At 74.6% G+C, this 54,906-nt stretch carries 55 protein-coding genes and 1 tRNA gene (2 of these 56 running past the window's edge); 43 read left to right on the top strand and 13 right to left on the bottom strand.

Annotated features, from left to right (window positions below; genetic code table 11):
• Positions 1–356: the 3' portion of a hypothetical protein gene (locus tag ACQKM2_RS17565; RefSeq protein WP_427710650.1), read on the top strand. It extends 211 nt beyond the left edge of the window; only the last 356 of its 567 coding nucleotides appear in the window; the start codon falls outside the window, past its left edge; it ends in the stop codon at positions 354–356.
• Positions 357–365: 9 nt separating this feature from the next.
• Here the strand turns inward: ACQKM2_RS17565 and ACQKM2_RS17560 are convergent, their stop codons facing one another.
• On the bottom strand, positions 366–818 hold the full coding sequence (locus ACQKM2_RS17560) for a MarR family winged helix-turn-helix transcriptional regulator (RefSeq protein WP_427710649.1): 453 nt from the start codon (positions 816–818) through the stop codon (positions 366–368).
• 230 nt (positions 819–1,048) lie between these two features.
• On the opposite strand from ACQKM2_RS17560, the gene ACQKM2_RS17555 reads away from it, so the two are divergent.
• The 4 genes from ACQKM2_RS17555 to ACQKM2_RS17540 all read left to right on the top strand — a co-directional run bounded on the left by ACQKM2_RS17555 (position 1,049) and on the right by ACQKM2_RS17540 (position 5,228).
• The gene (locus tag ACQKM2_RS17555; protein ID WP_427710648.1) at positions 1,049–2,269 is read left to right on the top strand and encodes an MFS transporter; all 1,221 of its coding nucleotides are present in this window, start codon (positions 1,049–1,051) and stop codon (positions 2,267–2,269) included.
• Positions 2,270–2,324: 55 nt separating this feature from the next.
• Positions 2,325–2,762 (top strand): GlcG/HbpS family heme-binding protein, encoded by a 438-nt coding sequence (locus tag ACQKM2_RS17550; protein ID WP_427710646.1) that lies wholly within the window; start codon positions 2,325–2,327, stop codon positions 2,760–2,762.
• A 65-nt stretch (positions 2,763–2,827) separates the two neighbouring features.
• A complete protein-coding gene (locus ACQKM2_RS17545) occupies positions 2,828–4,483 on the top strand; it encodes a beta-N-acetylhexosaminidase (RefSeq protein WP_427710645.1) in 1,656 nt (551 codons plus the stop codon).
• A gap of 145 nt (positions 4,484–4,628) precedes the next feature.
• A complete protein-coding gene (locus ACQKM2_RS17540) occupies positions 4,629–5,228 on the top strand; it encodes a hypothetical protein (RefSeq protein ID WP_427710644.1) in 600 nt (199 codons plus the stop codon).
• A 26-nt stretch (positions 5,229–5,254) separates the two neighbouring features.
• On the opposite strand, the gene ACQKM2_RS17535 is transcribed toward ACQKM2_RS17540, so the two are convergent.
• Positions 5,255–6,079, bottom strand: coding sequence for an endonuclease I family protein (locus ACQKM2_RS17535; protein ID WP_427710642.1), 825 nt, complete (start codon positions 6,077–6,079; stop codon positions 5,255–5,257).
• A gap of 218 nt (positions 6,080–6,297) precedes the next feature.
• On the opposite strand from ACQKM2_RS17535, the gene ACQKM2_RS17530 reads away from it, so the two are divergent.
• Entirely contained in the window at positions 6,298–6,864 is a 567-nt protein-coding gene (locus tag ACQKM2_RS17530) for a DJ-1/PfpI family protein (RefSeq protein ID WP_385769095.1), read from the top strand.
• 55 nt (positions 6,865–6,919) lie between these two features.
• On the opposite strand, the gene ACQKM2_RS17525 is transcribed toward ACQKM2_RS17530, so the two are convergent.
• Positions 6,920–7,732, bottom strand: a complete 813-nt coding sequence (locus ACQKM2_RS17525) for a glutamate ABC transporter substrate-binding protein (RefSeq protein ID WP_427710640.1) — start codon at positions 7,730–7,732, stop codon at positions 6,920–6,922.
• 236 nt (positions 7,733–7,968) lie between these two features.
• On the opposite strand from ACQKM2_RS17525, the gene ACQKM2_RS17520 reads away from it, so the two are divergent.
• From ACQKM2_RS17520 to ACQKM2_RS17490, 7 genes are all read left to right on the top strand, one after another.
• Entirely contained in the window at positions 7,969–9,063 is a 1,095-nt protein-coding gene (locus ACQKM2_RS17520) for a hypothetical protein (RefSeq protein WP_427710724.1), read from the top strand.
• Positions 9,064–9,138: 75 nt separating this feature from the next.
• Positions 9,139–9,211: transfer RNA gene (locus ACQKM2_RS17515), tRNA-Arg, on the top strand.
• A gap of 119 nt (positions 9,212–9,330) precedes the next feature.
• Positions 9,331–10,482: a gala protein gene (locus ACQKM2_RS17510; protein WP_427710722.1), complete on the top strand. Its 1,152-nt coding sequence runs from the start codon at positions 9,331–9,333 to the stop codon at positions 10,480–10,482.
• Complete coding sequence (locus ACQKM2_RS17505) at positions 10,479–12,332, top strand: ankyrin repeat domain-containing protein (protein WP_427710639.1); 1,854 nt, start codon at positions 10,479–10,481, stop codon at positions 12,330–12,332. The genes ACQKM2_RS17510 and ACQKM2_RS17505 overlap by 4 nt, the downstream gene beginning before the upstream one ends.
• Positions 12,329–13,519, top strand: a complete 1,191-nt coding sequence (locus ACQKM2_RS17500; RefSeq protein WP_427710637.1) for a sigma 54-interacting transcriptional regulator — start codon at positions 12,329–12,331, stop codon at positions 13,517–13,519. Before ACQKM2_RS17505 ends, ACQKM2_RS17500 begins: the two co-directional genes overlap by 4 nt.
• Positions 13,520–13,535: 16 nt before the next feature.
• Positions 13,536–14,750 (top strand): vWA domain-containing protein, encoded by a 1,215-nt coding sequence (locus ACQKM2_RS17495; protein ID WP_427710635.1) that lies wholly within the window; start codon positions 13,536–13,538, stop codon positions 14,748–14,750.
• Positions 14,751–14,876: 126 nt separating this feature from the next.
• Positions 14,877–15,422, top strand: a complete 546-nt coding sequence (locus tag ACQKM2_RS17490) for a TerD family protein (RefSeq protein ID WP_427710634.1) — start codon at positions 14,877–14,879, stop codon at positions 15,420–15,422.
• A gap of 157 nt (positions 15,423–15,579) precedes the next feature.
• On the opposite strand, the gene ACQKM2_RS17485 is transcribed toward ACQKM2_RS17490, so the two are convergent.
• Positions 15,580–16,200 (bottom strand): TetR/AcrR family transcriptional regulator, encoded by a 621-nt coding sequence (locus ACQKM2_RS17485; RefSeq protein WP_427710632.1) that lies wholly within the window; start codon positions 16,198–16,200, stop codon positions 15,580–15,582.
• A gap of 148 nt (positions 16,201–16,348) precedes the next feature.
• Between ACQKM2_RS17485 and ACQKM2_RS17480 the strand changes: the two genes are divergently transcribed.
• From ACQKM2_RS17480 to ACQKM2_RS17430, 11 genes are all read left to right on the top strand, one after another.
• A complete protein-coding gene (locus ACQKM2_RS17480; RefSeq protein WP_427710631.1) occupies positions 16,349–17,200 on the top strand; it encodes a phosphatase PAP2 family protein in 852 nt (283 codons plus the stop codon).
• Complete coding sequence (locus ACQKM2_RS17475; RefSeq protein WP_427710629.1) at positions 17,197–18,066, top strand: hypothetical protein; 870 nt, start codon at positions 17,197–17,199, stop codon at positions 18,064–18,066. The genes ACQKM2_RS17480 and ACQKM2_RS17475 overlap by 4 nt, the downstream gene beginning before the upstream one ends.
• 5 nt (positions 18,067–18,071) lie before the next feature.
• The gene (locus ACQKM2_RS17470; RefSeq protein ID WP_427710628.1) at positions 18,072–18,362 is read left to right on the top strand and encodes a hypothetical protein; all 291 of its coding nucleotides are present in this window, start codon (positions 18,072–18,074) and stop codon (positions 18,360–18,362) included.
• A 65-nt stretch (positions 18,363–18,427) separates the two neighbouring features.
• Positions 18,428–18,694 (top strand): GlsB/YeaQ/YmgE family stress response membrane protein, encoded by a 267-nt coding sequence (locus ACQKM2_RS17465; RefSeq protein WP_427710626.1) that lies wholly within the window; start codon positions 18,428–18,430, stop codon positions 18,692–18,694.
• A gap of 58 nt (positions 18,695–18,752) precedes the next feature.
• A complete protein-coding gene (gene rraA, locus ACQKM2_RS17460) occupies positions 18,753–19,238 on the top strand; it encodes a ribonuclease E activity regulator RraA (protein WP_427710625.1) in 486 nt (161 codons plus the stop codon).
• 73 nt (positions 19,239–19,311) lie between these two features.
• Positions 19,312–21,018, top strand: a complete 1,707-nt coding sequence (locus tag ACQKM2_RS17455; RefSeq protein ID WP_427710623.1) for a peptide-N4-asparagine amidase — start codon at positions 19,312–19,314, stop codon at positions 21,016–21,018.
• A gap of 27 nt (positions 21,019–21,045) precedes the next feature.
• Positions 21,046–22,719: a serine/threonine-protein kinase gene (locus tag ACQKM2_RS17450; protein ID WP_427710621.1), complete on the top strand. Its 1,674-nt coding sequence runs from the start codon at positions 21,046–21,048 to the stop codon at positions 22,717–22,719.
• A 100-nt stretch (positions 22,720–22,819) separates the two neighbouring features.
• On the top strand, positions 22,820–23,719 hold the full coding sequence (locus ACQKM2_RS17445; protein WP_427710619.1) for a squalene/phytoene synthase family protein: 900 nt from the start codon (positions 22,820–22,822) through the stop codon (positions 23,717–23,719).
• A gap of 86 nt (positions 23,720–23,805) precedes the next feature.
• Entirely contained in the window at positions 23,806–25,098 is a 1,293-nt protein-coding gene (locus tag ACQKM2_RS17440) for a sensor histidine kinase (protein ID WP_427710618.1), read from the top strand.
• Complete coding sequence (locus ACQKM2_RS17435; protein WP_427710616.1) at positions 25,098–25,703, top strand: response regulator; 606 nt, start codon at positions 25,098–25,100, stop codon at positions 25,701–25,703. Before ACQKM2_RS17440 ends, ACQKM2_RS17435 begins: the two co-directional genes overlap by 1 nt.
• Before the next feature lie 53 nt (positions 25,704–25,756).
• Complete coding sequence (locus tag ACQKM2_RS17430) at positions 25,757–26,602, top strand: NAD(P)H-binding protein (protein ID WP_427710614.1); 846 nt, start codon at positions 25,757–25,759, stop codon at positions 26,600–26,602.
• A 42-nt stretch (positions 26,603–26,644) separates the two neighbouring features.
• Here ACQKM2_RS17430 and ACQKM2_RS17425 read toward each other — a convergent pair whose 3' ends face one another.
• Entirely contained in the window at positions 26,645–27,415 is a 771-nt protein-coding gene (locus ACQKM2_RS17425; protein ID WP_427710613.1) for a transglycosylase SLT domain-containing protein, read from the bottom strand.
• A gap of 397 nt (positions 27,416–27,812) precedes the next feature.
• The gene (locus ACQKM2_RS17420) at positions 27,813–28,745 is read right to left on the bottom strand and encodes a dihydrodipicolinate synthase family protein (protein WP_427710612.1); all 933 of its coding nucleotides are present in this window, start codon (positions 28,743–28,745) and stop codon (positions 27,813–27,815) included.
• 71 nt (positions 28,746–28,816) lie between these two features.
• Between ACQKM2_RS17420 and ACQKM2_RS17415 the strand changes: the two genes are divergently transcribed.
• The 5 genes from ACQKM2_RS17415 (at position 28,817) to ACQKM2_RS17395 (ending at position 34,136) form a co-directional block, all read left to right on the top strand.
• Positions 28,817–29,776, top strand: coding sequence for a LysR substrate-binding domain-containing protein (locus tag ACQKM2_RS17415; protein WP_427710610.1), 960 nt, complete (start codon positions 28,817–28,819; stop codon positions 29,774–29,776).
• An 85-nt stretch (positions 29,777–29,861) separates the two neighbouring features.
• Positions 29,862–30,947 (top strand): S-(hydroxymethyl)mycothiol dehydrogenase, encoded by a 1,086-nt coding sequence (locus ACQKM2_RS17410; RefSeq protein WP_427710608.1) that lies wholly within the window; start codon positions 29,862–29,864, stop codon positions 30,945–30,947.
• Positions 30,948–31,118: 171 nt separating this feature from the next.
• On the top strand, positions 31,119–32,429 hold the full coding sequence (locus ACQKM2_RS17405; RefSeq protein ID WP_427710606.1) for an alpha/beta fold hydrolase: 1,311 nt from the start codon (positions 31,119–31,121) through the stop codon (positions 32,427–32,429).
• 53 nt (positions 32,430–32,482) lie between these two features.
• Positions 32,483–33,247 (top strand): PIG-L deacetylase family protein, encoded by a 765-nt coding sequence (locus ACQKM2_RS17400; protein ID WP_427710605.1) that lies wholly within the window; start codon positions 32,483–32,485, stop codon positions 33,245–33,247.
• A 55-nt stretch (positions 33,248–33,302) separates the two neighbouring features.
• On the top strand, positions 33,303–34,136 hold the full coding sequence (locus tag ACQKM2_RS17395; RefSeq protein WP_427710603.1) for an enoyl-CoA hydratase/isomerase family protein: 834 nt from the start codon (positions 33,303–33,305) through the stop codon (positions 34,134–34,136).
• Here ACQKM2_RS17395 and ACQKM2_RS17390 read toward each other — a convergent pair.
• From ACQKM2_RS17390 to ACQKM2_RS17380, 3 genes are read right to left on the bottom strand one after another with little or no spacing between them, the layout of a single operon-like run.
• Positions 34,123–34,746, bottom strand: coding sequence for an SMI1/KNR4 family protein (locus ACQKM2_RS17390; protein ID WP_427710601.1), 624 nt, complete (start codon positions 34,744–34,746; stop codon positions 34,123–34,125). The two genes, ACQKM2_RS17395 and ACQKM2_RS17390, sit on opposite strands and share 14 nt — an antisense overlap.
• A 43-nt stretch (positions 34,747–34,789) precedes the next feature.
• Complete coding sequence (locus ACQKM2_RS17385; protein ID WP_427710599.1) at positions 34,790–35,689, bottom strand: SDR family oxidoreductase; 900 nt, start codon at positions 35,687–35,689, stop codon at positions 34,790–34,792.
• Positions 35,690–35,749: 60 nt separating this feature from the next.
• Positions 35,750–36,883, bottom strand: coding sequence for a hypothetical protein (locus ACQKM2_RS17380; protein WP_427710597.1), 1,134 nt, complete (start codon positions 36,881–36,883; stop codon positions 35,750–35,752).
• A 298-nt stretch (positions 36,884–37,181) separates the two neighbouring features.
• Here ACQKM2_RS17380 and ACQKM2_RS17375 point away from each other — a divergent pair, with 298 nt between their 5' ends.
• From ACQKM2_RS17375 to ACQKM2_RS17350, 6 genes are all read left to right on the top strand, one after another.
• Entirely contained in the window at positions 37,182–38,159 is a 978-nt protein-coding gene (locus ACQKM2_RS17375) for an NADPH:quinone oxidoreductase family protein (RefSeq protein ID WP_427710595.1), read from the top strand.
• Entirely contained in the window at positions 38,156–39,346 is a 1,191-nt protein-coding gene (locus ACQKM2_RS17370) for an acyl-CoA dehydrogenase family protein (RefSeq protein WP_427710593.1), read from the top strand. Before ACQKM2_RS17375 ends, ACQKM2_RS17370 begins: the two co-directional genes overlap by 4 nt.
• Complete coding sequence (locus ACQKM2_RS17365; RefSeq protein ID WP_427710591.1) at positions 39,343–40,500, top strand: acyl-CoA dehydrogenase family protein; 1,158 nt, start codon at positions 39,343–39,345, stop codon at positions 40,498–40,500. Before ACQKM2_RS17370 ends, ACQKM2_RS17365 begins: the two co-directional genes overlap by 4 nt.
• 78 nt (positions 40,501–40,578) lie before the next feature.
• A complete protein-coding gene (locus ACQKM2_RS17360; RefSeq protein ID WP_427710589.1) occupies positions 40,579–41,148 on the top strand; it encodes a GNAT family N-acetyltransferase in 570 nt (189 codons plus the stop codon).
• A gap of 69 nt (positions 41,149–41,217) precedes the next feature.
• Entirely contained in the window at positions 41,218–41,586 is a 369-nt protein-coding gene (locus tag ACQKM2_RS17355) for a tyrosinase family oxidase copper chaperone (RefSeq protein ID WP_427710587.1), read from the top strand.
• Between the two features lie 26 nt (positions 41,587–41,612).
• The gene (locus ACQKM2_RS17350) at positions 41,613–42,476 is read left to right on the top strand and encodes a tyrosinase family protein (protein ID WP_427710586.1); all 864 of its coding nucleotides are present in this window, start codon (positions 41,613–41,615) and stop codon (positions 42,474–42,476) included.
• Between the two features lie 142 nt (positions 42,477–42,618).
• On the opposite strand, the gene ACQKM2_RS17345 is transcribed toward ACQKM2_RS17350, so the two are convergent.
• Positions 42,619–42,903: a chaplin gene (locus tag ACQKM2_RS17345; RefSeq protein WP_405977353.1), complete on the bottom strand. Its 285-nt coding sequence runs from the start codon at positions 42,901–42,903 to the stop codon at positions 42,619–42,621.
• A gap of 322 nt (positions 42,904–43,225) precedes the next feature.
• Here ACQKM2_RS17345 and ACQKM2_RS17340 point away from each other — a divergent pair, with 322 nt between their 5' ends.
• Positions 43,226–44,680 carry a carboxylesterase/lipase family protein gene (locus ACQKM2_RS17340; protein WP_427710583.1) on the top strand — a complete coding sequence of 485 codons (1,455 nt, stop codon included), beginning with the start codon at positions 43,226–43,228 and terminating at the stop codon, positions 44,678–44,680.
• Here ACQKM2_RS17340 and ACQKM2_RS17335 read toward each other — a convergent pair.
• A complete protein-coding gene (locus ACQKM2_RS17335; RefSeq protein WP_427710581.1) occupies positions 44,658–46,109 on the bottom strand; it encodes an alpha/beta hydrolase in 1,452 nt (483 codons plus the stop codon). The two genes, ACQKM2_RS17340 and ACQKM2_RS17335, sit on opposite strands and share 23 nt — an antisense overlap.
• A gap of 273 nt (positions 46,110–46,382) precedes the next feature.
• Between ACQKM2_RS17335 and ACQKM2_RS17330 the strand changes: the two genes are divergently transcribed.
• From ACQKM2_RS17330 to ACQKM2_RS17320, 3 genes are read left to right on the top strand one after another with little or no spacing between them, the layout of a single operon-like run.
• On the top strand, positions 46,383–47,264 hold the full coding sequence (locus tag ACQKM2_RS17330; RefSeq protein WP_427710579.1) for an alkaline phosphatase family protein: 882 nt from the start codon (positions 46,383–46,385) through the stop codon (positions 47,262–47,264).
• A 2-nt stretch (positions 47,265–47,266) separates the two neighbouring features.
• Entirely contained in the window at positions 47,267–48,529 is a 1,263-nt protein-coding gene (locus tag ACQKM2_RS17325; protein WP_427710577.1) for an MFS transporter, read from the top strand.
• A gap of 24 nt (positions 48,530–48,553) precedes the next feature.
• Complete coding sequence (locus ACQKM2_RS17320; protein ID WP_427710575.1) at positions 48,554–49,579, top strand: TolB family protein; 1,026 nt, start codon at positions 48,554–48,556, stop codon at positions 49,577–49,579.
• Positions 49,580–49,630: 51 nt separating this feature from the next.
• Here the strand turns inward: ACQKM2_RS17320 and ACQKM2_RS17315 are convergent, their stop codons facing one another.
• A complete protein-coding gene (locus ACQKM2_RS17315) occupies positions 49,631–50,317 on the bottom strand; it encodes a GNAT family N-acetyltransferase (protein ID WP_427710573.1) in 687 nt (228 codons plus the stop codon).
• Between the two features lie 140 nt (positions 50,318–50,457).
• On the opposite strand from ACQKM2_RS17315, the gene ACQKM2_RS17310 reads away from it, so the two are divergent.
• The 4 genes from ACQKM2_RS17310 (at position 50,458) to ACQKM2_RS17295 (ending at position 54,380) form a co-directional block, all read left to right on the top strand.
• Positions 50,458–51,267: an alpha/beta fold hydrolase gene (locus ACQKM2_RS17310; RefSeq protein WP_427710571.1), complete on the top strand. Its 810-nt coding sequence runs from the start codon at positions 50,458–50,460 to the stop codon at positions 51,265–51,267.
• Between the two features lie 90 nt (positions 51,268–51,357).
• Complete coding sequence (locus ACQKM2_RS17305; protein ID WP_427710569.1) at positions 51,358–52,206, top strand: alpha/beta fold hydrolase; 849 nt, start codon at positions 51,358–51,360, stop codon at positions 52,204–52,206.
• 12 nt (positions 52,207–52,218) lie between these two features.
• Positions 52,219–52,905 carry a (2Fe-2S)-binding protein gene (locus ACQKM2_RS17300; protein WP_427710568.1) on the top strand — a complete coding sequence of 229 codons (687 nt, stop codon included), beginning with the start codon at positions 52,219–52,221 and terminating at the stop codon, positions 52,903–52,905.
• Between the two features lie 68 nt (positions 52,906–52,973).
• Positions 52,974–54,380, top strand: a complete 1,407-nt coding sequence (locus ACQKM2_RS17295; RefSeq protein ID WP_427710566.1) for an alpha/beta hydrolase family protein — start codon at positions 52,974–52,976, stop codon at positions 54,378–54,380.
• Here ACQKM2_RS17295 and ACQKM2_RS17290 read toward each other — a convergent pair.
• Positions 54,377–54,906: the end of a S8 family serine peptidase gene (locus tag ACQKM2_RS17290; RefSeq protein ID WP_427710721.1), read on the bottom strand. The gene runs 1,240 nt beyond the window's last position; only the last 530 of its 1,770 coding nucleotides appear in the window; its start codon lies off the right edge, out of view — the gene reads right to left on this strand; its stop codon occupies positions 54,377–54,379. The genes ACQKM2_RS17295 and ACQKM2_RS17290 overlap by 4 nt on opposite strands.

Genomic DNA, 54,906 nt, shown 5'->3' with positions numbered 1-54,906 from the left:
CCGCCCTGGCGGGGTACCTCGTGCTCGGCGGGCCCGACCAGCGGCCGGTCCGCCCCGAGCCGCCCGCCGCGCCGCCCGAGCTCAGCCCGACCGGCCCCTCGGGCTCGCCCGGCCCGAGCGTGTCCCCGTCGGCCTCGGTGCCGCCGGCCGTGCCGTCCGTCCCCGCGGGAGCGGGTTCCGGGGCGGGGACGCCCTCGCCCACGCCGCCGGCGTCGACCTCGTCGGCCCCGGTGCGCCCGCCGCGGTCCGGGCCGCCGCCGACGGCGCCGGCCGGGGGCTCGGCCACCCCGGTTCCCTCCGGCGCGGCCAGCATGCCGCAGGGCAGCCCGACCCCATCCTCGAGGCCGAAGGGCTGACGACGGGCCCTAGCGGGTGCCGTTCTCCACCGCCGCCACCAGCGGGGCCAGCTCCGGTACGAGGGCTGCCTCGTCCAGGGCCTCGCGCAGGGCGGCGGCGTTCGTCGGGCGGGCCTGGTCCAGGAGGGCCAGGCCCGCTTCGCTGACGTCGGTGTAGATGCCCCGGCGGTCGGTGTCGCAGATGTAGCGGCTCAGCAGCCCGCGGTCCTCCAGCCTGCTGACCAGCCGGGTCGTCGCGCTCTGGCTGAGCACCACCGAGTCCGCGACCTGGTGCATCCGCAGGTGCCCGCCCGGGCCGCCGTGCTGGCGGCTGAGCACGTCCAGCAGCGAGTACTCGCGCACGCTCAGCCCGTGGCCGGCCTGGAGGGCCCGTTCGATGTGCGTCTCGATCCGGCCGTGGAGGAGGGAGAGGGCGCACCAGCCCTGGGCGAGGCCGGTCAGTGCGCTGTCCGTGGCCGTCATGTGGCTCCTCCGTCGTGGGTGTGGGGTGGGCGTGGGCGTGGGCGTGTTGGTGGGCGGGGCCGTGCCCACGCGCGTGTACCGCCAAGGATAGGCCACGGGCGCAATAGCCCGCGCTTGCAGATATCCCGCGTCTGCAATTAATGTGGACGAGCGTAACCGGCGAGCGCAAAAACGCCCGCCCCGCGCCACCCCCACCCCACCCCCCCCGCACCCTGAAGGGCAGCTTCGTCATGCCTCTCGCGCTCCTCGCCCTCGCCATCGGAGCCTTCGGGATCGGCACCACCGAGTTCGTGATCATGGGCCTCCTCCCCGAGGTCGCGGCCGGCTACGGCGTCTCGATCCCCACCGCCGGCCTCCTCGTCACCGGCTACGCCCTCGGCGTGGTCCTCGGCGCCCCGGTGATGACCGTCCTCGGCACCCGCGTCCCCCGCAAGCGCATGCTGATGCTGCTCATGGGCCTCTTCATCGCCGGCAACGTCCTCTCCGCGCTCGCCCCCGCCTTCGGCGCGATGCTGGCCGGCCGCGTCGTCGCCTCCCTCGCCCACGGCGCCTTCTTCGGCATCGGCTCGGTGGTCGCCGCCGGACTCGTGGCACCCGAGAAGAAGGCCGGCGCCATCGCCATGATGTTCACCGGCCTGACCGTCGCCAACGTGGTCGGCGTCCCGCTCGGCACCCTCGTCGGCCAGCACCTCGGCTGGCGCGTCACCTTCCTGATCGTCGCCGCCCTCGGCGTGCTCGGCCTGCTCGGCATCGCCCGCCTCGTCCCCGACCTGCCGCGCCCCGAAGGCGTACGGCTGCGCCACGAGGTGGCCGCGTTCCGCAACGTCCAGGTGCTGCTCGCCATGGCGATGACCGTCCTCGGCTTCGGCGGGGTCTTCGCCGCGATCACCTACATCACCCCGATGCTGACGAACGTCGCCGGCTTCGCCGACACCTCCGTCACCTGGCTGCTCGTCCTCTTCGGGCTCGGCATGGTCGCCGGCAACCTCGTCGGGGGCCGCTACGCCGACCGGGCGCTCATGCCGATGCTGTACGTCTCCCTGGGAGCGCTGGCCGTCGTACTGGCCCTCTTCACCCTGACCGCCCACGACAAGGCGGGCGCCGCCGTCACCGTCTTCCTCATCGGCGCCCTCGGCTTCGCGACCGTGCCGCCGCTGCAGAAGCGGGTCCTGGACCAGGCCGCCGGCGCGCCCACGCTGGCCTCCGCCGTCAACATCGGCGCCTTCAACCTCGGCAACGCCCTCGCCGCCTGGCTCGGCGGGCTGGTCATCACCGCCGGGCTCGGCTGGACCGCCCCGAACTGGGTCGGCGCCGCCCTCGCGGCCTCCGCGCTCGTCCTCGCCCTCGTCTCCGGTGCGCTGGAGCGCCGTACGGCCCGCCGCGCGGCGGGCACCAGCCGGGTGATCGCGGGTGCAACCCCCGCCGCGGCGCCCGCCCCCGTCCACCACTGACCCCACCCGTACCCCTCGCACCACCCGCACCACCACACAGCAACAGGAGCCCCCCATGTCCCGCACCGCCGTTTTCCCGCTCACCACCGAGGACGCCGAGCTGCTCGTCACCGCCGCCCGCTCCGCCGCCGGGGCGGCCGGGGTCGCCGTCAGCGTCACCGTCCTGGACGCGGGCGGCCACCCGCTGGCCTTCCGCCGCGACGACCGGGCCGTCCTGATCTCCGGCGAGACCAGCACCCGCAAGGCCTTCACCGCCCTCCAGCTCGACGCCCCCACGGCCGACCTCACCGAGGCCGTCCTGCCCGGCGGCCCCTTCCACAGCCTGCCCACCGCGCTCGACCGGCCGCTGCTGTTCATCGCCGGCGGGCTCCCCGTCCACCGCGACGGCCACCTGATCGGAGCCGTCGGCGTCGGCGGCGGCGCCCCCGAGCAGGACCACCGCTTCGGCGCGGCCGCCCTGGAGGCCCTGGAGCGGGCCGGCTCCGCCGCCTAGGAAACCGCCCCGGGTCGCGCGACCGTGTCCCCCGTGCCAGGTTGGTACGGGGGACACGGTGCACGATGAGGCAGACGACCGGGCGGTTCCGCGGAAGTCGGGCCATCGCGACGGCAGCGGCCGCCACGCTGGTCGCCTTCGCCGTACCCGCCTGCTCCGCCGGAGCCGACGGCACCCGCTCCACCGAGGGCGCCGGCTCCCGGGCCCCCGTCCCGACCGCCGTCTCCCCGTCCCCGACGCCGACCGGGCCGCCCGCGTCCGCGTACCCCCTCTCCACCGCCCCGCGCACCGTGCCCTCCGTACGCGAGCACGTGCCCGCCCGGGGCCCCGGCTGGAAGCCCGCCCCCGGCACCCGCGTCCTCGTCGCCCCCGCCGACAGCGCGGCCCTGGCCGACGAGGGGAAGCTGCTCGCCGGCGAACTGGGCCTCGGGTACGCCGAGTCGGACCAGGACGGCCCCGGCGACGTCCGGCTCTCCCTCGCCGCGCAGGGCTCCGGCCCGGCGGAGTCGTACACCCTGACCGTCCAGGACGGCCGCGTCAGGATCACCGGCCCGGACGAGGCGGGCGTCTTCTACGGCACCCGCACCCTCAAACAGGAGATACGCGGCGCCGGTTCGGCCCCCGAGGGCACCGTGAAGGACACCCCGGCCAAACCGCAGCGCGGACTCAACCTCGACATCGCGCGCAAGTACTTCACCCCGGAGTGGATCGAGGGCCGGCTGCGCGAGATGGCCGACCTCAAACTCAACCAGCTCGGCCTGCACTTCTCCGACGACCAGGCCTTCCGGATCGAGTCCGCCTCCCACCCCGAGATCGTCTCGACCCCGCACCTGACCAAGGCCGAGGTGCGCCGGATCAACGCCCTCGCCGCCCGCCTGCACATCGCGGTCGTCCCCGAGATCGACTCGCCCGGACACCTCGGCGCCGTGCTCCGCGCCCACCCCGAACTGCAACTGCGCGACGCGGCGGGCCGGGCCGTCAAGGGCGCCGTGGACATATCCGACCCGGCGTCGGCGAAGCTCGTGGACGACCTGCTGCGCGAGTACCTGCCGCTGTTCCCGGCCGGTGCCTGGCACCTGGGCGCCGACGAGTACCAGGCCCTGGTGGTCCGCGACCCCCAGGCCTCCTTCCCCGCCCTCGCGAGCGCCGCCCGGGCCCGCTACGGGCCCACCGCCCGGGTCCAGGACCTGGCGACGGGCTGGCTGAACGACCGGGCGGCCGTGGTCCGGCCGTCGGGCAAGGCGCTCAAGGCGTGGAACGACGGCTTCTTCCGGGGCGGCGTCGCCAAGGCCGCGGCGGACATCCAGGCCGAGTACTGGACGGGCAAGGAGATCGGCGCCCGGCCGCCGCTGGAGTACCTGGACGCCGGCCGCAAGGTGGTCAACCTCAACGACGAGTACCTCTACTACGTGCTCGGCGAGCCCAACCAGTTCACCTACCCCACCGGCAAGCGGATCTACGAGCAGTGGACCCCGCTCGTACTGCGCGGCACCACCCCCGTCCCGGCCCGCTACGACCCGCAGGTGCTCGGCGGCCGCCTCGCCGTCTGGTGCGACCTGGCCGCCTCGCAGACCCCGGACCAGGTGGCCGCGGGCATCCGGCTGCCACTGGCCGCCCTGTCCCAGAAGCTCTGGGACCCCCGCCCGCCGCAGGCCGCCTGGACCGACTTCCAGTCCCTCGCCGGCCGGCTCACCGCCCAGGGGGCGTCCGGCCAGCGGTGACCGGCATCCGCTGAGCACCAGCGGAGGTCCGCACTCCGCAACGACCCGATCCCGGCCCGGTGACGAATCACATCAGGCCATCGCCCTGGCCGAATCCCGGGGGTTACGGTGCGGCGACACCGGAACGCGGCAGAGGGAGACGGCCATGAGAGCGGTACGGGGGCAGGCGGCCATGGCCGCCCTCGCGATGTGCGGAGCACTGGTGCTGAGCGCCTGCCGGAACGGCGACGACACGGCCGCGCCGGACGGACCGCCCGGCGCGGCCGCCCCGTCGGCCCCGGGCGCACCCTCCGCGGCCGGCACGCCCGCCGCGCCCGCGCCCTCGAAGCCGGCCGCGACGGCCACGCCCTCGGCGCCGGCCACCCCGACGGGGAAGAAGCCCCCGGCCCCGGCCCCGCCCCCCGCGCCCGGATGCGACCACAAGATGCCGATCTCGCCCGACACCATCGCCGTGTACCGCTACACGCCCGAGGGCGGCTCGTACAACCTCATCGTCAGGCACGGGGAGTTCGGCTGCCCCGGCCCCTTCGAACCGGTCGGCGAGGAGACCTTCTACCCGATCTCGGAGACCGCCAAGATCACCGCCACCGCGCCGATCCTGACGGGCGAGGTGATGGGCAAGCCGATCAGCACGCACGAGCTGACCTCGTGGCTGAGCACCCACCCGAACAAGGGCCTGCCCTTCCGCTACCACCTGAACGCGGCCGGGGTCATCGACACCCTCGACGAGGTCTACGTCAAGTAGCCCCGCCGGGGGTGCGCGACGGGCTGCTACCAGATGGAGTTGACCCACTCCGGGTGGTCGACGAACGGGTTGCGGTTGTGCTGGTAGGTGTCGTAGATGACCTGGTTGCGGCGCTGCTCGAAGGCGTCCGGCGGGTCCATCTGGTTCCACTGCTTCAGCAGGCTGATCCGCCCGAAGAGCGGGGCGGTCCCGTTGTTGACCTTGTCGTTCATCTCCAGGTCCGCGAAGCCGTCACCGCCGTCGTAGCGCACCGCCATGTACAGCAGCATCCGCGCGACGTCGCCCTTGACCGCGTCCCGGGGCTCGAAGGAGTCGGCGTCGGTGAAGCTGCCCGGGGCCTCGGCCACCGGGCTGCCGCCCTTGTCGAAGTCCTTGTTGCCGCGGGTGCTGTTGACGGTCACGTCCTCGGGGCGCAGGTGGTGCAGGTCGGTGCCCGGGCCGGTGGCCGTGCCGAAGTCGCCGTGGCTCTTGGCCCAGACGTGCTCGCGGTTCCAGTCGTTGACCCCGCCGCCGTTGGTGGACTTGGACTGGGAGCGGCCCGAGTAGACCAGGATGACGTTGTTGGGGTTCGCGGGGTCCTGGTCCGTCACCTTCAGCGCGTTCCACACGCCGTCGTAGGTGACCCTGGACTGCGTCTTGATGATGTCGTGCAGCGCGGTCTTCAGCGCGGCGCCGGTCTTGCCCGCCGCGGGCGCGTAGTAGTCGTCGACGGTGACCGGGTAGGCCTGGGGAGCGGCCTGCGGGGTGTCGGCGGTGGTGCGGTGCTGGCCGGCGGTGGCGCTGGCCGGTATGAGGAACAGCGCGGCCGCGGCGAGCCCGGCGGCCCAGGGGGCGGTACGGGAGATTCTCATGACGTGGGGGATACCTCTCCACAAACACCGTCCCCGCCATGGCAGTTGGCGGGGTGTCAGGTGGCAGAGCGAGGATCGTATTGTCATGTGCCGTGCAAGTGAAAACCATGTGTCTGCCACGTGGACCTTGGTGTTTGTCCCCGGCGCGCCCCGGGCACGGTAGCGGGTGCCCACGGCGGCCCCGACGCGGCCGCCGACACCTCTCACCGGAGTGGCCCATGGCAGTGAAGATCCTCATCGTGACCGGCGACGCGGCGGAGTCCCTGGAGGTGCTCTACCCGTACCAGCGCCTGCGGGAGGAGGGGTACGAGGTGCACATCGCGGCGCCCGCGGTCAAGAAGCTGCGGTTCGTGGTGCACGACTTCGAGGAGGGCTTCGACACCTACACCGAGAAGCCCGGGTACACCTGGCCCGCCGACATCGCCTTCGCGGACGTGGATCCCGCCGAGTACGCGGCCGTCGTCGTCCCGGGCGGGCGGGCACCGGAGTACCTGCGCAACGACCCGGAGGTGCGGCGGATCCTGGCCGCCTTCGCCGGGGAGGACAAGCCGATCGCGCAGATCTGCCACGGCCCGCTGATCACCGCCGCGAGCGGCGGCCTGGACGGGCGCCGGGTCACGGCCTATCCGGCGCTGGAGCCCGACATGAAAGCGGCCGGGGCCGCGTTCCGCGACTCCGAGGCCGTGGTCGACGGCACCCTCGTCTCGGCCCGGGCCTGGCCCGACCACCCGGCCTGGATGCGGGAGTTCCTGACCGTGCTGCGCGGCAAGGCGCCGCTCGCGTAGCGGCCGGACGGTTGACCGGGGCGGGGGCCGGACGGGGCCCCCGCCCCGGGGTCCGTCAGTGGCCGGTCGTGACCTGGGGCGCCGGCTCGTACTTGTAGTTGGCCGGGCCGAAGTTCTTCTTCACGGCGGCTTCCCAGGAGCCGTCCGAGACCATCTTGGTGAGCGCCGTGTTGATCTTCCGCTGAAGGTCGTTGTCGCCCTTCTTGAGGCCGATGCCGTAGTTCTCGTTGCTGAGGTTCAGCCCCATCAGCTTGAACTTGCCCGTGTTGCCCTTGCGTGCCCCGTACCCGGCGAGGATGGAGTTGTCGGTGGTCATCGCGTCGGCGGTGTTGTCCTGGAGGGCGACGAGGCATTCCGAGTAGCCGCCGAGCTCCAGCACGCTCGTCTTCGGCGCCAGGTTCTTGCGGATGTTCTCGGCGGAGGTCGACCCGCTCACCGTGCACAGCCGCTTGTTGTTCAGGTCTTCCGGCTTGTTGATCGAGTTGTCGTCGGCCCGGATCATCACGTCCTGGTGGGCGACGAAGTAGGGGCCGGCGAACTCGACCTTCTCGCGGCGCTTGTCGTTGATCGTGTAGCTCGCGGCGACGAACTTGACCTCGTTGTACTGGATCAGCAGCTCCCGGTCCGAGCTGTAGACCTGCTTGAACTCGATCTCGTTCGCCTTGTAGCCGAGCTCCTTGGCGATGTACGTGGCCACGTCGACGTCGAAACCGGTGAAGGTGCCGTCGGGCTCGCGCATCCCGATGCCGGGCTGGTCGAACTTGATGCCGATGGAGATGGGCTCCTTCGGGGCTTCACCACCACAGCCGGAGGCGGTGGCGGCGAGGGCGATCACCGTGGCGACCGCACCGGCCTTGGGAACCTTCATGCTGAACTCTTTTCCTCGGGAACGCGGAATCCCGGGGGACGTCGCGGGAACGGGGGCAGGCGTGCGGAACCGCGGGGGCGCGGGGGCACGTGTATGAGGAAGCTAGGAAGGTGACGGCCGCACCGTCACTACATCTGAGGAAAACTTGAGCATAACGATCCGGTTCAGCCGAGGATCTTCCGGCGGAACCGGTGAGTGGCGGGAGAAGGGGGCTGTCCGCAGTGGCGAACGAGGAAATGGGCGCGGCCAGGATCGAAGGCAACACGCTCCTGCTGGGCGAAGGCGTACGGATCAGGTTCATCCGGACATTGCGCCTGCCCGAATCGGGTACGCACGCACTCCCGCCCGGGCTGGGGGAGTTCCCGCTGCGGCGGGTCGAGGACTACCCGGACACCGTTCCGCCGGAGTGGCTCGCCAAGGGCGGCGTGATGCTGCCGGTGTACCTGCGCGAGGCCATGTGGCTGAGCTTCGGCGGCTCCCACGAGCCGGCCGCGCTCCAGGTCGGCGTGGGCAAGGTGTGCGCCGTCTCGGGCAAGCGGTGGACCGGCGAGCTGGGGCGCAAGCCGCAGAACTACCTGGTGCTGCCCCGCCAGCCCTGGCTCGACGGGATCAACTCCGGCGACGGGACGGTGCGCCAGTTCGTCGCCGTACCGCTCGGCCTCGGGGCCACGGTCGAGGGGCAGGTCACCGGCGAGGAGGTCACCGGCGGGGTGCAGCTCCAGGCGTTCCCGCTCGGCCCGAAGGCCCTCGCCGCCTGGCGGGAGGAGGAGCGGCTGCGGCGCGAGAGCGAGGCCGAGGCCGCCCAGAACCTCTACGGCGGCGGCTTCGGCGCGGCGCCGCCGGCGCCCTCCGTGCCGGCCCCGCCCGGGGCGGCGCCCATGGCGATGGCCGCCCCCGCTCCGGGTGCCGCACCCGCCCGGCCGGCCGCGCGCCGGGCCCCCGCCCCGGCCATGGGGCTCGGCGTGGGCGGCACGATGCGCCAGGAGGTCTACCAGGACGACCGCAAGCTCTCCGCCTGGGCCGACCGGCCCGCCGCGCGGGTCTTCGTCCACCTGGTCACGCCGCCCGAGTGGCGCCGCATCACGGGTGAGGACGCGCCGCCCTCGCCCGTCGACCGGGCCGCCTACACCCAGGCGGGCCTGCCCTGGTACGACTACTACGACGAGACCGGCACCGACCTCCCGGCGGCCGGCCCCCTCGCCGAGGTCAAGCCCGTCGGCGACTGGATCGGCGACGACCACGAGCCCTGGACGCCCCCCGCGCCCGGCCAGGTCCTCCCGCTCGGCAACGCGCCGCGCCCCGGCAAGCCGGTCCAGGACGGCGACTGGTAGCCCGGTCCGGCGAGGACGAACAATTCAAACTGGTGATCGATTTTCGGCCGCGGAGCCGCTATGATCACCGTCGGCAAGGCCGTAGCGCAGAGGTCGTCGCGCCCAAGCATCGAGCTGGAGGACGTCGGTTCGAATCCGACCGGTCTTGCCCTTTCTCTTCCGTCATGTCGGAACGGCGGCAGCACGGCGCGAAGGCGTGCCGGCCTGCCGCGGCTCCGCGAAGTCGCAGGGTCGCCGGGCGCCGGCGAAGGAACCGGTGGAATGCTGATGACACGGCCGACGCCCGTACGGTGCCCCGCAATCGAGCACCCGGACCTCCCCCTGGCCGACCCCGCGGACCTCGGCCCGCTGCTCACCCGCCTCACCCAGGACCACCCCGTCGAGGCCGACGAGACCTTCCCCCTCGGCACCCTGCGCCCCGACGGCCGCGTCGACCTCTGCAAGCAGGGCCTCGGCCCCGCCGGCACGGCCCGGCTGCTGCCCGCCGCCCTGACCTCCCCGCACGCCGCGCACCTGCTCCTCGGCACCAACTCCCTGACCGACGAAGGCGCCCGCACCCTCGCGACGGCCCTCGCCGGCGCCGACGGCCGCCACGGAGTGCACACCCTCTACCTCGGCTGCAACCGCATCGGCCCCGACGGCGTGCTCGCCCTCGCCGGAGCCCTCGCCGACGACACCGCCGTCCGCGCCCTCTGGCTCAAGCGCAACCCCCTCCACGAGGACGGCGCCCGCACCGTCGCCGCACTGCTGCGCCGCAACACCGCGCTGCGCACCCTCGACCTCGTCAACACCGGCATCGGCGCCGACGGCGTACGCCTCCTGCTGGACGCCCTGCGCGACCGCGGGGCACCCCTGGAACGGGTCTTCCTCGGCGGCAACGGCCTCACCGCCGAAGCCGCCCCGCTGCTCGCCGCCCTCATCCGCGAGGCCGGGGTCCGCGAACTGTACGTCCCGGCCAACCACCTCGGCGACGAGGGCGCCGCCGTCATCGCCGCCGCGGCCGCCGAAGCCGGCCCCGGACGCCCCGTCCGCCTCGGCCTCGGCGGCAACGGCATCGGCGTCGCCGGAGCACGCGCCCTCGCCGACGCCCTCGGCGGCATCGAGGCCCTGGACCTCGGCCGGACCATGTCCGAGCGCAGCCTCGGCTCCGCCGGCAACGAGACCGGCGACGAAGGCGCGTACGCCCTGGCCGCCGCCCTGCCCGGCAGCCCGCTGCGCCGCCTGGAACTGCGCCACACCGGCATCACCGGACGCGGCGCCAGGAGCCTGCTCGCGGCACTGCCCGAGGACGCCCCGCTGGAGCACGTCGGCCTCGGCCCCGGCACCCCCCGCCGCCTCAAGCGCTCCTTCGCCGAACGGCTGCGCCCCGCCCGGGCCTCCCACCCGGACCTGCGGGCCATCGGGAGCGTGTACCGGTGAGCGAGAACGCCCGCACCGCACCGCCCGGCGGGATCCCGCCCGAGGACGCGGCGGCCTGGCAGCGGATCCGCCGCTACGCCGTGCCCGCCCACATGATCGAGCGGGCCACCGCACACCGCCTGGCCGGGGACTGGCGCGCCGCCTGCGCCGCCGCCGGCACGGAGACCACCGTCGACCTGACCGCGCTCGCCGCGGAACACGGGGCCGACGTCGCCGCGGCGGTCGCGGAGGACCTGCGCCACTTCGCCCCCGACCTGCTGCGCTGGCACCTGCCCCGGGTCCTCGGCGGCCGCACGGTCGTCGCCCCGAACCGCCGCGTCGTGCTGGCCCGTTACGGCTCCGGCCCGGACGCGCCGGTCCTGTACGTCACCACCCGCGCCATGGTCGACGGCCCCCAGCGGCTGCGGCTGCACTGCGCGCCCGTCGACCCGCACGCGCGGCGCCACTCCTACGCCTCCTGGGCCGTCGAGGACTGGACCGGGGCCCGCTGGTTCTGGGACGCCCGGCACACCGCCGAGCTGCGCGCCGGCGTCGGCCCGGCCGACCGGATCCCCTTCTTCCACCCCGACGGCACCCCGCTGCGCGAGGACGAGCTGCCCACCGGCGACCCCGGCCCCGCCGACCCCGCCGGGCGGGCGGAGTGGGCCGCCGTCCTCCAGTGGCGCGGCGAGAGCGCCGAGGCCTTCGCCGCCGCCGGGATCGCGCTCGACCTGACCGCCCCGCCGAACGCCTACCGCTGGAGCGACGCCGTCGCCGCTCTGAGGGGCGCCACGCTGGACCCGGCCCTGCTGGCCGCCGGGGTCCGCCGCCTCGCCGCGGCGGGCGCGGGCGACCGGTTCGACTTCGCCCCGCACTGGCGCTGCCTGCTGCTGGTGGAACCCGCCGGTCCCGACGGCGGGCTGCGGGCCCGGCTCGTGGACTCCTCCGAGGTGCGCGACGTGCCCCGGCTGCCCGACCACGCCTGGCGGCCGCTGCCCGACCTCCATCTCGTCCGCACCGGCCGGACCGCCCCGCGCGAGCTGCACCCCCTCGTCGCCGCCGCGCTCTTCCCCGCCGCCGGCCCGGCCGCCGGCCCGCCCGTCCCCACCGGGCCCCGGACCGTCCGGGTGCGCTGCGTCGGCGAGTGGCACGAGGTGCGCTCCCGGGACGGCGTGCTCGAACTCCCGCACAGCGCCGAGGAGCAGCAGCGCGAGCGGGCCCTGCGGGCCTTCGGCGGCGAGGTCGCCGGCTGCTTCGCCGTCCGCGAGGCCTGGACCTCCGGCGAGGGCCGGCTGCCGCGTGCCCTGCGCGCCGAACGGCGGGAGCTGTTCGAGCGCGTCCAGCACGGCGACACCCCCGGGGTGCTCGCGCTGCTCGACGCGGGGCTCGACCCGCGGGTGCGCAACGGCAGGGGGCAGGGGCTGCTGCACCTGCTGCCCTTCGTACGGCACGAGGAGCTGCTGCCCAGGCTGCTGGCGGCCGGACTCGGCCTGGAGGAGCAGGACGACTTCGAGCGCACCCCGCTCCAGTCCGCCGTCCAGAACGGCGGGACCGCGTCCCTGGTCCGGGCGCTCCTCGCGGCCGGCGCCCGTACCGACGTGACCGACAACATGGAGCTGTCGCTGGGCCAGGTGGTGACCCGCTACAAGCGGACCGACCTGACCTTCCTGAAGGAACTCGTCGAGGAACGCCACCCCGGCATCAACTTCGAGGAGTACGACGAGTTCATGGCCGAGCGCGCCGAATGGGGCGACTTCGAGGACGACGACTACGAAGAGGACGGCTACGCGGAAGCGGGCGGCTGCGCCGAAGTGGACGGCTGCGCGGAAGCGGGCGGCGAAGGCACGGCCGGCGGCGGAGCCGCGCGATGAGCACCGCACCCCCGCCCGCACTGGCCGCCGCCGACGAGCTCGGCGCCCGCCTCGGCGCCACCCGCACCGAGCCCGCCGCCAACCACCAGCTGGAGGCCCTCGCCCTCGCGGTGACCGCCAACCAGCCCGTCCTGCTGTGGGGCGAACCCGGCATCGGCAAGTCCGCCGGCATGGAACGGCTCGCCGCGTCCCTCGGGGTCGCCCTGGAGACCGTCGTCGCCAGCGTCCACGAGCCCTCCGACTTCGCCGGACTGCCGATCGTCGGCGAGGACCCCGCCACCACCGGCGTGCCGATGGCCCCGCCGGACTGGGCGGTGCGCCTGGCCCGCACCGGACACGGCCTGCTCTTCTTCGACGAGCTGTCCTCCGCCCCGCCCGCCGTACAGGCCGCCCTGCTGCGCGTGGTCCTCGAACGCCGGGTCGGCAGCCTGGAACTGCCCGCCTCCGTACGCATCGTCGCGGCCGCCAACCCGCCCGCCAGCGCGGCCGACGGCTGGCACCTCAGTGCGCCCCTCGCCAACCGCTTCGTCCACCTCGACTGGACGCACGACCCGCGCACCGTGGCCCGCGGCATGGCCGGGACCTGGCCCGAGACCGCCCTCCCCGCTGTCGACCCCGCCCGCTCCGCCGGCGCGGTCGCCCGCGCCCGGGGCGCGGTGTCCGGCTTCCTCACCGCCCGCCCCGGCCTGGTCCACCACATGCCGGACGACGCCGAGGCCCGGGGCAGGGCCTGGCCCTCCCCGCGCACCTGGGAGATGGCCCTGCGCCTGCTGGCCACCGGCTACGCGGCCGGCGCGGGCCGCGAGGCGCTGTCCGCCGCCCTCACCGGGGCCGTCGGCGACGGAGCCGGCCTGGAGCTGCTCACCTACCTGGAACACCTGGACCTGCCCGACCCGGAACGGGTGCTGGCCGACCCCGCCGCCTTCGCGCTGCCCGGGCGCGGGGACCGCCAGCTGGCCTTCCTCATCGCGGTCGTCGCCGCCGTCCAGGCGGAGCCCACCCGCTCCCGCTGGGAGGCCGGCTGGGAGGTCCTCGCCAAGGCCGTCGACGCGGGCGTGCCCGACGTGGCCGCACGGGCCGCCGCCGACCTCGCGGCGATGCGCGACCTGTCCTGGCCGGTGCCCGCCGGGATCGACGCCTTCGTGGAACTGCTCCAGCTGGCCGGGGCCCTGCCCGGCGCCCGCTGACGGGCGGGGCGCACCGGTGGACGTCCCGCTCGACCGGGCCAAGCTGCTCGCCGCCCGCTACGCGGCCGCCGAGGCCCGGCCCTACCTCGCCTCCGCCCTGTACGCGCTGACCGTCGTCCCCTCCCCGGGCCCGTCCGGGGTCCGGACGATGGGCGTCGACCGGCACTGGCGCTGCTACGTGGCGCCGGAGTTCGTGGCGCGCACCCCCGTCCCCGAACTGTCCGGGGTGTGGATCCACGAGGTGGCCCACCTGCTGCGCGACCACCACGGGCGCGCCGACCGGCTGCCGCCCGCCGACCAGCGCGACCCGGTCCGGATCAACATCGCCCAGGACTGCGAGATCAACGACGACCTCCTCGCCGACGGGCTGGTACTGCCGGCCGGCCGGATGGAGCCGGGGCTCTTCGGCCTGCCGAAGGGCGGGATGTTCGAGGGCTACCTGCCCGGCATCCCCCCGACGCCCCCGCACGCCGTGGACTGCGGCTCCGGCGCGCACGGCAGCCCGGCGCCCTGGGAGCTCGGCAGCGGCGGCGACGGCACGACCGGGATCGGCCCGGTGGAGGCGGAGGCCCTGCGCCGCCAGACCGCCCAGGCCGTACGCGCCCACCTGCGCTCGCGGGGCCGCGGGAGCGTGCCCGCCGGATGGGAGCGCTGGGCGGAGCAGGTGCTGGAGCCGGCCGTCGACTGGCGGCGCGCCCTGTCGGGGGCGGTGCGGGAGGCCGCCGCCTGGGCCGCGGGGGCGGTGGACTACACGTACCGGCGGCCCTCGCGCCGCACGCCCGCGCTGGGCGGCCGGGTGGTGCTGCCGAGCCTGCGCCGGCCGCTGCCCCGGGTGGCGGTCGTGATCGACACCTCGGGGTCCATGGGCGACGCGGAACTCGCCGCCGCCCTCGCGGAGGTCACCGGGGTGCTGCGCGAGGTGGGCGTGGGCGGCAACCGGGTGACCGTGCTGGCCTGCGACGCCGACGTGCACGCCGTGAGCCGGGTCGCCAGTGCCGGGGAGGTGACCCTGGCCGGGGGCGGCGGCACCGACATGCGGGTCGGCATCGCGGCCGCGCTGGCCCGGCCCGACCGGCCGTCGATCGTCGTCGTGCTGACCGACGGCTACACCCCCTGGCCCGAGGAGTCCCCGTCCTGCCGGCTGATCGCCGCGCTGATCGGGGCGGAGGCGCCGCGGCCGCCGGGCTGGGTGGAGACCGTACGCCTGGACCCGGCCGAGCTGAGCGGCTGACCGGACGGCGCCGGGAACTGGCCGGTTGTGTACGGTCGTTCGCACGGTGATCACGGCCGCGTGGCAGCATGGCGCCGGACAGCACGGCGAGGCGGCCCGAAGCGGCCACCGCGGAGGGGGAGTTCGGTGAGCGGAGTACGCAAGAGCCTGGCCAAGGTGGAGATAGCACTGCGCTGGGACCCCAGCGCCGCGGGCACGCCCGCGGACGACCTGGACATCGTCGCCGCCGTGTACGCCGCCGCGGACCCGTACGGGGAGCCCGTCTACCTCGTCCACTTCGGCAGCCGCGCCCCCGACGGCACGATCACCCTGGCCCGGGACAGCCGTACCGGGCAGGGCTTCGGCTTCGACGAGGTGATGACCCTCGAACTGGACCGGCTGGCGCCCGAGTTGGGCCGGGTGGTGGTCGGCGTGGTGATCCAGGGCGCCGGGCCCGCCGCGGCGCCCGACCGCAAGACCTTCGCCGCCGTCGGCGGCACGGGGCTGCGCGTCCGCGAGGGGTACACCGACCTCGCCACGACCGACTTCGCGGAGCTCGCCGGGGCCTCGGCGGCCACCGTCGCCGAGTTCACGCGGGACGCCGCGGGCGGCTGGACGCTGGACGCGCGCACGCGCGGCTTCGACGCGGACCCGCAGGAGTACGCCCGGGTCATGGGCGCGGCACGCGGCTGAGGCCGCGCCGGGGCGTCCGTACCGGACCGGGCGGCGGTCACCCTGCTCGGGAGTGGCCGCCGCCCCGTCCGGGTGGCGCGCTGCCACCGTCCCCACGAGGCAGCGCGAGTGGGTCGCCGTCCGGTCATCGTGAACGGCGGCCCACCGGTTCAGGGGGTCAGGGGGCCGGAGGGCTGATGCCCAGCGCGGGCAGCAGCGCCGCGTCGACGAACCTGACCAGGTAGTCGGAGTCCGCGTACCGCCCCTCTAGCACGGGGCGGATCCGCAGGACGCCCATCAGCTGTGCCGGCAGGAACTCCACGGCCGGATGGTCCGCGGCGAGCTCGCCGCGCGCCACGGCCCGCTCGACGATCGCGTCGAAGGCCGCCAGCTCGGGCTCCGCCAGCGCCTCGCGCAGCGCCGCCTGGAGCTCCTCGTCGGCGAACACGGCCACCCCGAGCGCCTGGGTGAGCCGGGTGTCGCGGCCCGAGGTGCCCGCCGCGATCCGGGCGGCCTCGCGGAGGTCGCCCGCGAGGGTCCCGGTGTCCACGTCCGCCAGGGTCCGCTCCCCGCGCCGGGTCCGGCTCGCGCGCAGGGCGGCGGCGACGAGGCGGGGCTTCGTCCGCCACTGCCGGTAGAGCGTGGACTTCCCGCAGCAGGCCCGGGCGGCGATGCCCTCCATGGTCAGGGCCTCGTAGCCGTGCTCGCGCAGCTGGTCGAGGACGACGTCGTAGAACTCCTGCTCGCGCTCCGGGCTGATCTTGGAGCGGCGCGCGGTGACCTGCGGCGTCGACGTCATGGGAAGGGTTTCTCCTCGCGGGATCCAGCGGTGGGTCCGTGCTCCGAGTGTACGGCCATCCGAGCTTATCGGGACACCAGCGTATCGATACGCTCATGTATCGATACACTGGCGTGTCGATAGGAACCGAAAGAAGTGAGACCGGGGGATGACCTCCCACACCACACCGGACCGGCCACCGGCCGGGAAGAGCGACGCGCGCCGCCGTCTCATACGCGAGCTGATGCTCGTCGCGGGACTGTTCGCCGCCTACAAGGCGGGCCGGACGCTCTCGACGGGCCGCACCGACGAGGCCTTCCGCAACGCCGGCCGGGTGTGGGACGCCGAACGCGCCCTGCACCTGCCCGGAGAGGGCGCCGTCCAGCGGCTGCTGCTCCACTCCGACGCCCTCGTCCACACCGCCAACACCTACTACGCGGCCGTGCACTTCCCGGCGACCGCCCTGTTCCTGGTCTGGCTGTACCTGCGCCGCCCCGGGCACTACCTGTGGACCCGCCGCGTGCTCGCCGTCCTCACCGGCGCCGCCCTCGTGCTGCACCTCTCCTTCCCGCTCGCGCCGCCCCGGATGCTGGACGCCGCGCAGCTCGTGGACACCGCCCAGGTGTACGGGCCGAGCGTCTACGGAGCCGCCCCCGAAGCCGACACCATGGCCAACCAGTTCGCCGCGATGCCCTCGCTGCACTTCGGCTGGGCGCTGATGCTGGCCCTCGGGATGATCGCCGCGACCCGCTCCCGGTGGCGCGCCCTGTGGCTGCTGCACCCGCTGGTGACCCTGCTGGTGGTCGTCGGCACCGCCAACCACTACTGGGTCGACGCCGCCGTCGCCACCCTGCTGCTGGGCGCCACCCTGCTGCTGGTCCCCCGCCCGGCCGCCGACGCCGCGCCGGCGGTACGGGGCCTGCCGCGTCCGCGCCCCGCCGCGGACGCCGTCCCCGGAACCGTCCCCGAAACCCTCCCCGAACCCGTCCGTGAAACCGTCCCCGCCGGAGGCGACCGGTGAACGCCACCCTCCTCGCCGTCGTCCTCTGCCTCGCCTCCGCCGCCACCTACGCGGCCGCCGCGGTCGCCCAGGAGCGCCTCGCCCGCCGGGCCGTCGCCCGCACCGCCCGGGCCCTGCTCGGCAACGGCGCCTGGTGGTGGTCGGCCGGACTGAACGCCGCCGCAGCGCTGCTGCACGCCGCCGCCCTGCGCTACGGCCCGCTGACCCTGGTCCAGCCGCTGGGCGCGCTCACCCTGGTGGCCGCCGTCCCGCTGGGGGCCCGCGGCGCCGGGCGGCGGGTGGCCGCCACCGAGTGGCGCGGCACCCTGGCCACCGTCGCCGGGCTCGGGCTGCTGCTGCTCCCCGCCTCCGGCCCGGCCCCCGACGACACCCTCACCCTGGCCGAGGCGCTCGCCGTGTCCGGGGCCACCGTCGCCGTGATCCTGCTGCTCACCGCCCGCAAGGACCCCGGCCCGGGGCTGCGCCACGCCACCGCCTCAGGGCTGGCCTCCGCCGTCGCCTCCGCCCTGACCCAGACCGTCGCCGTCGCGGGCGGCCGGGGCGGGGCGCTGCTCAGCGGCCGGGTGGTCACCGTGGCCCTGCTCGTCGTCGTCTTCGCCGTCGGCGGGATGCTGCTCTCGCAGCGGGCCTACCGGGGCGGCCTCGGCGCCCCGCTCGCCGTGGTCAACCTGGCCAACCCGCTCGCCGCCGCCGCGATCGGCATGATCCTGCTCGGCGAACGCCTCCAGGGCGGCGCCCTCGGGATCCTGCTCGCCGCCGCCGGAGCCCTCGCGGCCACCCGCGGTGTCCTGCTGCTCACCCGCGGCGCGCCCGCCGCGCAGCCCGCCGAAAGCCGCCCCGTACCGGCCGGCCATGTGACAGCATGATCGGCATGGACGACCGTTCGTACCTCTCCCTCTGGTCCAGGAACTCCGTGCTGTCCATCGGCTCGGTGGGCTCGGTGCTCTCCATCGGCTCCGCGGGCAGCTTCCTCTCCGTCGCCTCCGTCGGGTCCGGGCTCTCGGTCGGCTCCACCGCCTCCTGGCTGAGCGCGGGCTCCGCCTTCTCGGCCCGCTCCACCCTCTCCCTCTTCGCCTACCGCTCCCGGGGCGGCGTCGCCGTGGTCGGCGCCGTCGCGGGAGCGGCCGCGGCCGCCGCGCTGTGGCGCGCCCGCCACCGCTGAGAACCACCCGGCCCCCGCTCGCGTCCTCAGGGGCACAGACGCACACGACGAGCGGAGAGAACGGCATGGGCATCATCGCCTGGATCATCCTGGGCCTGCTGGCCGGCGGCATAGCCAAGATCCTGCTCCCCGGCCGCGACCCGGGCGGCTTCATCGTCACCACCCTCATCGGCGTGGCCGGCGCCTCCATCGGCGGCTGGCTCTCCGCCAAGTTCCTCGACCGCCCGATCCAGGCCCAGTTCTTCGACCTCGCCACCTGGGGCTCGGCCATCGTCGGCTCCCTCGTCCTGCTCATCGGCTACCGCATCCTCTTCGGCAACTCCCGCCGCTGAGGACACCCCCTAGGCTGGGCCCCGCGCGACGTACGAGATGCGAGGAGCCCGGAACCACATGAGCGTCACCCCAGTCCCCACCGCCGACCTGTACGACGAGCACGGCGAAGACCTCGGCATCTGCGCCGTCCAGTTCCGCCGGATCGGCGGCCGGCACCTCTACGCCGGACCCGTGCGCACCGTCCGCTGCCACGAGGACAACGCCCTGCTGCGCGAACTCCTCCACACCCCCGGCGAAGGCGCCGTCCTCGTCGTCGACGGCGGCGGCTCCCTGCGCACCGCACTGGTCGGCGACCTCATCGCCGGCGCCGCCCAGGCCTCCGGCTGGGCCGGGCTGATCGTCAACGGCGCCGTCCGCGACAGCGTCGCCCTCGGCGCCCTGGACCTCGGCGTCCAGGCACTCGGCACCTGCCCGCGCAAGAGCGGCAAGACCGGCGAGGGCGCCGTCGACGAGCCCGTCACCATCGGCGGGGTCACCTTCCGCGCGGGCGACACCGTGTACGTGGACGACGACGGCGTCGTCGTCCTGCCCGCCGCGCACTGACCCGTCGGTTTCGCGCCACCCGGCGGCCGCGGCCCTGGCGGCGGCCGGCCGCCAGGGGTTTCACTGCGGGCCCATGAGACGACACAGGATCATGGGCCTGCTCGGCGCGCTCACCCTCGCCGCCGGCGCCCTGGCCGGCCCCGCAGCCGCCGCCGGCACCCCTGCGGCCCCCGCGGGCACTCCCGCGGTCCCCGCCGGCACTTCTGCGGCCCCCGCGGGCGCTCCCGCCGGCGCACCCCCGGCCGCCACCGGCCCCGTTCCGCCCGCCGAGTTCGGCACCGACTGGCACGACCCCCTCACCGCCGCCCCGCCCGTCGAGCACCCCGCCACCCGCTCCTGCCGGGTGACGCTGGCCGAGGCCCAGTTCCGCGACTTCACCCCCTACAAGGGGACCTACACCCCGCCCACCGGCTGCGGCCGCTCCGACTGGGCCAAGGCCGTCCTGCGCCTCGACGGCAAGGTCAAGGGCCGCCAGTACGACCGCCTCGGCAACCTCACCCTCGGCGGCGTGGAGATCCTGCGCACCTCCACCCCCGAACCCTCACCCGACGGCATCGAGTGGTCCGTCGAGAAGGACGTCACCCGCTACCGCGACCTCCTCGGCCGCCCGGGCCCCGTCGAGATGCTGATCGGCAACGTCGTCAACGACACCTACACCGGCGTCATCGACGTCAAGGTGACCCTCACCCTCTACGCCGCCGACCGCCACACCCCGGCCCCCGACACCCCCGACCGGGTCCTCCCGCTCACCACCCCTGCGGTCACCACCCCCCGCAACACCGAGCGGATCCTCGCCGAGGTGTACGCCACCGGCTCCGGCGGCGGCTGCGAGGAGTACTGGTACATGACCGTCCCCGACGCCGCGCCCTACTCCTGCAAGGCCGCCGACGGCCCCTACCGCGAGGTCCGGATCGCCGTCGACGGCCGGCTCGCGGGCCTCGCCGCGCCCTTCCCGACCGTGTGGACCGGAGGCTGGTCCAACCCCTTCCTCTGGTACGTCACCCCCGGCCCGCGCGCCTTCGACGTCCAGCCGATCGTGTACGACCTCACCCCCTACGCCGCCCTGCTCAACGACGGCCGCGAACACCGCGTCGAGGTCTCCGTCGCAGGCGTCCCGGCCGGCCAGGCCGGCTGGAGCACCCCCGCCAACCTGCTGCTCTGGCAGGACCACGGCCGCCAGGTCGTGACCGGGGCCCTGACCCGCCACGAGGAGGCCGCCCCCACCGGCTCCTCCCGCTGGACCCCCGCCGCCCCCGGCGGCGAACACCGCCTGGACACCGACGGCGCCCACCGCCTCACCGTCGCCGGACACCTCGACACCTCCCACGGCCGGGTCACCACCACCGTCACCCGCGCCGTGTCCCACACCTCCGCGCACCGCTGGACCGACGGCGAGAACCGCGACGCCCTCACCGCCGCCTGGACCGACGAGGAGAGCGTCACCCGCGGCGCCGCCACCACCCGCACCGCACGCAGTTACACGATGGACGGCGAGACCACCCTCGGCACGGGGGACCGGCTGTGCACCGTCCTGTCGCTCGGCGACCGGGCCGACACCACCACCCTGCGCGGCGGCCGCCAGACCGGCCGCACCCTCCTCGACGACCGGTACACGGGCGACGCCTCGTACACGGCGAACGTCCCGCGCGACCAGCGGCACGCCGTCGGCACCTCCACCGAGCGCTACCGCCTGTACGGGGCCGAGATCGGCGGCGGCTGTTACGACCGTACGGTCTCCACCGCACAGGGCACCCTGACGGAGGACCGCCTCCGCTGCTGACGGTGGCGGGGCCTACGATGACCGCCCATGGAGAACAGTGAGGCCGGCAGACGGCTGATCGACGGCCGTTTCGAACTCATCGGCCCCCTGGGCGCCGGAGGCATGGGCACGGTGTGGCGCGCCCGCGACATCGCACTGCACCGCGAGGTCGCCCTCAAGGAGGTGCGCCCGCCGGACCCCGCCACCGCCGCCGCGCAGCCGGACCTCGCCGTCCAGCTGCGCGAGCGGGCCATCCGCGAGGCGCGGGCCCTGGCCCGCCTCGCCCACCCCAACGTGGTGACGATCCACCACATCGTGGAGCCCGCGCCGGGCACCGAAGGCCACCCGTGGATCGTGATGGAGCTCCTCAAGGGCGGCTCCCTGCACGACCGGCTCGCCGCCGGACCGATGCCGCTGCCCGAGGTGGCCCGGCTCGGGCTCGACATCCTCTCCGCGCTGCGCGCCGCACACGCCGAGGGCGTGCTGCACCGGGACGTCAAGCCGGCCAACGTCCTGCTGCGGCCCGACGGGGCGGGCGTGCTGACCGACTTCGGGATCGCCGCCCTGCACGGGGCGACCGCCCTCACCTCCACCGGCGTGCTGATCGGCTCGCCCGAGTACATCGCCCCCGAGCGGTGCCGGGGCGAGGAGGGCCTGGCGGCCTCCGACCTGTGGTCGCTCGGCATGATGCTGTACGTGGCCGCCGAGGGGACGCACCCGCTGCGCCGGGCCACCAGCCTGGCCACCGTCGTCGCCGTCCTCGACGAGCCGATCCCGGCGCCCGTGCGCTCCGGCCCGCTGGGACCCGTACTGGAACGGCTGCTCGTCCGCGATCCCGCCGCGCGACCCGACGGCGCCGAACTCGAAGCACTGCTCCGGGGCGCGAGCACCGCTCTCGGCACGGGCGCCGGAGCCGCCGCCCCCGTCCCCGGGCCGGCCCCGCTCGCGGCCCCGGGACACTACGGGCCGCCGCCCACCGCCGTTTCCGGCACCCGGCCCTTCACCCCTGGCGGAGGCTCCCCGTACGGCTCCACCACCGCCGTCGCCCCGGCCGCGGCCCCCGCCCGGGGGCGCGGCCGCGCCGCGCTGATCGGCGGAGTCCTCGTCCTGGCCCTCGTCGGCGGCGTCGTCGGACTCGTCCAGGCCCTGCCCGACGGCAAGTCCGGCGACCCGGACGCCAAGGGCCCCGCGGCCTCCGCCCCGGCCACCACCGTCGCCCAGGCCCCCACCACCCCCAAGTCCACGCCGAAGGCGCAGGGCACCCCCGCCTCGGCCGCCAAGGGCAGCCTCCTCGCGCCCGACAAGGTCCGTACCGTCATCGAGGCGTTCAAGCAGCAGACCGGCACCACCAGCTTCGTGGAGATGACCGTCTACGAGGGGTACGTGCTGGCCTCCATCCCCACCGCCCCCGGCGCCGACACCTTCGACCGGTACGAGTACCGCGACGGCCGCGTCAAGAACGACGGACCCGGCGGCACCGTCAAGCCCGACGAGCCGCTCATCGACATGGCGGCCGTCAAGTGGGACGCCCTCCCCGGCCTCCTGGAACGGGCGCAGCAGGAACTCGGCGTCACCAAGCCGACCTCCCGCTACGTCATCGTCGAGCCCTGGCTCTTCGACGCGGCCCCCTCCATGCGCCCCTACCTCACCGACGAGTACGGGCGGGGCGGCTACGTGTACGCCGACACCCAGGGCAACGTGAAGAAGGTGTACCGCTCCTGACATCGTGTAGCCGTACACGCGCACTGGTACGCGTACCGGTGCGCGCACCCCGTACGCGCACCCGCGTACGGCAGACACGGTCCAAGGAGCACGGTCCACCATGCCCAGCTGGCGCAGCACCCTCACCCAGGCCGGGATGGCCGACCCCCGGTTGCGGGCCGACCACACCCACGCCGCCCGCCGGGTGCTGCGCCGCGAACCGGCCCCGTACCTCACGCTGCGCCTGCTCGCCGCACCACCCCTGGTGCCCTGGCTCTCGACGGGCCTCGCCTTCATGAACCTGGTCGACGACGTCGCCGAGACCGGCACCCCGGCCGTGCGGGCGGCCGGACTCGCCGCGCTGGCCGGCCGCGTCGAGTCGGCCCTGGCGACCGGCGACAGCCCCGACCCGCTGCTGCGCGCCTACGCCCACGCCGTCCGCTCCAGGGGCCTGCCGGGCCACTGGATCACCCGCTTCCTCGACGGCGCGGCCACCGCCGAGGCCGCCTTCGACGGTTTCGCCGCCGAGGAGGACTTCCAGGCGTACCTCGACGACTACGCCTGGCCCGGGATCATGGTCTTCACCGGGCTCCAGTACCAGGGCGGACCCGACCCCGCGCAGGCCGCGGGCTGGCGCGCCTTCGTGGACGCCGCCCAGCGGGTCGACTTCCTCGCCGACCTGGCCGGCGACCTCGCCGAGGGGCGGCTCTGCATCCCGCGCTCCCGCCTCGCCGAGCACTCCGTCACCCGCGAGGACCTCGAACAGGCCCGCGAGACCCCGGCGGTACGCGCCCTCCTCGCCGCCGAGTGCGCCCGCGCGCGGACCGCCCTCGCCGCGGCCGGGGGCGTCCTCGACCTCACCGAACCCGGTCTGCGGCCGGTGGTCGCCGCCATGACGGAGCTGATGGGACACCAGCTGGCCGCGGTGGAGAAGGCCGGCACCGGCGCCCTGCGCAAGGACGTCGGCTACGGCCTGGCCGCCCCGGTGGGCACCCTGGTCCGCGCCCTGCGGCGCCGGTGACCTGGCCCCGGAGTGACATTTGTACTGCCCGGGACCGTACGGCCGGATCTGCCGCCGCCCCCGCCCCGCTGCCTAACGTGAAGGACATGACAGAGCACACCCGAGCGGGCTGCACCACCACGGAAGAGGGAACGGACATGCGGGGCGAGCGGAAGGCCGACCGGAAGGCCGCGAAGGCGGAACGGAAGGCCGACTGGACCGCACGCAAGGCCGAATGGCGGGCGAGCGAGAAGGCCCGCAAGGCGCGCGGGGAGGCCCCCGACTACGGCAGCGGCCCGATGGGCCCGCCCAACGCCTTCACCCTGCTGCCCTGGCTGCTCCTGGGCATGGGGGCGATCTCCAACATCGTCCACGGCGAGACCCCCAACCCCTGGGTCGGCGCGGCCGGCCTGCTGGTCTTCAACTCCCTCTACGTCACCCTGGTGTTCCGGGCCTTCCACAAGCAGGCCCGGGAGGCCGCCGCCACCCGCTGGTGCCTCGGCGCCCTGGCCGCCGTCACCTGCGCCATGGCCGGCGGCTACGGCGGCGACTGGCTGCTGTTCTTCCCGCTGCTGGGCCTCGCCACCGGCGCGGTGGTCCGGGGACGCAGGCTCGCCCCGGTGATGTTCACCGTCACCGCCGTCGCCGGCGTCGTCGCGGGGCTGTGGGAGGGCTGGGACGCGCTCGGCATCGTCTACGGCACCTTCCTGTCCGGCATGGTCACCGCCGCCATCCTCGCGCTGGCCGAGACGGTACGGGAACTGCGCGAGACCCGGCAGGAACTGGCGCGGGCCGCCGTCGACCGGGAGCGGCTGCGCTTCTCCCGGGACCTGCACGACCTGCTCGGCCACACCCTCTCGGTGATCGTCGTGAAGTCGGAGGCGGCCCGCCGGATCGCACCGCGCGACATGGACGCCGCCCTCGACCAGGTCCGCGACATCGAGGCGGTCGGCCGGCAGGCGCTCACCGAGATCCGGGAGGCCGTCACCGGCTACCGCGAGGCGAGCCTGGCCGCCGAGCTCGACCGGGCCCGCGCCGCACTGACCGCCGCCGGCATCGCGCCCGTCGTACGCCAGTCCGGGCCCCCGCTGCTCCCGCAGACGGCGGCCCTGCTGGGCTGGGTGGTCCGCGAGGCCGCCACCAACGCCGTCCGCCACAGCGGGGCCTCCCGCTGCGAGATCGAGCTGGACGGCACCCGGGAGCGGGTCCGGCTGGTGATCACGGACAACGGCACGGGCGCAGTAGGCTCGACCCCGCCGGGCTGCGGGCTGACGGGCCTGCGCGAACGCCTCGCCGCGTCGGGAGGCACGCTCACCGCGGGCCCGGCAGCGGACGGCGGTTTCCGGGTCACCGCCGAACTCCCGGCGGACCCGGCCGCGGGAGGGGACGGAACGGACTGATGGTCAGGCTGCTGCTGGCGGAGGACCAGGGCATGATGCGGGGCGCGCTCGCCCTGCTGCTGGGGCTGGAGGAGGACTTCGAGGTCGTGGCCCAGGTGGGCGCCGGGGACGAGATCCTGCCCGCCGCGCTGGAGGCCCGGCCCGACGTGGCCCTGCTCGACATCGAGCTCCCGGGCCTCAGCGGCCTCGACGCCGCCGCCGAGCTGCGCAGCCGGCTGCCCGGCTGCCGGGTGCTGATCCTGACCACCTTCGGCCGGCCCGGCTACCTGCGCCGGGCCATGGAGGCCGGGGCCGCCGGGTTCCTCGTCAAGGACGGGCCGGTGGAGGAGCTGGCGGTGGCGGTCCGCCGGGTACTGGCGGGGGAGACCGTGATCGACCCGGCGCTGGCGGCCGCCGCGCTGGGCGCCGGCCCGAACCCGCTGACCGCGCGCGAGACCGACGTGCTGAACGCCGCCGCCGACGGGGCCACGGTGGCCGACATCGCCGGCCGGGTGCACCTGTCCGAGTCGACCGTGCGCAACTACCTCTCGGCGGCCATCGGCAAGACCGGCACCCGCAACCGGATGGAGGCCGTCCGTGCGGCGCGCCGCCAGGGCTGGCTCTGACGGGCGGCCGACGGTCCCGGAATAACCCGGGCACGGCGGCGGCTGGCCTGATCATGGCTGAGATTCTTGTGACGGGTGCAACGGGCAACGTCGGCCGGCAGGTCGTCGTCCAACTCCTGGCCGCGGGCGCCGCCGTCCGCGCGCTGACGCGTGATCCCGCGAAGGCCGGGCTGCCGGCGGGAGCGACGGCCGCGGCAGGGGACCTGACCCGGCCGGACACACTGGGGCGGGCATCGGCCGGGAGCGACACGGTGTTCCTGATCTGGCCGTTCCTCACGACCGGGGGCGCCCCCGCCGTCCTGGAGGCCATCGGACGGCACGCCGGCCGCGTCGTCTACCTCTCGTCGTCGGGCGTGGACGAGGCCGCCGAACGCCAGACCGACCCGATCAACCAGCTCCACGCCGACATGGAGCGCCTGATCGAGCGGTCCGGCCTGGAGTGGACCTTCCTGCGGGCGAACACCATCGCCTCCAACGCGCGGGGGTGGGCCGAGCAGATCCGCACCACGCGCGTCGTCCGCGGACCCGGCATCGCGGCCACGGCGGTGGTCCACGAGCAGGACGTCGCGGCCGTGGCGGTACGCGCGCTGACCGGAGACGGACACGCGGGCAGGAAGTACGTCCTGACCGGCCCGCAGGTGATCGGCAGGGCCGAGCAGGTGCACACGATCGGAGAGGCGATCGGCCACCCGGCCCGCTTCGAGGAGGTCCCGGTGGAGGCCGCACGCCGGCAGATGCTCGCCGACGGCAGGCCGCCCGCTCTCGTGGAGGCACTGCTGGCCGGCGTCGGCACCCGGCCCGAATCGGGACTCGTCACGTCCACGGTGGAAGAGCTCACCGGAGCGCCGGCTCGCACGTTCCGCTCATGGGCCCGGGAGCACGCCGACGCGTTCCGCTAGGCCGCGTCCTTCGGTTCGGGCCGGTCCGTCCGGACGGGCGCCCTAGTAGGCGCCGTTGACGTTGTCGATCGAGCCGTAGCGGGCGGCGGCGTAGTTGCAGGCCGCCGTGATGTTCGCGACCGGGTCGTACGAGTCCAGGGACGTGCCGGGCACGTGGTAGGCGCGGAAGGTCGGGTCGATGACCTGGAGCAGGCCCTTGGAGGGGATGCCGTTCTGGGCGTTGATGTCCCAGTTGTTGATGGCGAGGGGATTGCCCGAGGACTCCCGCATCACATTGCGGTGGATTCCGTTGTAGCTGCCGGGAATTCCGTGCTTCGCCATGATGTCCAGCGACTGCCGGATCCAGCCGTCGAGGTTGTTCGCGTACGCGGGGGTGGCCGGTATGGCGGCGGGCTTCGCGGCCGCCGCGCGGGCCGCCGTGCCGAGGCTCAGTTTCAGGCCGGGACGGATCACCGAGGGGTCGGAGCCGATGACGCTCCGGTTGGCCTCGTAGAGCGCCTGCCAGCCGCCGCTCACCGAATGCAGGGACGCGATCTTCGACAGGGTGTCGCCGCCCACCACCGAATAGGTCAGGGCTGCCGCGGCCTTTTCCACGGACGCCTTTTCCACGGCGGGCTTCTCGACCGAGGGCTTCTCCGCGGTGGCCTTCTGCACGGCCGCCTTCACGAGCGAGGCCGGCTGCGTGCCGGCCGCCCCGGCCGTCGTGGCGCTGATCAGAGGGAGGGCGAGGGCCGCTCCACCCGTGCCGGCGACCGCCAGCCTGCGGGCGATCCAGTGCTGCTTCGGCCGACGGTGCTTACCCTGTCGGGGCATGGCGCTGTTCCTCACGTGGGGGTACGGGAGAGCCCCGGCGGCGGCCGGATTCGGCAGTCGGCCGCGGGGAATGAGGCGACCGTAGGCGAGCGCGCGGCGCGGGAACAAGACACGAATTCCACCGGTAGATCGACTTCTCGGGCACTGTGCGGTAATTGACCATGAATTGCGGATCAAGGAAAGGCCGATTTCCTTTCCGGTGAAAGGGAATCGGCCGTTCCGGGTGAATTGATGTTGCTCGGTCCCGCGTGACCCACATCACGGGTCCGGCAGGTTTGGGGCCGCCTCGCGCAATACGGTCAATTGGCGGCCCGATACTGCCGATTCGGGCGACCCGCGCGAGGGTGCCGAAAGTCCCTTAATGGTGCATTTCGGGCGTCGATGGGTCCGGTCCGGGTCATCGGAGGGAGGCCAGCGCCTCCAGGGTGGCGTCCACGGCCCGCCCGGACGCGGGCAGCAGGGGCAGGCGCACGTCCGGGGCGGGGATCCGGCCCTGCGCGTGCAGCACGCCCTTGACCACCGCCGGGTTCGGCTCCGCGAAGGCCGCCGCGGAGACCCGCGCCAGCCCGTGCCCCAGATCCCGGGCCCGCCCGGCGTCACCGGCCCGCCAGGCCGCCGCGAGCTCCGCGAACCGCTCCGTCGCCAGATGGGCCGAGGCGAGCACCGCCCCCGAGGCGCCGAGCGCCAGCATCGGGGACACGTACGCGTCGTCCCCCGCCAGGACCGAGAACCCGTCGGGCAGTCGGCCCAGCAGCGCCACCGTCTCCGCGTCGATCCCGCCCGCGGCGTACTTCACCCCGGCCACCCCGGCCAGCGAGCCCAGCGCCCGCAGCGCGTCCGCGTCCAGCGGCTGCCCCGTCCGGTACGGGATGTGATAGACGATCAGCGGCACCGGGCTCACCTCCGCCAGCCGCGTGAAATGGGCCAGCACCCCCGCCGCCGAGGGCCGTACGAACGACGGCACGGTCACCAGCGCCGCCCGCGCCTCGGGCCACCTGGCCAGCCGCGCCAACGAGGCCTCGCTCGCCCGGGTCCCGCTCGCCCCCGCCCCCACCGTGAGCGGCGCGCCCCGCTCCCCGCAGACCCGCGCGCAGATCCCGGTCACCAGGTCCCGCTCCGCCTCGTCCAGCGAGGCCGTCTCGCCCGTCGTGCCGAGGGCCACGATCCCGGCGGCCCCCGCGTCGAGCACCTCGTGGGCGAGGGCCTCCAGGGCCTCGGCGGCGACCTCCCCGCCGCGGGTGAACGGGGTGACGAGCGGGACGTGGATCCCTTCAAGGGTGAAATGAGTGCTATCTGCCGTTTGCCCGGCCTGGGGCGTTTCCTGTCGCATGCAGAAGAGCTTCGCCCGGTCCGAGCGTCGAATCCAGTTCGCATTTCTTATCCGACCCGTAAGCTGAGCCGATGCTCGACGTACGCCGCCTGCGCCTGCTGCGGGAACTCGCCCGCCGGGGCACCATCGCCGCCGTGGCCGAGGCCCTCGCCTTCAGCCCCTCCGCCGTCTCCCAGCAGCTCACCGTCCTCGAACGCGAGGCCGGCCTGCCCCTGCTGGAACGCACCGGCCGCCGTGTCCGCCTCACCCCGGCCGCCCAGAACCTCGTGCGCCACGCCGAGGCCGTCCTGGAACGCCTGGAGCAGGCCGACGCCGACCTGGCGGAGGCCCGCAGCGGCCTCGCCGGAGTCCTGCGTATCGGGTCCTTCCCCACCGCCACCCGGGCCATCGTCCCGGCGACCCTGGTCCACCTGGCCCGGCGCCACCCGGGGCTGGAGCCGAGGGTCCGCGAGACCGACCCGGCGGCGGTCGCGCACGCCCTGCGGGCCGGGGACCTGGACGTGGCCCTCGTCCACGAGTACGACTTCGTCCCCGCGCCGCCGGAGCCGGGGCTGGCCACCCGCCCGCTGTACGGGGAGGCCATGTACCTGGCCGCGCCCGCGGTCCCGCCGGCCGCCGCCCCCGCCGCCCCCGCCGGCCCCGTCCCGGACGGCGGCTCCGACCAGGGCGCGGTCCTGCGCACCCGCCAGGACGAGCCGTGGATCACCGCCACCCCCGGGACCCTCTGCCACGCCATGACCGTACGGGCCTGCCAGGCGGCCGGGTTCACCCCCCGGATCCGGCACCAGGTCGACGAGTTCGACACCGTCCTCGCGCTGGTCGCGGCCGGGCAGGGGGTGGCCGTCGTCCCCCAGCTGGGCGTGACCGGGCCCCCGGACCCCGCCGTCGCCCTCACCCGCCTGCACATGGAACGCCGCACCAAGGTCGCCTTCCGCAGCGGCGCGGCCGCCCACCCCGCCGTCGCCGCCTTCACCGCGGCGCTGCGCGCCTGCGTACCGCCGCACCTGGCCGGAACCGGAACCGGCGGATGACGCGAAGGCCCGCACAACTCCCTTGGACGGCCGCGCCCGTGTACGTTCGATGATCCAGACCGATCCGAACAGAACGGGGTACGACGTGACACATCGCGTACGAGGGGTCATCGCGCGGAGCAAGGGCGCACCGGTGGAGACGACCACGATCCTCGTGCCCGACCCGGGGCCCGGCGAAGCCCTCGTCAAGGTCCAGGCCTGCGGGGTCTGTCACACCGACCTGCACTACCGCGAGGGCGGCATCAACGACGAGTTCCCCTTCCTCCTCGGCCACGAGGCCGCGGGCGTCGTCGAGTCCGTCGGCCCCGACGTCACCTCCGTCGCCCCCGGCGACTTCGTGGTCCTCAACTGGCGCGCGGTGTGCGGTGACTGCCGGGCCTGCAAGCGCGGCAGGCCCTGGTACTGCTTCAACACCCACAACGCCACCCAGCCCATGACGCTGGAGGACGGCACCCCGCTCTCCCCGGCCCTGGGCATCGGCGCCTTCGCCGAGAAGACCCTCGTCGCCGCCGGACAGTGCACCAAGGTGGACCCCGCCGCCTCGCCGGCCGCCGCCGGTCTGCTCGGCTGCGGCGTGATGGCGGGCCTCGGCGCAGCCCTGAACACCGGCAACGTCGGGCGGGGCGACTCGGTCGCCGTCATCGGCTGCGGGGGAGTCGGCAACGCGGCCGTCGCCGGCGCCCGGCTGGCCGGCGCCTCGCGGGTCATCGCCGTGGACCTGGACGAGCGGAAGCTGGAGTGGGCGCGCGGCCTCGGCGCCACCCACACCGTCAACGGGCGCACGCAGGACGTGGTCAAAGCGATCCAGGAGCTGACCGGCGGGAACGGTGCGGACGTGGTCATCGAGGCCGTCGGCCGCCCCGAGACCTACCGGCAGGCCTTCTACGCCCGCGACCTGGCCGGCACCGTGGTCCTGGTCGGCGTACCGACGCCCGAGATGCAGCTCGAACTCCCGCTCCTGGACGTCTTCGGGCGCGGCGGCGCCCTCAAGTCCTCCTGGTACGGGGACTGCCTGCCCGAGCGCGACTTCCCGCTGCTGATCGACCTGTACCTGCAGGGCCGGCTCGACCTCGACGCGTTCGTCTCCGAGACCATCCCGCTCGACGGGGTCGAGGAGGCCTTCGCCCGCATGGAGCGCGGCGAGGTGCTCCGCTCCGTGGTGGCCTTCTGACCCGCTGCCCCCGGGCCCCCCGACCCGGGGGCCCGGGGGCTCGGGGGTCCCGAGGCCCACAGGTCCCGGGGGCATAGACTCGGCCGGGACGTCAGCCCCGGCCGCGGGCCCCGCCGCGATCCGGCGAAGGCGCGGGGCAGGGGATCCGCACCCACACCCCAGGGGCCGTCCGTGACCCTCCCGCGCAGCTACCGCCAGCCCGGTGTCGTCCTGACCGACCACCACTTCACCGTGCCGCTCGACCACGACCGCCCCGACGGGGAGCGGATCGAGCTGTACGCCCGCGAGGTGGTCGCGGGCGGCAAGGACCCCGAGCGGCTGCCCTGGCTGCTGTACCTGGAAGGCGGACCCGGCTTCGGGGCGCGGCGGTTCACCGGACGCCAGGCCTGGCTGGAGCGGGCCCTCGCCGACCACCGGGTGCTCCTCCTGGACCAGCGCGGCACCGGCCGCTCCACCCCCGCCAACCGGCAGACCCTGCCCGCGCGCGGCACCCCCGCCGAGCAGGCGGCCTACCTCGCCCACTTCCGCGCCGACTCCATCGTGCGCGACGCCGAGGCCATCCGCCCCGCCCTGACCGGCGGCGCCCCCTGGACCGTGCTCGGCCAGAGCTTCGGCGGGTTCTGCGCCACCCACTACCTCTCCACCGCGCCCGAGGGCCTGACAGCCGCCCTGATCACCGGCGGACTGCCCTCCCTCCACGCCACCGCCACCGAGGTGTACGAGGCCGCGTACCCCCGCGTCGAGCGCAAGAACCTCGCCCACTACGCCCGCTACCCCATGGACGTCGAGCGCGCCCGCCGCATCGCCGCCCACCTCGCGGAGCGTCCCGCCGAACTCCCCGGCGGCTACCGGCTGACCGTGGAGGCCTTCCAGTCCCTCGGCCTGATGCTCGGTGCCGGCGACGGCAGCCACCAGCTGCACTACCTCCTGGAGGACGCCTTCGTCACCACCCCGGCGGGCCCCGCCCTCGCGGACGCCTTCCTGCACGCCGTCCACGCCCACCTCTCCTTCGCGGGCCACCCCCTCTACGCCCTGCTCCACGAGGCGATCTACGCCCAGGACCCGGCGGCCCCCACCGCCTGGGCCGCCGAACGGGTCCGCGCCGCACACCCCCGCTTCGACGCGGCGAAGGCCCTCGCGGGCGACGGCCCCGTGCTCTTCACCGGCGAGACCATCCACCCCTGGCAGTTCACCGCCGACCCGGCCCTCGCCCCGCTCCGCGAGACCGCCGAGCACCTGGCCTCCCGCACCGGCTGGACACCCCTCTACGACCCGGCCCGGCTCGCCGCCAACGAGGTCCCGGTGGCGGCCGCGGTCTACCACGACGACATGTACGTGGACACCGCCCACTCCCTGGCCACGGCCCGCGCCGTCCGCGGCCTGCGGACCTGGGTGACGGACGAGTTCGAACACGACGGCGTCCGCGCGGGCGGCCCCCGCGTCCTGGACCGGCTGCTCTCGCTGGTCCGCGACGAGGTCTAGCCCGGCCCCCCGACTGCGGGCCCGGCGGGGGAGCGTCGCCTATTGTGCGGCGTATGACCGAACAAGCAGAGCAGCAGCCGTCCTTGCAGCCCATGCCCGCCGACTGGCGGCGCGCCCTCGCCGTGGTCGCGCACCCCGACGACCTGGAGTACGGCTGCGCCGCCGCCATCGCCGAGTGGACGGACGGCGGCCGCGAGGTCGCCTACCTCCTGGCCACGCGCGGCGAGGCCGGCATCGACGGGGTCGCCCCGGACGAGTGCGGCCCGCTGCGCGAGGCCGAGCAGCGGGCGAGCGCGGCGGTCGTCGGGGTCTCCACCGTGGAGTTCCTCGACCACCGCGACGGCGTCGTCGAGTACGGGCTCGGCCTGCGCCGGGACATCGCGGCGGCCATCCGGCGGCACCGCCCCGAGCTGGTGATCACCCTCAACCACCGTGACACGTGGGGCGGGGTGGGCGGCGGCGGGTACTGGAACACCCCCGACCACAAGGCCGTCGGCCGGGCCGTGCTGGACGCCGCCGCCGACGCGGGCAACCGGTGGATCTTCCCCGAACTCGTCTCCGAGCAGGGCCTGGAGCCCTGGGACGGGGTGCGCTGGGTCGCCGTGGCGAACACCACCACGCCCACCCACGCCGTCGACGCCGGCCCCGGACTGGAGCGCGCCATCCGGTCCCTGCTGGAGCACAAGGCGTACATCTCCGCGCTGACCGACCAGGACCCCGAGGAGTACGTGCGCACCTTCCTCACCGGCAACGTCCAGCAGGCGGCGGCCCGCTTCGGCGGCCGTCCGGCGGTGCCGTTCGAGGTCTTCCCCCGCTGACCGGACCCCCCCTAAGCTGACGATCCGTCAGCTGATTTCGGGGGTGCGGTACACGGTGATCGACACGCTGGGCAGGGAGGTGGGCGAGGGCGAGGAGCGCATCCGGCTGGACGTCGAGGACGGCATCGCGCTCCTCACCCTCTGCCGCCCCGACAAGCTCAACGGCTGGAGCTGGGAGTCCACCCGCCAGCTGGGCCTGCTCGCCGACCGGATCCGCTTCGACCCGGACGTGCGCGCGGTCCTGCTGCGCGCACAGGGCCGGGCCTTCTGCGCGGGCATCGACGTGACCGCCCCCGGCGGCGCCATCACGGGCGGCTCCGCCGCCGAACGGACCCGGAACTACTACGAGGGCATCCGCTGGGTCCACGAGCGCTTCTCCGTCCTCGCCCGCCTGCCGCAGCCGGTCGTCGCCGCCGTCCAGGGCTACTGTCTGGGCTTCGGCTTCGAACTGGCCCTGATGGCCGACATCCGGATCGCCGCCGCCGACGCCGTCTTCGCGCTGCCCGAGGCCCGGCTGGGCGTGGCGGTGGACGCCGGCGGCGACTTGCGCATCGCCCGGGAGGCGGGCGCGGGCTGGGCCAAGTTCCTCGCCCTGACCGGCCGCAGGATCGACGCGGCCACCGCCGAGCGCCTGGGGCTGGTCCAACTGGTCGTCCCCCGGGCCGCCCTGGACGCGGAGGCCCGCACCCTGACCGCCGAGATCGCGGCGAACGCCCCGCTCGCCGTCCAGGGCATCAAGCGCTCGATCGACGCCTACGCGGACGCCGCCCTGCCCGCCGCCCTGGACCGGGTGGCCATGACGGCGGCCCTCACCCTCACCTCCGAGGACGCCGCCGAGGGCTACGGGGCCGAGGCCGCCCGCCGGCCCCCGCGCTTCAGGGGAGCCTGACCTCCGGGTCCTCGCCGCCGAGCCCGCGCAGCGCCCGGAAACCCCGGTACTCCGCGTGCATCAGGTCGGCGAAGGACTCGTGCCGCACCGGCCCGTAGCCTCCCCAGCTGGAGAACCGGTACGCCGCCCACTCGCCCTCGGCGTTGACGTCACCGGGGTCGAGGATCAGCCAGGTCTGGTCCCCCTCCAGGGATATCTGGACCGCCCGGCCCCACCGCGCGGACTCGTACGGCTCCTTCTCGCCGTCGTCCTCCTCGTCGTCCTCGTCCTCGTCGTCCGGATCGTCGTCGAGGTCCTCCTGCTCCCACTCGGCGAGCATCTCGTACAGGTACCCCGTCAGCTCCCGCAGCGGACCCACCTCCGCCGCCGGGGCGAGGAGTTCCACGAACTCCCCGGCCCACCGCCAGCCGTCGGTGACCTCCAGGAAGGAGCGGTACGAAGGCGGCAGGGGGACCCCCAGCCGGGCTTCGAGCGCGGCGATCCGCTCCGGCGCGGCGGGGTCGAAACCCAGCCAGCCGAGGGGCGGCTCCGAGGGGGCCTCGGCGCGCGCGGCCGTCTCCCGCTCGGCGCTCCAGGTGCGGAGGAAGGGTTCCCAGTCATCGGTCTTCATGAACCCGATGGTGCCGCACGCCACTGACACGACTCGGACCGGGTCACGGCCGGAACGGTCCGCGCCCCAGCTGCTCCCGCACCGGCACCACCTCCGGCTGGACCAGTGCCCGGCGCTGCCAGTTCGCCCCGTCGACCACCAGGGTGTGGCCGGTGACGAAACGGGCGTAGGGCGAGGCCAGGAAGGTGGCGGCCCAGCCCAGTTCGCGCGGGGCGCCCACCCGCAGGGCGGGCTGCCGGGAGTCCTTGGAGTCCGGGGCGGCGCGCTCCAGCCCGCCCCGGATGTCCTCGGTCATGTCGGCGTGCGGGAACAGCCCGGGCACCAGCCCGTTGACGCGGATGCCGTACGGGCCCCACTCCACGGCGAGGGTCTCCACCAGGTTCTTCACCCCGGCCTTCGCGGCGGCGCTGTGGGCGAAGCCGGGCCCGCCGGTCCAGGCGTACGAGGCGCCGACGCTGACGATGGCCCCCGGGGTGCCGGCGCAGAGGTGGCGCCGGCCGAACTCGCGGGTCATGAACCAGGTCCCGGTCAGGGTGGTGTCGACCACCGCCCGCCAGGCGCCCGGGGACAGGTCCTCGGCGGGGCTGGGGAAGTTCGCCGCGGCGTTGTTGACCAGCACGTCGGGCAGTCCCAGCGCGGCCCCGGCGGCGTCGAAGACGTCCGCGACCCGCTCGGGGTCCCGGATGTCGCAGACCGCGGTCGCCACCCGGCCCGCCCCGGGCACGGCCGCCAGCTCCTCGCGCGCCGCCTCCAGCTGCGCGGCGCGGCGCCCGGCGATCAGCAGGTCGGCGCCGAGCCGGGCGAACTCGGCGGCGATGGCCTTGCCCAGCCCGGTGCCGCCGCCGGTCACGAGGACCACCTGCCCCGCGTACGTGCCGGCGGGCAGGGCGGCGGCGCCGAGCGGGGGCGGCGCGGGCAGGCCGCGCCTGTTCTCGTCCGTCATGGGGGCATCGATAGCGCGCCGGGGCGCAGATCGCCATGCCCGTGACGGCGGAAGCCGCCGCTACTTGGGCTCGTACGCCTGCTTCGTCGCGCAGGTCCAGATCACCGGCTTCAGCGTGCCGGCGGCGTTGACGGCCGCGCCGCCGACCCGGCCGTCGTCGGCGGCCGACGAGGCGGCGCTGGCCCCGTTCGCGGCGAGCCGGGGCAGGGCGAGCACCGGCCCGGTGCCCGTCCACAGCTGCGCTTGGTCGGGCAGGGTCTGGATGTCCGGGTGGAACCTGGCGGTGCCGACGGATACGCCGGTCGTCGGGCTGACGGCCTCGAAGGTGCCGTACGGGTGGGTCTTCAGCGCGCCGGGGGCGCCGACGGGACCGGTGTAGGGCGCGGTCCAGGTCACCGGCCGGAACTGGTAGCCCATGCCGTACCAGTCGTAGCCGACGACGCGGCCGCTCTCGTCGATGTCCTGTACCCAGCTGTCGTTGGAGGTGCGCGACAGGGCCTTGGCCGGTCCGCCGTCGGCGGGCCAGAGGACGGGGTAGCTGCCCTCCAGGTGCTGTCCGGTCTCCGGGACCTCGTAGTCCTCGCGGGCCATGCCGATGACGTCGCCCTTGTTGTTGATGCCGGAGACCAGCTCGATCCGGGTGCCGGGCGCCGCGTCCGCGGGCACGGCCAGGTCGCGGACCTTCAGGCCGTCCTTCCACACGGTGCCCACGCCCGGACGGGTGCGCGAGACGACGTAGCCGGCGTCGTTGACGTCGGCGTCGTCGGACAGCCAGTCGCTCCCCGGCAGCCGGGTGACCGCGGCATCGCCCGCCCGGTAGGTGAACAGGTAGTCGTCGGCGCCGTGGGTGACGCCGACCATCAGGCCGCTCTTGTTCACGGCGAGCACGGCGCCCGACAGGCCGGCGTCGGACAGCGGGACCTTGTGGAGCCGGGTGCCGGTCCAGTACACGGGCTTGCCGCCGGAGACGCCGACGGACAGGCTGCCCGTGCCGAGTCCGAGGACCCCCTCGGTCTGTTCGTTGCCCACGCTGTAGCCGCCGGTGCCGATGGAGCCGAGGACCTGGATCCGGGGTGTGCAGGACGGGGCGGCCGCGGCCGGTCCGGCGGCGGTGACGATCCGGGCCAGGACGAGGGCGGCGGCGGCCGCCGCGCCGGTCCGGCGCGTGCGGGTGCGCGTGCGGGTGTGGTTCATCGTTCGGTTCCCCCTGTGGTGCGGGCGTGGCGCAGACGCGCGCCCGGAGCGGTCGGCTCCGGGCGCGCGGAATCCCCTGGTGCGTCATATGCCCTGTGCAAGCGGCCTGTTGATGTTATCTGCGGATACGGGTGTTCACCCGTGGTTCGTCCGTCCGATTTCCGGAACGGGCGGGCGGACCCGCCGGGGGCGGGGGACCCGCCCGGCGGGGATGGCGCGGACGAGGGTTCCCAAGGGGGCAAGCGACCGCTTAGTATGCCGCCGAGCGTGGTCCCTCGACGGCGGCTGGAGGCCCCGGATGCAGGCATGGCGAGTACACACGACCGGCGAACCCCGCGAGGCCATGCGCCTCGAAGAGGTCCCCGAACCCGTGCCCGGCGAGGGCGAGGTGAAACTCCGGGTCCTCGCGGCGAACGTCAACTTCCCCGACGCGCTCCTCGTCCGCGGCCAGTACCAGATCCGCCCGCCCCTGCCCTTCACCCCGGGCGTCGAGATCTGCGGCCTCACCGAGGACGGCCGACGCGTCATCGCCAACCCGAGCCTGCCCCACGGCGGCTTCGCCGAGTACGTCACCGCCCCCGCCCGGGCCCTGCTGCCCGCCCCCGGCACCCTGGACGACGCCGAGGCCGCGGCCCTGCACATCGGCTACCAGACCGGCTGGTTCGGCCTCCACCGCAGGGCCCGCCTCCAGCGCGGCGAGACCCTGCTCGTGCACGCCGCCGCCGGCGGGGTCGGCAGCGCCGCCGTCCAGCTCGGCAAGGCCGCCGGAGCCACCGTCATCGGCGTCGTCGGAGGCAAGGCCAAGGCCCGCACCGCCGAGGAACTCGGCTGCGACCTCGTCATCGACCGCACCACCGAGGACGTCGTCACCCGGGTCAAGGAGTTCACCGGCGGACACGGCGCCGACGTCGCCTACGACCCCGTCGGCGGCGACGCCTACACCGCCTCCGCCAAGTGCGCGGCCTTCGAGGGCCGCATCGTCGTCGTCGGCTTCGCCGGCGGCACCGTCCCCGCCCCCGCCCTCAACCACGCCCTGGTCAAGAACTACTCCGTACTCGGCCTGCACTGGGGGCTGTACGCCGCCAAGGACCCCGCCGCGGTCCTCGCCTGCCACACCGAACTCACCCGCCTCGCCGCCGACGGCGCGATCAGACCCCTCGTCAGCGAACGCGTCCCGCTCGACCGGGCCGCCGACGCCGTCCAGCGCGTCGCCGACGGCACCACCACCGGCCGACTGGTCGTCGTACCGTCCCGGGACCCGGGAGCCGCCCGATGACCGCCGACGCCGAAGACCTCCGCGCCCGCACCCGCGCCCTCCTCGCCGCCCGTCCGCCCGCCGCCACCGCCTCCGCGGACTTCCTCCGCGCCCGCTTCGACGCCGGACTCGCCTGGGTCCACTACCCCGAGGGCCTCGGCGGACTGGGCGCGCCGCGCACCCTCCAGGCCGTCGTGGACGCCGAACTGGAGGCCGCCGGAGCCCCCGACAACGACCCCCGCCGGATCGGCATCGGCCTCGGCATGGCCGCGCCCACGATCCTCACCCACGGCACCGAGGAGCAGAAGGCCCGCTTCCTGCGCCCCCTCTGGCTGGGGGAGGAGGTCTGGTGCCAGCTCTTCAGCGAACCCGGAGCCGGCTCCGACCTCGCCGCCCTCGGCACCCGCGCCGTCCTCGACGAGGAGGCCGGGGAATGGGTGGTCGACGGCCAGAAGGTATGGACCTCCAGCGCCCACACCGCCCGCTGGGCCATCCTCCTCGCCCGCACCGACCCCGACCTCCCCAAGCACCGGGGCATCACCTACTTCCTGTGCGACATGCACGCCCCCGGCGTCGAGGTCCGCCCGCTGCGCCAGATCACCGGCGAGGCCGAGTTCAACGAGGTCTTCCTCACCGGCGTCCGCATCCCCGACACCCACCGCCTCGGCGCCGTCGGCCAGGGCTGGGCCGTCGCCCGCACCACCCTGATGAACGAACGCGTCTCCATCGGCGGCATGCGGATCCCGCGCGAGGGCGGCATGATCGCCCCCGTCGCCGCCGCCTGGCGCGGACGGCCCGCCCTGCGCACCCACGCCCTGCACCAGAGGCTGCTCGAACTGTGGGTCGAGTCCGAGGTGGCCCGCCTCACCGGCGAACGGCTGCGCCAGCAGCTCGCCGCCGGCCGGCCCGGGCCCGAGGGCAGCGGCATGAAGCTCACCTTCGCCCGCCTCAACCAGGAGATCAGCGGCCTGGAGGTGGAACTCCTCGGCGAGGAGGGCCTCCTGTACGAGGACTGGACCATGCGCCGCCCCGAGACCGTCGACTTCACCGGCCGCGACGCCGGCTACCGCTACCTGCGCGCCAAGGGCAACAGCATCGAGGGCGGCACCAGCGAGATCCTCCTCAACATCGTCGCCGAACGCGTCCTCGGCCTGCCCCCCGAACCGCGCGACGACAAGGACACCGCCTGGAAGGACCTCTCCCGATGACGACGCAGCCCGCACCGGCGCCGCAGCCCGGCCCGGCGGCCCCCAGCGCCCCCTACGACCTGCTCTACTCGCAGACCGAGGAGGAGCTCCGCGCCGCCGTACGCGCCCTGCTCGCCGACCGCTGCGCCCCCGCCGGCGTCCTCGCCCGGGCCGAGACCGGCCGGCCCCACGACCCGGGGCTGTGGCGCACCCTCGCCGCCGGGATCGGCGCCGCCGGACTGCTCGTCCCCGAGAAGCTCGGCGGGGCGGGCGCGAGCCACCGCGAGGCCGCCGTCGTCCTGGAGGAACTGGGCCGGTCCGTCGCACCCGTGCCGTACCTCACGGGCTCCGTCCTCGCGACGGAGATCCTGCTCGCCGTCGCCTGCGACAACGCCGACGCCGCCGCCCTCGTCGGGGAGGCCGCGTCCGGCGGGCTGGTCTGCGTCCCCGCCCTCCCCCTCACCCAGGCCCCCGGCGCGCCCCTGCCGGTGCCGGTCCACGACGCCGGCGGCGGGGTGCTGAGCGGCACCGTCACCTCGGTCGCGGACGCCGTCGCCGCCGACGTCCTGCTGGTCCTGGCCGACACCGGGCTGTACGCCGTCCCCGCGGACCGCGCCGCCCTGACCCCCCGGGTCCCCCTGGACCTGACCCGGCCCCTCGCCGACGTCACCCTCGACGGCGCCGCCGCCACCCGCCTCGCGGACCCCGCCAGCGCGCGGGCCGCCGTCGCCGGAGCACTGCTGTCCGGGGCCGGACTCCTCGCCTCGGAACAGCTCGGGATCGCCGAGTGGTGCCTGACCGAGACCGTCGCGTACGTACGGACCCGCCACCAGTTCAACCGCCCCGTCGGCTCCTTCCAGGCGCTCAAGCACCGCCTCGCCCGGCTGTGGCTGGACGTGGCCTCCGCCCGGGCGGCCGCCCGGGCCGCCGCCGACGCCCTGGCCACCGGCGCCCCGGACGCCCCGCTCACGGTCGCCGTCGCCCAGGCGTACTGCTCCGGGGTCGCCGTCCGCGCGGCCGAGGAGTGCGTCCAGCTCCACGGCGGCATCGGCATGACCTGGGAACACCCCGCACACCTCTACCTCAAGCGCGCCAAGGCCGACTCCCTGGCCCTGGGCACCGCCGGCCACCACCGCGGCCTGGTCGCCGACTTCGCGGAACTCCCGGCCCCCTGACCCGCCGGGCGGGGGCGGCCCCACCGGTACCCCCGCCCCGGCTCCGGCGCCCCGCCGTCCGCTTCCTATCCTCACCGCATGACGACGACGATCACCCGCCTCACCGCCCCCGCCCTCACCGCCCACCGCACCGAACTCGCCGCCCTGCTCGTCGACATCGTCGCCGGCGGGGCCTCCCTCGGCTTCCTCGCCGGCCTGGACCACGAGGACGCCGCCGCCTGGTGGGACACCCTGCTGCCCGCCGTCGAGGACGGCTCCCTCGCGCTCTGGGCCGCCCGCGGCGCCGACGGCCGCCTGGAGGGCACCGTCAGCTGGTACCGGGAGTCCAAGCCCAACGGCCGCCACCGCGCCGAACTGCGCAAGCTCATGGTCCACCCCGCCGCCCGCGGCCGCGGCACCGCCCGCGCGCTGCTCGCCGAGGCCGAGGGCGAAGCCGCCCTCGCCGGGATCGTCCTGCTCTTCCTCGACACCGAGACCGGCAGCGGCGCCGAGCACGTCTACCGCTCCGCCGGCTGGACCGAGGCGGGCACCATCCCCGACTACGCCACCGACCCGGCCGGCGAACTGCGCCCCACCACCCTCTTCTACAAGCAGCCGAAGCAGCCGGAGCACCCGGAGCAGCCGGAGCACCCCGGCCACACCGGGTGACAGGTGACCTCGCACGGTCGCTCCTCGTTGGACAGGTGAACACGCCGACCGCCGAGCGAGGGAGACCGTATGTACGCAGCACCCGCCGCACCACTGACCCGCCGCGCGGTCCTGCGCACGGCCTTCGGCGCGGCCGTGGCCGGGGGCGTGGCCGCGGCCCTGGTACCGGTACTGCGCGCCCGGGGCCCCCGCCAGACCCTCACCCCGGCCCCCCTCGCCGAGGAGACGTACCGCGGCCGCCACATCAGCGTCGACCTGGCCTCCGCGCAGGTCCGCATCGACGGCCGGCCCCTGCACGTCATGCGGCGCGCCGACGGGACCTACCTCAGCGGGGTCAACCACTTCCAGTCCTACGGGACCCCGCTGGAACTCGCCCGCGCGGCCGTCGACGAACTCGGCACCAGCCAACTGGCCCTCGCGGCACCGCACCACGGCTGACGGACGGGAACGGGAGGAGCCCCGCGTTGTACACCCGGCAGAACCAGAAGGACCTCACCAGCGCCCAGAAGAAGCGGTTCACGGCCGCCCTGCTGGAGCTCAAGCGCAACGGCGTCTACGACGAGTTCGTCCGCACCCACGGCACCTACTTCGTGCCCGACCGGGAGCGGAAGCTGCGCGTCGGGCACATGTCCCCGTCGTTCTTCCCCTGGCACCGCCGCTACCTGCTGGAGTTCGAGCAGCGGCTGCGGGCCGTCGACCCGCAGGTCTCCATCCCGTACTGGGACTGGACCACAGACAACAGCCCCGTCTCCTCCCTCTGGGCCGAGGACTTCCTCGGCGGCACCGGCCGGGAGGGCGACCGCCAGGTGACCACGGGCCCCTTCGCCTACGCGCGGGGCGACTGGACGGTCACCGTCGGGGTCAGCGAGGCCGCCTTCCTCACCCGCAACCTCGGCCGGCCCGGCAACCCGATCACCCTGCCGACCCCGGCCGAACTCCAGTGGGCCCTCGACGACCCCGTCTACGACTCCGCGCCCTGGGACTCCACCGCCCGCGAAGGCGGCTTCCGCAACAGGCTGGAGGGCTGGGCCGCGCCCCGGAGCGAGCGCTGGCGCAACCACAACAAGGTCCACCAGTGGATCGGGGGCCACATGACCGGCGGCACCGCCCCCAACGACCCCGCCTTCTGGCTGCACCACGCCTTCGTGGACCTGCTCTGGGACCGCTGGCAGCAGCGCCACCCCGGCTCCGGCTACCTGCCGGCGGCTCCCCTGGAGCTGGGCGACCTGCAGCGCGGCCGGGTCATCTCCCTCGACGAGCCGATGCCCCCGTGGGACGTCACCCCGCGCGAGATGCTGGGACACCGGGGCGTCTACCGCTACGGATGACCGCCGGCCCCCGAGCGCCACGGGGGCCGCGTCCCCCGAAGTCCCTTGAAGCCCCCTCGGAGTCCCCTCGAAGGCCAGTGGGAACGGAAAGGGCCCCCGCCGTACGGCGGGGGCCCTTCAGCCGGTCAGGCGGGCGAGATGATCACTCGCCGTAGCTGCCGCCCTCGGTGTGGTGCTTGTCGCCACCGGAGGCGTTGACGCAGGTGTTGCCGAAGGCCGGGTTCAGCAGGGCGATCACGTTGACGGTGTTGCCGCAGACGTTGACCGGGACGTGGACCGGGACCTGCACCACGTTGCCGGACCCGACACCGGGGGAGCCGACCGCCGCACCGTGCGCTCCGGCATCGGCGACAGCCAGACCCGCACCCGCGGCCACGGCGGTGCCCGCCACAGCGGTGATGGCGAATGCCTTCGCGATACGCGACATCAAGATCTCCTCATGAGATGTGGGGCGCCGCATTTCTGCGGCGCGTGACATGGCGTACAACGCGACGGGAGCCGAGTGGTCACGGCCCGTTCGGCTACCGGGTGACACGAAAACGGACAGAGCCGGAGTACGACCGCACCCGAGTGACCGTTTCCCGGCCGCTTCCAGCCCGCTTCCCGGCCTCTTCCCGGCCGCTTCCCGGCCGCACGAGCGACGCTCCCGGCCCGGCGCGATCCCGTCCGCGCGACCCGATCGTGCCTTGTCAGGCCGTGGACGCCTGTGCGACGGTGCCCCGGAGGACACCCTGGCGAGGAGAGCACGGATGAGCGCAGCGGGCGGCGGACGGCCCCGGGCCGGCACCGGACACGGCATCGTGGAGGGCCGCTGGGAGGGCGACGGGATCGCCGTCTTCCGGGGCATCCCCTACGCCGCCGCGCCCGTCGGCCCCCGCCGGTTCGACGCCCCGAGGCCGCCGGCCGCCTGGGACGGCGTACGCGACGCGGGGGCGTTCGGGCCCACCGCGCCCAAGGTGCCCTACCCGCCGGCCTTCGCCGCCCTGCTGCCCGACCCGAAGGTCCCCGGCGCGAACTGCCTGAACCTGAACGTCTGGACCCCGGACCCGGCTCCCGGGGCCGGCCTGCCCGTCATGGTGTGGCTGCACGGCGGCGCCCACACCCGGGGCTCCTCGGCCGTCCCCGTCTACGACGGCTCGGCGTTCGCCCGCGACGGGATCGTGCTCGTCTCGGTCAACTTCCGGCTCGGCGTCCTCGGTTACGGCCTCTTCCCCGACGCGCCCGCCAACCGGGGCCTGCTCGACCAGATCGCCGCCCTCGCATGGGTGCGGGACAACATCACGGCCTTCGGCGGCGACCCCGCCCGGGTCACCGTCTTCGGCGAGTCCGCCGGCGCCATCAGCGTCGGCGCCCTGCTCGGCGCACCGGACGCCGAGGGCCTCTTCGCCCGGGCCGTCCTGCAGAGCGGCGCCCCCGAGGCGCTGCCGCGCGACGGGGTGCGGACCATGGTGCGCCGGATGGCCTCGCTCCTCAAGGTGCCCGCCACCGCGCGGGCCTTCGCGGGGGTGGGCCTGCCCGCGCTGCTCGCCGCCCAGGCGGCCGTGCTGCGGCGGTCCTCCCCGGTGCTGGGCGGTCCCGCCTTCGGGCTGGTCACCGACCCGGACTCGCTGCCCGCCGACCCGCTGGAGGCGGCCTGCGCCGCGAAGGTGCCGCTGCTGCTGGGCTGGACCGCCCAGGAGCACCGGCTGTGGCTCGCGCCGACCGGCGGCGGGCGGCTGCTGGACCGGCTCGGGCCGGCGGCCGTGGCCCTGGGCCGGCTGCGCGGCGGCAAGGACCGGGCGGCCGTACGGGCGCTGCGCGCCGCGCTGCCCGGGGCGTCCCCGGCCGACCTCGCCGGGCACCTGATCACCGACCGGCTGCTGCGCGACCCGCTGCGCAGGCTCGCCGGTGCGCCGCGCCCTGCGCCGAGCCACCTCTACGAGTTCCGCTGGCCCAGCGGCGTACCGGGCCTGGGCGCCTGCCACGCCCTGGAGTTGGGGTTCGTCTTCGACACCCTGGGGGTGCCGGAGTCCACCTGGCTGGCCGGCCCGGACGCGCCGCAGTCGCTGGCCGACGAGATGCACGGGGCCTGGGTCCGCTTCGCGGCCACCGGGGACCCCGGCTGGGCGCCCTGGGACGGCGACGGCCCGCCGAAGTTCTTCGACGGGCCGGAGCCGGAGGCAGTACGGGGTGCGGAGGCCGTTACTCCACTGGTCCTTCCATGACCTTGCTGATGAACTCCATCGGACCCAGGCCCATGTTCGGGACGTAGGTCTTGGCGTTGTGCTGGCCGCCCGGGATCACCCTGAGGCTGGTGTGGATCGGGCCCTTGGTGTACGTCTGGACGAACTTCTGGACGTCCGGGAGCGTCTTCTTGTTGCTCTCGTTGTCGCCGACCTGGAAGGCCAGGTAGACGTCCGGGCCCTTCTTGTCGATGAGCTGCTTGGCGAGGAGCTCCGGGTTGTTCTCGGCCTTCTCCTTGTCGTGGCCCTTCCACAGGGAGGAGTCCGGGACGATGTCCGGGCCGGAGGCGATCACGGCCTTGAACTTGTCCGGGTGCTTCAGCACGGCCTTCAGGCCGGCGAAGCCGCCGGTGGAGGAGCCCATGAAGGCCCAGCCGTCACGGGACTTGATGGTGCGGAAGTTCTCCCGCATCAGGTCCGGGACGTCCTCGGTCAGCCAGGTGCCCATCTTGGGCTGGCCGGGGATGTCGGAGCCGTCCCAGTAGACGCCCCCGTCGTCCGGCGCCGGGTTGAGCACCGGCATGGCGAGGATGAAGGGCTTGCCCTTGCCCTCGTGGTACCACTTGCTGATGCTCGTCTGGAGGCCCAGGTCGGTGCCCATCCAGTAGTTGCCCGGGAAGCCGGGGCCGCCCGGCAGGGCGATCATGACCGGGAAGCCGCTCTTGGCGAACTTGGGGTCGCTGTACTCCTTGGGCGCCCACACCCAGACCTTGCCCGTGAAGCCGGACTTCTTGCCGGTGATGGTGGCGACGCCGATCTGCGTGCCGTCGCTCAGCGTCGAGGTGTTCTTGAAGTCGGTCTTCGGGCCGGTGGGCATCGACATCTTCGAGTTCGGCGCCTGCTTGGCCGCGCCGTTCTTGTCGCCGGCGGCGGGCCCGCCGAAGGAGACCTGCTTGCCCTTGTCGGTGAAGGGGGGTATCTCGAAGTAGGCCATCGCGCCCGCGGCGATGCCGCCGAGGGCCAGGACGGTGACGCCGGCGATGATCCAGCGCTTCACCTTGGACTTGCGGCGCGGCTCCTCGCCGTACGGCGGCTCGGAGTAGCCGTACTGCTGCTGCTCGTACGGGGGCTGCGGCGGGCCCGGCTGGTACCCCTGGCCGGGGCGCTGCTGCTCGAACCGGGGCGGCTCGTAGTCGGGGCGCTCGTAGCGGGGCTGGGCCTGCGTCGGCTCGTCGAAGCCGCCGGGACGGTACTGGTCCTGGCCCTGCGGCGGGCGGGGCGGCTGCGGACGGCCCTGCGGCGGGCCGCCGTAGGGGCCGGCTCCCTGAGGGGCGCGGCCGTACGGCTGCTGGGGCCGGCCGCCCTGGGGCGCGTACTGCGGCGGGCCCTGCTGTCGGCCTTGCTGCCGGCCGGGCTGCTGCCCGTCCGGCCGGTACGGCGGCTGGTCCTGGCCGTCGGGTTCGTACGACATGTGCGGTGGCTCTCCGGCTGTTGCTGCCCCGTCTGGGGATGGTCTGCTTCCGTTCGAATGATGAGCGAAAGCGCTGTTGGGTTCCTCATTTTTACTTCTCTTGGGGTTCCGCGGAGCAGGTCATTACCCGTCACCCACGGTGCCCCCGGTGTTCCCTTCCCGTTATCCAAGCATCCCTGGCTCATGCACATGACGGTGGGTATGGTGCGTCCGCGCCGCCGCCCGAGACCCCTGCACCTTCCCCACGCCCGGAGGTATGTCCCCGTGTTTGGCATGACCATTTCACGGCCTCGCCGCAAGACCGCCCTCGCCACCGCCTTCGGAGCCACCGCCGCCGGAGCCGCCCTCTGGGCCGGCATCGGCACGGCCCAGCCCGCGCACGCGGCCGGTCTGCCCGCCCCCGACCACGTCGTCGTCGTGGTGTTCGAGAACCACGCCTACAACCAGGTCATCGGCAGCTCCAGCGCCCCCTACATCAACTCCCTGAAGGCCGGGGGCGCCAACCTCGCCAACTCCTACGGCATCACCCACCCCAGCCAGCCGAACTACCTCCAGCTGTTCTCCGGCTCCAACCAGGGCGTCACCGGCGACAGCTGCTACACCCCCGGCTTCAGCTCCGCCCCCAACCTCGCCTCCGAGCTGATAGCCGCCGGCAAGAGCTGGGGCAGCTACAACGAGGGCCTCCCCAGCCAGGGCTCCACCACCTGCTCCAGCGGCAAGTACGCCCGCAAGCACAACCCCTGGTTCGCCTTCTCCAACGTGCCCACCAGCACGGCGAAGACGATGACGCAGTTCCCCACCGACTTCACCACCCTCCCCAAGGTGTCCTTCGTCGTCCCCGACCTGTGCAACGACATGCACGACTGCTCCGTCGGCACCGGCGACACCTGGCTCAAGAACAAGATCAAGCCCTACGCGGACTGGGCCAAGACCCACAACAGCCTCCTCGTCGTCACCTTCGACGAGGACAACCGGCTCGCCGGCAACAAGATCCCGACGGTGCTCTACGGCCAGCCCGTCACCCCGGGATCCACCTCCTCCACCACCTACAACCACTACGACGTGCTGCGGACCCTGGAGGGCCTGGCCGGGCTGACCACCCACGCCGGGAACGCCGCCACCGCCAAGGACATCACGGGGATCTGGGCCTCCTGACCATGTACGTCGCGGACAGTCGCGGTACCCCCGCCCCGGCCGAGCCGCAGGCCGCCGCCCCGGGCACCAGCCCGGGGCGGCGCGCCGCCCTCGCCCCCACGGTCCTCGCCCTCGGCACGGTCTCCCTGATCACCGACGTCTCCTCCGAGATGGTCACGGCCGTGCTCCCGCTCTACCTCGTCGCCGGACTCGGCCTCAGCCCCCTCGGCTTCGGCCTGCTCGACGGCCTCTACAACGGCGTCAGCGCCCTGGTCCGGCTCACCGGCGGCCACCTCGGCGACCGCTTCGGCCGCCACAAGGCACTCGCCGGGATCGGCTACGGCCTCTCCGCCCTGTGCAAGCCGCTGCTGCTGCTCGCCCACACCCTGCCCGCCATCGGCGCCGTCCTCGCCCTCGACCGCACCGGCAAGGGCCTGCGCACCGCCCCCCGCGACGCGCTGATCTCCCTGGCCGCCGACCCCGCCGAACGCGGCCGCGCCTTCGGCGTCCACCGCGCCATGGACACCGCCGGCGCGCTCATCGGACCGCTCCTCGCCTTCCTCGTCCTGCGCGGCGCCACCGACGGCTACGACGCCGTCTTCACCGTCAGCGCCTGCGTGGCCGCGCTCGGCGTCCTGGTGCTCGTCCTCTTCGTACCCGGCCGGCGCACCACCCCCGCCGCCGGAGCCGCGCCCGTGTCCCTGCGCGGCGCCCTCGGCCTGCTCCGCGTCCGCGATCTGCGCCGGACCGGGCTCTGCGCCCTCCTGCTGGGCCTGTGCACCGTCAGCGACGCCTTCGTCTTCCTGCTGCTGCAACGGGCCGCGGGGATCGCCGACCGCTGGTTCGCGCTCCTCCCGCTGGGCACCGCCGCCGCGTTCTTCCTGCTGGCCCTGCCGCTGGGCCGGCTCGCCGACCGCGTCGGCCGCCGCACCGTCTTCCTCGGCGGCCACCTCGCGCTGCTCGCCGTGTACGCCCTGCTGCTCACCGGCGCCCAGCACCCGGCCCTGCCCTACGCGGTGCTCCTGCTGCACGGCGGCTTCTACGCCGCCACCGACGGCGTGCTCATGGCCGAGGCGGCCGGAGCCGTCCCTGAGGAGCACCGGGGCGGCGGGCTCGCCCTCGTCCAGACCGGCCAGGCCCTCGCCCGGTTCGCGGCCTCCCTCGGTTTCGGCGCCGCCTGGACCCTCTGGGGTGCCCGGCCCGCCCTCGCCGTGGCCGCGGTCCTGCTCGCCGCAGCTCTCGCCGGATGCCTGTGGCTGCGGCCCGCCGCCGCCCCGCAGGCCTGATCCCCCCATCCCCGAAAGGCCCCCATGACCCTCCAGCGCCGGATCCTGATCCTGGTCACCGCCGTCGTGCTGCTCGCCGGAGTCGGGGTGTTCGCCGTCGTGCGGGCCTCCTCGCGCGCCGCGGAGAAGGACCAGGCCCGAGCCGGCGGGCCGCAGGTCACCCGGGGCGAGGTCTCCCTGGCCCCGGGCGGCGGCAGCCGGATGGTCTTCCGGAACATGGCCTGGGGCCCGCACCGCGACGAGCTCGCCACCGCCCCGGCCGACGCGCCCGGGGGTCCCCGTACCGCCTCCGGCGTCAGCTGCCTGCGCTTCCACGCCGCGGCCGGCACCGGGATCTGCCTCCGGGCCGACAAGGGCGGGGTCCAGGAGAGCTACCGGGCCGTCGTCCTCGACGCCGCCCTCAAGGAGGTGTCGGCGCACCCGCTCGCCGGGATCCCCACCCGCGCCCGGGTCTCGCCCGGCGGGCACCTCGCCGCCTGGACCGTCTTCGTCGGCGGGGACTCGTACGCGGGCACGGACTTCTCCACCCGCACCTCGCTGCTCGACCTGCGCACCGGGAAGCTCGACGCCTCCCTGGAGGACTTCACGGTCCTCAAGGACGGCAAGGAGTACCGCAACGCCGACGTGAACTTCTGGGGCGTGACCTTCACCGCCGACGAGAAGGCCTTCTACGCGACCCTGGCCACCGGCGGCAAGACCTACCTGGTCCGCGGGGACCTCGCCGCGCGCACGGCGACCACCCTCCGGGAGAACCTGGAGTGCCCCTCGCTGTCCCCCGACGGGACGCGGCTGGTGTTCAAGAAGCGGGTGCCGGGACTGCCCGCCGAGGCGCCGTGGCGGCTGTACGTGCTGGACCTGGCCTCCATGCGGGAGACCCCGCTCGCCGAGGAGCGCAGCGTCGACGACCAGGTGGTGTGGCGCGACGACCGGACCCTCGTCTACTCCCTGCCGGGCGACTTCGGAGCCGATCTGTACACCCTGCCCGCCGACGGGAGCGGCGCCCCCGTCCGGCTGGCGGACTCGGCCCTCGCCCCGGCCTTCCTCGGCTGAATCACCGGGAAGGGGCGGGGCGAGGGCCGGGTCGGGGGCGCAGCAGGACCGTTACGCCGGGATCAGCGTCCGGCGCCGGCGGCGGCGCGGGGCGGCGCTGGAGAGCCGCAGCTCGATGATCGAGCGGACGGTGGGCCACTCCTCGTCGAGGATCGAGTAGAAGGCCGTACTGCGCACCGCTCCGTCCAGCCCCCGCGAATGGGCCCGGCGGACCCCCTCGCAGGTGAAGCCGAGACGTTCCATCGCGGCGCGCGAGCGCAGGTTGCGGCCGTCGGCGCGCAGCGAGATCCGCCGCACGCCCCAGGTCTCGAAGGCGTGGCGCAGCATGAGCAGCTTCGCCTCGGTGTTGATGCCGGTGCCCTGGGCGCCCGGGGACAGCCAGGTGTTCCCGATCTCGGCGGCATCGGGGATCGCGGTCGCCGGATCACCGAAGGGGACCCCGGGGACGGCGGGCCACACCAGCGGACCCTGCCAGTAGTCGAGTTCCAGGAACCGGGTCGAACCGACCACCCGACCGTCAGTGGCTCTGACGACGGCGAACGCAAGCGATCGACCCGCTGCCTGATCGGCGAGGGCACGGTCGATGTACTCGTGGGACGCCTGCAACCCGTGCGGAACGGGAGTGAAGGCGTAAGTCGTACGATCCTCGGCCCCGGCCACGGCCAGGGCCTCGGTGTGGTGGGGGGCGAGGGGCTCGAGCCGCACGGAGCGGCCGGCGAGGAGTACGGGTACGGGCACGGAGCCTTCGGTCCTTCTGGGCGGTGGGGTGGTTGCACAGTGTGCGCTCCTGACGTCACCCCCCGCGCAAAACGCGGGTGAAAGGCAACGGGCTGTCAGGTGAACGCGAGTGGCTCAATGTAGCCCCTTAAAGTCCTCTCATGAACCCCCAATTTGGCAATGGCGCGGCATCGTTTTCCGATGACTTCGGTCCCAGGGGCGCGGAGGCCGTCCTACTGGTCCACGGACACCCGTTCAACCGGTCGATCTGGGCGCCCCAGGCGGCGGCGCTGACCGCCGCCGGCTACCGAGTCATAGCCCCTGACCTGCGAGGATACGGGGACAACCCGGCGGTCGGGGAGCGGATCCTGCTCGCGGACTTCGCCGACGACCTGGCCGCTCTCCTCCGGCGCCTGGAAATCGAACGGGCGGTCGTCGGAGGAGTTTCCATGGGCGGGCAGATCGCGCTCGAGCTCCGGTTGCGCCACCCGGGTCTGGTGAGGGCCCTCGTGCTCTCCGACACCTCCCCCGTTCCGGAGACCGAGGACGGCAAGGAGTTCCGCCGGAAGCTCGCCGAACGGCTCCTCGCGGAGGGTATGCGTCCGTATACCGAAGAGGTCATTGACAAGATGCTGGCGCCCTACAACGTCACCGGCCAGCCGGAGGCCGCCGCCCGGGTCACCGCCATGATGTGCGCCACCGACCCCAGGGGAGCGGCGGCGGCCCTGCGCGGGCGGGCCGAGCGGCCCGACTACCGGCCCGTGCTCCGCGCCCTGCCCGAGGAGGTGCCCTGCCTGGTGCTGGTCGGCGAGGACGACGTCTACACCCCGGTCGCCGAGGCCGAGGCGATGTGCGCGCTCGTGCCGCACGCCCGTCTCGCCGTGATCGAGGGGGCCGGGCACCTGCCGGGAGTGGAGCAGCCGGAGGCCTTCAACCGGGCCCTGCTGGAGTTCCTCGCCGTCCTGCCGTGAGGACGGCTGCGCGGTGGACGCCGTTCCGCCGGTTCCGCCGTCGACGAAACGCCCTTACCGCTCGGCGCCGGCGGGGCTAGCCTGCCCGCCATGCGCGAAGTGATCTTGAACGACGGTCGGACGCTGGCGGTCGAGGAATGGGGGGTGCCCGACGGGACCCCCGTCGTCTACCTGCACGGCAGCCCGATGAGCCGGCTGGCCCGCCACCCCGACGACACCCTGTTCCGCCGGCTCGGCGTCCGGCTGATCACCTACGACCGGCCCGGATTCGGGTGCTCCACCCCGCACGAGGGCCGCCGGGTCGCCGACGCCGCCGCCGATGTGGCCGCCGTCGCCGACGCGGTCGGCCTGGACCGCTTCGCGGTGCTCGGCGTGTCCGGGGGCGGGCCGCACGCCCTGGCCTGCGCCGCCGCGCTCCCCGGACGCGTCACCCGGGCGGGAACACTGGCCGCCCTGGCGCCGCGGGACGCGGCCGGGCTGGAGTGGACCGCCGGCATGAACGAGGGGAACCGCCGCAGCGCGGCCGCCGCCCTGACCGGGCGGGCCGCCGTCGCGGAGCACCTCGCGAACGTCGGCACGGCAGGCCTCCCGCCGCTGCCGGAGGTCGAACGGGAGGTCCTCTCCCGGCCGGACGTGAGCGCCATGCTGGGCGCCGCCTTCGCCGAGGCGGTCCGTCCGGGGCCGGCCGGCTGGGTGGACGACGTCGTGGCGCTCTTCGGCACCGGCTGGGGCTTCGACCCGGCGGACGTCCGGGTGCCGGTCAGGCTCTGGCACGGCGGCCTGGACACCCTCGTCCCGCCGGCGCACGGCCAGTGGCTGGCCGCGCGCATCCCGGGCGCGACGCTGCGGCTGCAGGCCGATGCCGGGCACGGCGGCCACTTCGACGCCACCCCCGGGATGCTCGGCTGGCTCGTCGGCCGCGCCGACGGACCCGCCTGAGATCATCCGGGGATGGACATGGACGACGTACTGCGCCGGCTGGCCGCCGTCGGGCCCTTCTTCTCCGTCCCGTACGGCGCCGAACCGCCCGGACCGGGCTTCCGGCCGCTCGCGGAGCTCTACGGGGAGCGGCTGGGCCCCTACGTCGAGGAGGTGGGCCGCCGCGTCCGGAGCGGCCCGGGACGGGTGGCGGCCTCCACGGCCCAGTTCGGGATCGCCTCCCGGCTGTGGTCGCTGGGCCTGGGCTGCGCCGCCCTGTCCGGACGGCTGCCGGACCTGGACCCCGGCCGGGTGTGGTGGCGGCTGCCCGGGGCGGGCTCGCTGGAGCTGTGGCTGCCCGAGCCGGCCGCGGACCTGCCCGCCGACGCCCTCGGGGAGAGCGTCCTCGGGAACCTCGCCCTGCTGGACGCCGCCCTGCGCGAGCGGTACGGGGTCTCCGCGAAGGTGCTGCGCGGCAACGCCGCCTCGGGGCTGGTCGGCGCCCTGCGCGTGTTCCTCGACCGGGTCCCGGACGAGGAGGGCGCCGCGGCGGCGGAGCTGGCGGGGAGCCTCCTCGCCGACGGCGGGGCACTGGCCGGCACGGGCTCCTTCGTCCACGAACCGGGGCTGGGCGTGGCCTTCGTACGGCGCAGCTGCTGCCTCTACTACCGGGTGCCGGGCGGCGGACTCTGCGGGGACTGCGTGCTGCGCACGCGATAGGCCCGTTCGGAGCAGCGGCCCGGGCGGCGGGCGGGCGCGGCGGGGGGTTTCCTCCTAGCGTCCAGGGCATGGACGCTCGAACACCGCGACACCCGGCCGGGGTCTCCCGCCGCACCGCGCTCACCGGCCTCGCCGCGGGGTCCGTCGCCGGACCCCTGGCCCTCGCGGGCTGCGCGGCCCGGGCCGAGAGCCGGCCCGCCGCCGCGGCCGCCCCCGACCCCGCACCCGGGGCGATGAGGCTCTTCGCCGACCCGGGCTTCGAGTTCGCCGGGCTCTTCGCGCTCGGCGGCGCGGGCATGCGGGCCTCCGAGGCCGGCGAGGTGCTGACCATCGTCAACGCGATCAACACGGCCGGGCTGTCCGAGCAGACCTTCAGCGACACGTTCCGCTCCTGGGGCGACAAGCTCTCCGCACCCCCGCCCGGGGGCGGTGCCGGCGGAGGACTCCCCACGCAGACCCGGCGGTTCCGCTCGCTGCGCGCCGCGCAGTACTACGCCCAGGCCCTGTTCTACGTCCTGGGCACGAACCGGCCCGGGGACGAGAAAGCGGTCTACCAGGCCGGACGCGGGGCCTGGGACGCCTTCGCCCGGCTCTGCTCCCCGGCCGCGGTCACCGCGAAGGTCCCCTACGGCGGGACCCACCTGCCGGTGTGGTTCTTCCGCCCCGAGGGGCCGTCCGAACGGCGCCCGACCGTCATCCTGACCAACGGCAGCGACGGCCAGGACGTCGACATGTGGACGTACGGGGTCAGTGCGGCCCTCGACCGGGGCTGGAACGCCCTGGTCTACGACGGCCCCGGCCAGGGACAGCTGCTGTTCGTCGAGGAGATCCCCTTCACCACCACCTGGGAGAAGGTGGTGACCCCGCTCGTCGACTGGCTCGTGGCGCGCCCTGACGTGGACGGCGCCCGCATCGCCCTCACCGGCCTCAGCATGGGCGGCAACCTCGTGGCCCGGGCCGCCGCCTTCGAGCAGCGGCTGGCCGCCGTCGTCTGCCAGCCGGGCTGCGTCAGCCCCTGGCTGGGGTTCGACAAGGAGCTGCGGGACCTCGTCACGCCCGACAAGGCGGGGACCAACCGGGTGTGGAACGAGGAGGTGGTCCCGGAGCTGACGCCGCAGCTGCGCTTCACCGTGAAGAAGCGCCTGGAGATCTTCGACCGGCAGGCGCTGCGCCAGGCCCGCGAGGGCAAGGTGCCCACCGACCTGTGGACGCCCGCCCAGGTGGCCATCGGCATGGACGTCACCGGGCTCGTGCCGCGGATCAAGGCGCCGACCCTCGTCATGGACTACGACTTCGAGCAGTTCTATCCGGGCCAGCCGCGGCGGATGTACGACCTGCTGCGGGGGCGGCGCGACTACGTGAAGATGACGCAGGCCACCGGGGCGCAGTTGCACTGCTCCCCGATGGCCCCGCAGCAGCACTGCGACATCGTCTTCGACTGGCTGGCTGACGTGCTTGCGCCGGGCAGGTCCTAGAAGGTGAGGTTCCAGGAGTCGATCTTGCCGGTGTCGCCGCCCGCGTTGTCGTTCACACGGAGCTTCCAGGTGCCGTTCGCGACCTCGGAGGAGGCGTTGACGGTGTAGGTCTGGTTGATGTTGTCCGTGCTGCCGCCGGCCCGGTTGTGGACCGTGTAGACGGTGCCGTCGGGGGCGACCAGGTCGACCTTCAGGTCACCGATGTAGGTGTGCGCGATGTTCACGCCCACCTTGAGCGTGGCCGGGGCGTTGCCGGTCACACCGGTGACGGTGATCGGGCTCTCCACCGTGGTGTTGTCGCCGATGGCGAAGTCCGCGGTGTTCTCGAAGTACTTGCCGGCCGGGGGAGTGGAGCCGCCGACCGCCTTCAGCGCGTCGACCTGGCCCTCGCCGAAGAAGGCGTTGTTGGCCGTGGTGCCGGTGCACCGGCTGTCCGACGGGCAGGGGATGTCGTTGGCCTGGGTGGCCAGCTTGGCGCGGATCTGCGCGGGGGTGAGCGTCGGGTCGGCGCTCACCATCAGCGCGG

This window comes from Streptomyces sp. NPDC004126 (assembly GCF_050275515.1).
Taxonomy (GTDB): domain Bacteria; phylum Actinomycetota; class Actinomycetes; order Streptomycetales; family Streptomycetaceae; genus Streptomyces.
The sequence above is the reverse complement of the archived record's forward strand: the minus strand, read 5'-3'. Positions and strand labels throughout refer to the sequence as shown.

Bases quoted from the DNA above. Each gene is read 5' to 3' on its own strand.
- ACQKM2_RS17560 (WP_427710649.1), bottom strand. From the start codon at position 818: ATGACGGCCACGGACAGCGCACTGACCGGCCTCGCCCAGGGCTGGTGC.
- ACQKM2_RS17555 (WP_427710648.1), top strand. From the start codon at position 1,049: ATGCCTCTCGCGCTCCTCGCCCTCGCCATCGGAGCCTTCGGGATCGGC.
- ACQKM2_RS17550 (WP_427710646.1), top strand. From the start codon at position 2,325: ATGTCCCGCACCGCCGTTTTCCCGCTCACCACCGAGGACGCCGAGCTG.
- ACQKM2_RS17545 (WP_427710645.1), top strand. From the start codon at position 2,828: ATGAGGCAGACGACCGGGCGGTTCCGCGGAAGTCGGGCCATCGCGACG.
- ACQKM2_RS17540 (WP_427710644.1), top strand. From the start codon at position 4,629: ATGAGAGCGGTACGGGGGCAGGCGGCCATGGCCGCCCTCGCGATGTGC.
- ACQKM2_RS17535 (WP_427710642.1), bottom strand. From the start codon at position 6,079: ATGAGAATCTCCCGTACCGCCCCCTGGGCCGCCGGGCTCGCCGCGGCC.
- ACQKM2_RS17530 (WP_385769095.1), top strand. From the start codon at position 6,298: ATGGCAGTGAAGATCCTCATCGTGACCGGCGACGCGGCGGAGTCCCTG.
- ACQKM2_RS17525 (WP_427710640.1), bottom strand. From the start codon at position 7,732: ATGAAGGTTCCCAAGGCCGGTGCGGTCGCCACGGTGATCGCCCTCGCC.
- ACQKM2_RS17520 (WP_427710724.1), top strand. From the start codon at position 7,969: ATGGGCGCGGCCAGGATCGAAGGCAACACGCTCCTGCTGGGCGAAGGC.
- ACQKM2_RS17510 (WP_427710722.1), top strand. From the start codon at position 9,331: ATGACACGGCCGACGCCCGTACGGTGCCCCGCAATCGAGCACCCGGAC.
- ACQKM2_RS17500 (WP_427710637.1), top strand. From the start codon at position 12,329: ATGAGCACCGCACCCCCGCCCGCACTGGCCGCCGCCGACGAGCTCGGC.
- ACQKM2_RS17485 (WP_427710632.1), bottom strand. From the start codon at position 16,200: ATGACGTCGACGCCGCAGGTCACCGCGCGCCGCTCCAAGATCAGCCCG.
- ACQKM2_RS17480 (WP_427710631.1), top strand. From the start codon at position 16,349: ATGACCTCCCACACCACACCGGACCGGCCACCGGCCGGGAAGAGCGAC.
- ACQKM2_RS17470 (WP_427710628.1), top strand. From the start codon at position 18,072: ATGGACGACCGTTCGTACCTCTCCCTCTGGTCCAGGAACTCCGTGCTG.
- ACQKM2_RS17465 (WP_427710626.1), top strand. From the start codon at position 18,428: ATGGGCATCATCGCCTGGATCATCCTGGGCCTGCTGGCCGGCGGCATA.
- rraA (WP_427710625.1), top strand. From the start codon at position 18,753: ATGAGCGTCACCCCAGTCCCCACCGCCGACCTGTACGACGAGCACGGC.
- ACQKM2_RS17455 (WP_427710623.1), top strand. From the start codon at position 19,312: ATGAGACGACACAGGATCATGGGCCTGCTCGGCGCGCTCACCCTCGCC.
- ACQKM2_RS17450 (WP_427710621.1), top strand. From the start codon at position 21,046: ATGGAGAACAGTGAGGCCGGCAGACGGCTGATCGACGGCCGTTTCGAA.
- ACQKM2_RS17445 (WP_427710619.1), top strand. From the start codon at position 22,820: ATGCCCAGCTGGCGCAGCACCCTCACCCAGGCCGGGATGGCCGACCCC.
- ACQKM2_RS17440 (WP_427710618.1), top strand. From the start codon at position 23,806: ATGACAGAGCACACCCGAGCGGGCTGCACCACCACGGAAGAGGGAACG.
- ACQKM2_RS17435 (WP_427710616.1), top strand. From the start codon at position 25,098: ATGGTCAGGCTGCTGCTGGCGGAGGACCAGGGCATGATGCGGGGCGCG.
- ACQKM2_RS17430 (WP_427710614.1), top strand. From the start codon at position 25,757: ATGGCTGAGATTCTTGTGACGGGTGCAACGGGCAACGTCGGCCGGCAG.
- ACQKM2_RS17425 (WP_427710613.1), bottom strand. From the start codon at position 27,415: ATGCCCCGACAGGGTAAGCACCGTCGGCCGAAGCAGCACTGGATCGCC.
- ACQKM2_RS17420 (WP_427710612.1), bottom strand. From the start codon at position 28,745: ATGCGACAGGAAACGCCCCAGGCCGGGCAAACGGCAGATAGCACTCAT.
- ACQKM2_RS17415 (WP_427710610.1), top strand. From the start codon at position 28,817: ATGCTCGACGTACGCCGCCTGCGCCTGCTGCGGGAACTCGCCCGCCGG.
- ACQKM2_RS17400 (WP_427710605.1), top strand. From the start codon at position 32,483: ATGACCGAACAAGCAGAGCAGCAGCCGTCCTTGCAGCCCATGCCCGCC.
- ACQKM2_RS17390 (WP_427710601.1), bottom strand. From the start codon at position 34,746: ATGAAGACCGATGACTGGGAACCCTTCCTCCGCACCTGGAGCGCCGAG.
- ACQKM2_RS17385 (WP_427710599.1), bottom strand. From the start codon at position 35,689: ATGACGGACGAGAACAGGCGCGGCCTGCCCGCGCCGCCCCCGCTCGGC.
- ACQKM2_RS17380 (WP_427710597.1), bottom strand. From the start codon at position 36,883: ATGAACCACACCCGCACGCGCACCCGCACGCGCCGGACCGGCGCGGCG.
- ACQKM2_RS17375 (WP_427710595.1), top strand. From the start codon at position 37,182: ATGCAGGCATGGCGAGTACACACGACCGGCGAACCCCGCGAGGCCATG.
- ACQKM2_RS17370 (WP_427710593.1), top strand. From the start codon at position 38,156: ATGACCGCCGACGCCGAAGACCTCCGCGCCCGCACCCGCGCCCTCCTC.
- ACQKM2_RS17365 (WP_427710591.1), top strand. From the start codon at position 39,343: ATGACGACGCAGCCCGCACCGGCGCCGCAGCCCGGCCCGGCGGCCCCC.
- ACQKM2_RS17360 (WP_427710589.1), top strand. From the start codon at position 40,579: ATGACGACGACGATCACCCGCCTCACCGCCCCCGCCCTCACCGCCCAC.
- ACQKM2_RS17355 (WP_427710587.1), top strand. From the start codon at position 41,218: ATGTACGCAGCACCCGCCGCACCACTGACCCGCCGCGCGGTCCTGCGC.
- ACQKM2_RS17345 (WP_405977353.1), bottom strand. From the start codon at position 42,903: ATGTCGCGTATCGCGAAGGCATTCGCCATCACCGCTGTGGCGGGCACC.
- ACQKM2_RS17340 (WP_427710583.1), top strand. From the start codon at position 43,226: ATGAGCGCAGCGGGCGGCGGACGGCCCCGGGCCGGCACCGGACACGGC.
- ACQKM2_RS17335 (WP_427710581.1), bottom strand. From the start codon at position 46,109: ATGTCGTACGAACCCGACGGCCAGGACCAGCCGCCGTACCGGCCGGAC.
- ACQKM2_RS17330 (WP_427710579.1), top strand. From the start codon at position 46,383: ATGACCATTTCACGGCCTCGCCGCAAGACCGCCCTCGCCACCGCCTTC.
- ACQKM2_RS17325 (WP_427710577.1), top strand. From the start codon at position 47,267: ATGTACGTCGCGGACAGTCGCGGTACCCCCGCCCCGGCCGAGCCGCAG.
- ACQKM2_RS17320 (WP_427710575.1), top strand. From the start codon at position 48,554: ATGACCCTCCAGCGCCGGATCCTGATCCTGGTCACCGCCGTCGTGCTG.
- ACQKM2_RS17310 (WP_427710571.1), top strand. From the start codon at position 50,458: ATGAACCCCCAATTTGGCAATGGCGCGGCATCGTTTTCCGATGACTTC.
- ACQKM2_RS17305 (WP_427710569.1), top strand. From the start codon at position 51,358: ATGCGCGAAGTGATCTTGAACGACGGTCGGACGCTGGCGGTCGAGGAA.
- ACQKM2_RS17300 (WP_427710568.1), top strand. From the start codon at position 52,219: ATGGACATGGACGACGTACTGCGCCGGCTGGCCGCCGTCGGGCCCTTC.
- ACQKM2_RS17295 (WP_427710566.1), top strand. From the start codon at position 52,974: ATGGACGCTCGAACACCGCGACACCCGGCCGGGGTCTCCCGCCGCACC.